This window comes from Halomonas sp. NCCP-2165, assembly GCF_023708045.1.
Lineage (GTDB): Bacteria > Pseudomonadota > Gammaproteobacteria > Pseudomonadales > Halomonadaceae > Bisbaumannia > Bisbaumannia pacifica.
In genome coordinates this window covers 1-54343 of sequence record NZ_BRCY01000005.1, presented here as the reverse complement: position 1 = coordinate 54343, position 54343 = coordinate 1, and the positions used below count along the sequence as shown (strand labels likewise).

General features: G+C 68.4%; 56 protein-coding genes (1 of these 56 cut by a window edge). 26 read left to right on the top strand and 30 right to left on the bottom strand.

Going from position 1 to position 54343, the window contains the following annotated elements:
* Positions 1-334, top strand: partial view of a succinylglutamate-semialdehyde dehydrogenase gene (gene astD, locus NFU04_RS04065; protein WP_251308225.1) — the final stretch only. The gene continues 1136 nt to the left of window position 1, outside the view; the window shows 334 of its 1470 coding nt (coding positions 1137-1470); its start codon lies beyond the left edge, outside the window; the stop codon is at positions 332-334.
* Positions 331-1668, top strand: a complete 1338-nt coding sequence (astB, locus tag NFU04_RS04060) for an N-succinylarginine dihydrolase (protein WP_251308224.1) — start codon at positions 331-333, stop codon at positions 1666-1668. The genes astD and astB overlap by 4 nt, the downstream gene beginning before the upstream one ends.
* 66 nt (positions 1669-1734) lie before the next feature.
* Here the strand turns inward: astB and NFU04_RS04055 are convergent, their stop codons facing one another.
* The 3 genes from NFU04_RS04055 to NFU04_RS04045 are packed head-to-tail and all read right to left on the bottom strand — an operon-like array spanning position 1735 to position 2719.
* Entirely contained in the window at positions 1735-2328 is a 594-nt protein-coding gene (locus tag NFU04_RS04055) for a putative adenosine monophosphate-protein transferase Fic (protein WP_251308223.1), read from the bottom strand.
* A 10-nt stretch (positions 2329-2338) separates the two neighbouring features.
* Entirely contained in the window at positions 2339-2506 is a 168-nt protein-coding gene (locus NFU04_RS04050; protein ID WP_251308222.1) for a YhfG family protein, read from the bottom strand.
* A gap of 60 nt (positions 2507-2566) precedes the next feature.
* Positions 2567-2719, bottom strand: a complete 153-nt coding sequence (locus NFU04_RS04045) for a hypothetical protein (RefSeq protein ID WP_251308221.1) — start codon at positions 2717-2719, stop codon at positions 2567-2569.
* Between the two features lie 137 nt (positions 2720-2856).
* On the opposite strand from NFU04_RS04045, the gene NFU04_RS04040 reads away from it, so the two are divergent.
* On the top strand, positions 2857-4254 hold the full coding sequence (locus tag NFU04_RS04040) for a DNA recombination protein RmuC (protein WP_251308220.1): 1398 nt from the start codon (positions 2857-2859) through the stop codon (positions 4252-4254).
* A 43-nt stretch (positions 4255-4297) separates the two neighbouring features.
* On the opposite strand, the gene proX is transcribed toward NFU04_RS04040, so the two are convergent.
* The 5 genes from proX to tdh form a co-directional block, all read right to left on the bottom strand.
* Positions 4298-5329, bottom strand: a complete 1032-nt coding sequence (gene proX, locus NFU04_RS04035) for a glycine betaine/L-proline ABC transporter substrate-binding protein ProX (protein WP_251308219.1) — start codon at positions 5327-5329, stop codon at positions 4298-4300.
* Between the two features lie 19 nt (positions 5330-5348).
* Positions 5349-6254, bottom strand: coding sequence for an ABC transporter permease (locus NFU04_RS04030; RefSeq protein WP_251308218.1), 906 nt, complete (start codon positions 6252-6254; stop codon positions 5349-5351).
* Positions 6251-7480, bottom strand: a complete 1230-nt coding sequence (locus tag NFU04_RS04025) for a quaternary amine ABC transporter ATP-binding protein (RefSeq protein ID WP_251308217.1) — start codon at positions 7478-7480, stop codon at positions 6251-6253. Before NFU04_RS04025 ends, NFU04_RS04030 begins: the two co-directional genes overlap by 4 nt.
* Positions 7481-7729: 249 nt before the next feature.
* Positions 7730-8920 (bottom strand): glycine C-acetyltransferase, encoded by a 1191-nt coding sequence (kbl, locus tag NFU04_RS04020; RefSeq protein WP_251308216.1) that lies wholly within the window; start codon positions 8918-8920, stop codon positions 7730-7732.
* 261 nt (positions 8921-9181) lie between these two features.
* Positions 9182-10207: an L-threonine 3-dehydrogenase gene (gene tdh, locus NFU04_RS04015; RefSeq protein ID WP_251308215.1), complete on the bottom strand. Its 1026-nt coding sequence runs from the start codon at positions 10205-10207 to the stop codon at positions 9182-9184.
* A 392-nt stretch (positions 10208-10599) separates the two neighbouring features.
* Here tdh and NFU04_RS04010 point away from each other — a divergent pair, with 392 nt between their 5' ends.
* Positions 10600-11202: a helix-turn-helix domain-containing protein gene (locus tag NFU04_RS04010; protein ID WP_251308214.1), complete on the top strand. Its 603-nt coding sequence runs from the start codon at positions 10600-10602 to the stop codon at positions 11200-11202.
* A 27-nt stretch (positions 11203-11229) separates the two neighbouring features.
* Positions 11230-11967, top strand: coding sequence for a trimeric intracellular cation channel family protein (locus tag NFU04_RS04005; protein WP_251308213.1), 738 nt, complete (start codon positions 11230-11232; stop codon positions 11965-11967).
* 8 nt (positions 11968-11975) lie between these two features.
* Here NFU04_RS04005 and nhaD read toward each other — a convergent pair whose 3' ends face one another.
* On the bottom strand, positions 11976-13442 hold the full coding sequence (gene nhaD / locus NFU04_RS04000; protein ID WP_251308212.1) for a sodium:proton antiporter NhaD: 1467 nt from the start codon (positions 13440-13442) through the stop codon (positions 11976-11978).
* Positions 13443-13642: 200 nt separating this feature from the next.
* Here nhaD and NFU04_RS03995 point away from each other — a divergent pair, with 200 nt between their 5' ends.
* Both NFU04_RS03995 and NFU04_RS03990 read left to right on the top strand, forming a co-directional pair.
* Positions 13643-14356 (top strand): DUF3581 domain-containing protein, encoded by a 714-nt coding sequence (locus NFU04_RS03995; protein ID WP_251308211.1) that lies wholly within the window; start codon positions 13643-13645, stop codon positions 14354-14356.
* 205 nt (positions 14357-14561) lie between these two features.
* The gene (locus NFU04_RS03990) at positions 14562-16277 is read left to right on the top strand and encodes a formate--tetrahydrofolate ligase (protein ID WP_251308210.1); all 1716 of its coding nucleotides are present in this window, start codon (positions 14562-14564) and stop codon (positions 16275-16277) included.
* Between the two features lie 3 nt (positions 16278-16280).
* Here the strand turns inward: NFU04_RS03990 and NFU04_RS03985 are convergent, their stop codons facing one another.
* The 3 genes from NFU04_RS03985 to NFU04_RS03975 all read right to left on the bottom strand — a co-directional run bounded on the left by NFU04_RS03985 (position 16281) and on the right by NFU04_RS03975 (position 19903).
* Positions 16281-17141 (bottom strand): universal stress protein, encoded by an 861-nt coding sequence (locus NFU04_RS03985; protein ID WP_251308209.1) that lies wholly within the window; start codon positions 17139-17141, stop codon positions 16281-16283.
* Positions 17142-17177: 36 nt separating this feature from the next.
* Positions 17178-18614, bottom strand: coding sequence for an aspartate ammonia-lyase (aspA, locus tag NFU04_RS03980; RefSeq protein WP_251308208.1), 1437 nt, complete (start codon positions 18612-18614; stop codon positions 17178-17180).
* A gap of 101 nt (positions 18615-18715) precedes the next feature.
* Positions 18716-19903 carry an MFS transporter gene (locus tag NFU04_RS03975; protein ID WP_251308207.1) on the bottom strand — a complete coding sequence of 396 codons (1188 nt, stop codon included), beginning with the start codon at positions 19901-19903 and terminating at the stop codon, positions 18716-18718.
* A gap of 133 nt (positions 19904-20036) precedes the next feature.
* Here NFU04_RS03975 and NFU04_RS03970 point away from each other — a divergent pair, with 133 nt between their 5' ends.
* Together NFU04_RS03970 and NFU04_RS03965 are read left to right on the top strand one after the other, a co-directional pair.
* On the top strand, positions 20037-21008 hold the full coding sequence (locus tag NFU04_RS03970) for a magnesium transporter CorA family protein (protein ID WP_251308206.1): 972 nt from the start codon (positions 20037-20039) through the stop codon (positions 21006-21008).
* A 63-nt stretch (positions 21009-21071) separates the two neighbouring features.
* Positions 21072-21518: a hypothetical protein gene (locus NFU04_RS03965; protein ID WP_251308205.1), complete on the top strand. Its 447-nt coding sequence runs from the start codon at positions 21072-21074 to the stop codon at positions 21516-21518.
* Positions 21519-21567: 49 nt separating this feature from the next.
* Here the strand turns inward: NFU04_RS03965 and NFU04_RS03960 are convergent, their stop codons facing one another.
* From NFU04_RS03960 to NFU04_RS03950, 3 genes are all read right to left on the bottom strand, one after another.
* On the bottom strand, positions 21568-21999 hold the full coding sequence (locus NFU04_RS03960; protein WP_251308204.1) for a YybH family protein: 432 nt from the start codon (positions 21997-21999) through the stop codon (positions 21568-21570).
* A 184-nt stretch (positions 22000-22183) separates the two neighbouring features.
* A complete protein-coding gene (arfB, locus tag NFU04_RS03955) occupies positions 22184-22597 on the bottom strand; it encodes an alternative ribosome rescue aminoacyl-tRNA hydrolase ArfB (protein WP_251308203.1) in 414 nt (137 codons plus the stop codon).
* A gap of 7 nt (positions 22598-22604) precedes the next feature.
* Entirely contained in the window at positions 22605-22820 is a 216-nt protein-coding gene (locus tag NFU04_RS03950) for a DUF3820 family protein (RefSeq protein WP_146801484.1), read from the bottom strand.
* 150 nt (positions 22821-22970) lie between these two features.
* Between NFU04_RS03950 and rloA3 the strand changes: the two genes are divergently transcribed.
* Positions 22971-23507, top strand: a complete 537-nt coding sequence (rloA3, locus tag NFU04_RS03945; RefSeq protein WP_251308202.1) for a retropepsin-like aspartic peptidase RloA3 — start codon at positions 22971-22973, stop codon at positions 23505-23507.
* A gap of 49 nt (positions 23508-23556) precedes the next feature.
* Here rloA3 and NFU04_RS03940 read toward each other — a convergent pair whose 3' ends face one another.
* Complete coding sequence (locus tag NFU04_RS03940; RefSeq protein WP_251308201.1) at positions 23557-24270, bottom strand: 16S rRNA (uracil(1498)-N(3))-methyltransferase; 714 nt, start codon at positions 24268-24270, stop codon at positions 23557-23559.
* A gap of 74 nt (positions 24271-24344) precedes the next feature.
* Here NFU04_RS03940 and phaR point away from each other — a divergent pair, with 74 nt between their 5' ends.
* The 5 genes from phaR to NFU04_RS03915 all read left to right on the top strand — a co-directional run bounded on the left by phaR (position 24345) and on the right by NFU04_RS03915 (position 28652).
* The gene (phaR, locus tag NFU04_RS03935; protein ID WP_251308200.1) at positions 24345-24824 is read left to right on the top strand and encodes a polyhydroxyalkanoate synthesis repressor PhaR; all 480 of its coding nucleotides are present in this window, start codon (positions 24345-24347) and stop codon (positions 24822-24824) included.
* 144 nt (positions 24825-24968) lie between these two features.
* The gene (gene purD, locus NFU04_RS03930) at positions 24969-26264 is read left to right on the top strand and encodes a phosphoribosylamine--glycine ligase (RefSeq protein ID WP_251308199.1); all 1296 of its coding nucleotides are present in this window, start codon (positions 24969-24971) and stop codon (positions 26262-26264) included.
* Positions 26265-26307: 43 nt separating this feature from the next.
* On the top strand, positions 26308-26748 hold the full coding sequence (locus NFU04_RS03925; protein WP_251308198.1) for an acyl-CoA thioesterase: 441 nt from the start codon (positions 26308-26310) through the stop codon (positions 26746-26748).
* Between the two features lie 2 nt (positions 26749-26750).
* Complete coding sequence (locus NFU04_RS03920) at positions 26751-27623, top strand: phosphoribulokinase (protein WP_146801490.1); 873 nt, start codon at positions 26751-26753, stop codon at positions 27621-27623.
* Positions 27624-27653: 30 nt separating this feature from the next.
* On the top strand, positions 27654-28652 hold the full coding sequence (locus NFU04_RS03915) for a LacI family DNA-binding transcriptional regulator (RefSeq protein WP_285835113.1): 999 nt from the start codon (positions 27654-27656) through the stop codon (positions 28650-28652).
* An 84-nt stretch (positions 28653-28736) separates the two neighbouring features.
* Here the strand turns inward: NFU04_RS03915 and tkt are convergent, their stop codons facing one another.
* The 9 genes from tkt to NFU04_RS03870 form a co-directional block, all read right to left on the bottom strand.
* Positions 28737-30728: a transketolase gene (tkt, locus tag NFU04_RS03910; RefSeq protein WP_251308196.1), complete on the bottom strand. Its 1992-nt coding sequence runs from the start codon at positions 30726-30728 to the stop codon at positions 28737-28739.
* A gap of 43 nt (positions 30729-30771) precedes the next feature.
* The gene (tal, locus tag NFU04_RS03905) at positions 30772-31725 is read right to left on the bottom strand and encodes a transaldolase (RefSeq protein WP_251308195.1); all 954 of its coding nucleotides are present in this window, start codon (positions 31723-31725) and stop codon (positions 30772-30774) included.
* A gap of 33 nt (positions 31726-31758) precedes the next feature.
* Complete coding sequence (xylB, locus tag NFU04_RS03900; RefSeq protein ID WP_251308194.1) at positions 31759-33237, bottom strand: xylulokinase; 1479 nt, start codon at positions 33235-33237, stop codon at positions 31759-31761.
* Between the two features lie 38 nt (positions 33238-33275).
* Positions 33276-34007, bottom strand: a complete 732-nt coding sequence (locus NFU04_RS03895) for an SDR family oxidoreductase (protein ID WP_251308193.1) — start codon at positions 34005-34007, stop codon at positions 33276-33278.
* A 9-nt stretch (positions 34008-34016) separates the two neighbouring features.
* Entirely contained in the window at positions 34017-35558 is a 1542-nt protein-coding gene (locus NFU04_RS03890) for an FGGY-family carbohydrate kinase (RefSeq protein WP_251308192.1), read from the bottom strand.
* Positions 35559-35605: 47 nt separating this feature from the next.
* Positions 35606-36586, bottom strand: a complete 981-nt coding sequence (locus tag NFU04_RS03885) for an ABC transporter permease (protein ID WP_251308191.1) — start codon at positions 36584-36586, stop codon at positions 35606-35608.
* The gene (locus NFU04_RS03880; protein WP_251308190.1) at positions 36586-38085 is read right to left on the bottom strand and encodes a sugar ABC transporter ATP-binding protein; all 1500 of its coding nucleotides are present in this window, start codon (positions 38083-38085) and stop codon (positions 36586-36588) included. Before NFU04_RS03880 ends, NFU04_RS03885 begins: the two co-directional genes overlap by 1 nt.
* A 57-nt stretch (positions 38086-38142) precedes the next feature.
* The gene (locus NFU04_RS03875; protein ID WP_251308189.1) at positions 38143-39081 is read right to left on the bottom strand and encodes an ABC transporter substrate-binding protein; all 939 of its coding nucleotides are present in this window, start codon (positions 39079-39081) and stop codon (positions 38143-38145) included.
* Between the two features lie 266 nt (positions 39082-39347).
* Positions 39348-40076 carry an SDR family oxidoreductase gene (locus tag NFU04_RS03870; protein ID WP_251308188.1) on the bottom strand — a complete coding sequence of 243 codons (729 nt, stop codon included), beginning with the start codon at positions 40074-40076 and terminating at the stop codon, positions 39348-39350.
* A gap of 429 nt (positions 40077-40505) precedes the next feature.
* On the opposite strand from NFU04_RS03870, the gene NFU04_RS03865 reads away from it, so the two are divergent.
* Positions 40506-40847: a histidine triad nucleotide-binding protein gene (locus NFU04_RS03865; protein WP_251308187.1), complete on the top strand. Its 342-nt coding sequence runs from the start codon at positions 40506-40508 to the stop codon at positions 40845-40847.
* A gap of 207 nt (positions 40848-41054) precedes the next feature.
* Positions 41055-41693, top strand: coding sequence for a 2-polyprenyl-3-methyl-6-methoxy-1,4-benzoquinone monooxygenase (coq7, locus tag NFU04_RS03860; protein WP_251308186.1), 639 nt, complete (start codon positions 41055-41057; stop codon positions 41691-41693).
* Positions 41694-41818: 125 nt separating this feature from the next.
* Here the strand turns inward: coq7 and NFU04_RS03855 are convergent, their stop codons facing one another.
* The 3 genes from NFU04_RS03855 to NFU04_RS03845 are packed head-to-tail and all read right to left on the bottom strand — an operon-like array spanning position 41819 to position 43987.
* The gene (locus NFU04_RS03855) at positions 41819-42238 is read right to left on the bottom strand and encodes an OsmC family protein (protein ID WP_146801493.1); all 420 of its coding nucleotides are present in this window, start codon (positions 42236-42238) and stop codon (positions 41819-41821) included.
* 52 nt (positions 42239-42290) lie between these two features.
* On the bottom strand, positions 42291-42965 hold the full coding sequence (gene murU / locus NFU04_RS03850; RefSeq protein WP_251308185.1) for an N-acetylmuramate alpha-1-phosphate uridylyltransferase MurU: 675 nt from the start codon (positions 42963-42965) through the stop codon (positions 42291-42293).
* Positions 42962-43987, bottom strand: coding sequence for an aminoglycoside phosphotransferase family protein (locus tag NFU04_RS03845; protein ID WP_251308184.1), 1026 nt, complete (start codon positions 43985-43987; stop codon positions 42962-42964). The genes murU and NFU04_RS03845 overlap by 4 nt, the downstream gene beginning before the upstream one ends.
* A 232-nt stretch (positions 43988-44219) precedes the next feature.
* Between NFU04_RS03845 and NFU04_RS03840 the strand changes: the two genes are divergently transcribed.
* The 8 genes from NFU04_RS03840 (at position 44220) to NFU04_RS03805 (ending at position 52365) form a co-directional block, all read left to right on the top strand.
* Positions 44220-46655, top strand: coding sequence for an LPS-assembly protein LptD (locus NFU04_RS03840; RefSeq protein WP_251308183.1), 2436 nt, complete (start codon positions 44220-44222; stop codon positions 46653-46655).
* A 72-nt stretch (positions 46656-46727) separates the two neighbouring features.
* Positions 46728-47729, top strand: coding sequence for a peptidylprolyl isomerase (locus tag NFU04_RS03835; RefSeq protein ID WP_251308182.1), 1002 nt, complete (start codon positions 46728-46730; stop codon positions 47727-47729).
* A 7-nt stretch (positions 47730-47736) separates the two neighbouring features.
* Complete coding sequence (gene pdxA / locus NFU04_RS03830) at positions 47737-48783, top strand: 4-hydroxythreonine-4-phosphate dehydrogenase PdxA (RefSeq protein WP_251308181.1); 1047 nt, start codon at positions 47737-47739, stop codon at positions 48781-48783.
* A gap of 41 nt (positions 48784-48824) precedes the next feature.
* Entirely contained in the window at positions 48825-49628 is an 804-nt protein-coding gene (rsmA, locus tag NFU04_RS03825; RefSeq protein WP_251308180.1) for a 16S rRNA (adenine(1518)-N(6)/adenine(1519)-N(6))-dimethyltransferase RsmA, read from the top strand.
* Positions 49629-49633: 5 nt separating this feature from the next.
* Positions 49634-50026 carry a Co2+/Mg2+ efflux protein ApaG gene (gene apaG / locus NFU04_RS03820; protein ID WP_251308331.1) on the top strand — a complete coding sequence of 131 codons (393 nt, stop codon included), beginning with the start codon at positions 49634-49636 and terminating at the stop codon, positions 50024-50026.
* 21 nt (positions 50027-50047) lie between these two features.
* Positions 50048-50857: a symmetrical bis(5'-nucleosyl)-tetraphosphatase gene (locus NFU04_RS03815; RefSeq protein WP_251308179.1), complete on the top strand. Its 810-nt coding sequence runs from the start codon at positions 50048-50050 to the stop codon at positions 50855-50857.
* A gap of 27 nt (positions 50858-50884) precedes the next feature.
* Positions 50885-51214: a thiosulfate sulfurtransferase GlpE gene (gene glpE, locus NFU04_RS03810; RefSeq protein ID WP_198056990.1), complete on the top strand. Its 330-nt coding sequence runs from the start codon at positions 50885-50887 to the stop codon at positions 51212-51214.
* A 2-nt stretch (positions 51215-51216) separates the two neighbouring features.
* A complete protein-coding gene (locus NFU04_RS03805; RefSeq protein ID WP_285835112.1) occupies positions 51217-52365 on the top strand; it encodes a polynucleotide adenylyltransferase in 1149 nt (382 codons plus the stop codon).
* Between the two features lie 136 nt (positions 52366-52501).
* Here the strand turns inward: NFU04_RS03805 and folK are convergent, their stop codons facing one another.
* A complete protein-coding gene (folK, locus tag NFU04_RS03800) occupies positions 52502-53017 on the bottom strand; it encodes a 2-amino-4-hydroxy-6-hydroxymethyldihydropteridine diphosphokinase (protein ID WP_146801502.1) in 516 nt (171 codons plus the stop codon).
* On the bottom strand, positions 53014-53370 hold the full coding sequence (gene folB / locus NFU04_RS03795; protein ID WP_251308178.1) for a dihydroneopterin aldolase: 357 nt from the start codon (positions 53368-53370) through the stop codon (positions 53014-53016). Before folB ends, folK begins: the two co-directional genes overlap by 4 nt.
* Positions 53371-53468: 98 nt before the next feature.
* Between folB and plsY the strand changes: the two genes are divergently transcribed.
* On the top strand, positions 53469-54059 hold the full coding sequence (plsY, locus tag NFU04_RS03790; protein WP_251308177.1) for a glycerol-3-phosphate 1-O-acyltransferase PlsY: 591 nt from the start codon (positions 53469-53471) through the stop codon (positions 54057-54059).
* The last annotated feature ends 284 nt before the right edge of the window (positions 54060-54343 follow it).

The window sequence follows — 54343 nt, the reverse complement described above, 5'->3', positions numbered from 1 at the left end:
CTTCGGCCCGCTGCTCAAGGTGTATCGCTACCGCGACTGGGACGAGGCCCTGCGCCTGGCCAACGACACCCGCTACGGCCTCTCCGCCGGCCTGATCGGCGGCGAGCGCGGCGACTGGGACGACTTCCTGCTGCGCATCCGCGCCGGCATCGTCAACTGGAACCGCCAGACCACCGGCGCCTCCGGGGATGCCCCCTTCGGCGGCGTCGGCGACAGCGGCAACCACCGCCCGAGCGCCTACTATGCGGCGGACTACTGCGCCTATCCGGTGGCCTCGGTGGAGGCCGACGACCTGGCGCTGCCCGACTCTCTTCCTCCGGGGGTGTCGCTGTGAGCGTGCTCGAAGTCAATTTCGATGGCCTGGTGGGGCCGACCCATAACTACTCCGGCCTGGCCCATGGCAACGTGGCCTCCATGTCCCATGGCGGCCTGGTCTCCAATCCTCGGGAGGGGGCCCTCCAGGGCCTGGGCAAGATGAAGTCGCTGATGGACGCCGGCTACGCCCAGGGCGTGCTGCCGCCCCAGCAGCGTCCCGACCTGGGCGCCCTGCGCGCCCTGGGCTTCAGCGGCAGCACCCGGGAGGTGCTGGCCCGGGCCGCCAAGGAGGCGCCTCAGCTCCTGCGGGCGGTCTGCTCCGCCTCCAGCATGTGGACCGCCAATGCCGGCACCGTGACCCCCAGCGTCGACGCCCCGGACGGTCGGGTGCACTTCACCCCGGCCAACCTGCAGTCCAGCTTCCACCGTTACCTGGAGCCGGAGACCACCGGCCGGGTGCTGGCGGCCATCTTCAAGGACGAGGCGCACTTCGCCCACCACCCGGTGCTGCCGGCCACCCCGGCCTTCTCCGACGAGGGCGCGGCCAACCACACCCGCCTCGGCGCCGGCCACGGCGAGCCCGGGGTGCACCTCTTCGTCTATGGTCGTCGGGCCTTCGGTGAGGGCGTCGAGCCCAAGCGCTACCCGGCCCGCCAGACCCTGGAGGCGAGCCAGGCGGTGGCCCGTCAGCACGGCCTCGGCGAGGCCCAGACGGTGTTCGCCCAGCAGCACCCGGACGCCATCGATGCCGGCGTCTTCCATAACGACGTGATCGCGGTGGGCAATGGCCCGGTGCTGCTCTATCACGAGATGGCCTTCCTCGACGAGCAGGGCACCCTCGACGAGCTGCGCGCCAAGATGGCCACCCCGCTGATCCCGGTGCGGGTGCCCAAGGAGGCGGTGAGCATGGAGGACGCGGTGGCCTCCTACCTCTTCAACTCCCAGCTGCTCTCCAACCCGGACGGTTCCATGACCCTGGTGGTGCCCGGCGAGTGCCAGGAGAACGAGGCGGTATGGCGCACCATCCAGGACCTGCTGATCGCCGGCCCCAACCCGATCAACGAGGTGCTGGTCAAGGACGTCAAGCAGAGCATGCGCAACGGCGGCGGCCCTGCCTGCCTGCGCCTGCGGGTCGCCCTCTCCGCGGCGGAGCGCGCGGCCCTCAGCGGCCGAGTGCTGCTCGATGACGGCCTGCACGGCGACCTGACCGCCTGGGTCGAGCGCCACTACCGGGACCGCTTGGCCCCGGAGGATCTGGCCGACCCGCAGCTGGCCGAGGAGACCCTGACCGCCCTGGACGAGCTGACCCGACTGCTCGCCATCGGCAGCGTCTACCCCTTCCAGCAGGCCTGATCGCCCGCCGGTAAACGCCAAGGGCCCCGCCTCGAGTCTCGAGGCGGGGCCCTTGGCGTGGGGGGATCACACGATAGGGTCGCCGATGCAGCGCTCGAAGATCCCCCCTAGGGCCTCATAGTCGGCGTAATAGGCCAGGATGTTGGCTTCCACCCAGGCCGTGCGATCGAGCCCGGCCCAGGAAATCTCGTAACCGCAGTTAATGATCAGGTGCTCGAAGAGCAGGCGTTGCGCCCGGCCATTCCCCTCCCGGAAGGGATGCACCACGTTGAGGTCACCATAGAACTCGGCAACGGCCTCGACCAGGGCGGGCCGAGGGAGGCGAGTGAAGTAATCGGCTTGCTCAAGGGAGGCGAAGAGCTTGTTGGCTTCGGGCGCGATTCGCGAGGCAGTACAGAAACGCGTGTCCTGCTTGGCGATATCGATGGTGCGGAGTTCTCCCGCCCATTCATAGAGGTCGCCGAAGAGTTGGCGGTGGAGTCTGCAAAGATAGGGTAAGTCGTAGGGAGGAGGCTCGAATTCGATGGCCTGGGCGGCCCCCAGGGAGAGATGCTTTTCGGCCTCGACCAGTTGGGCGGCATCCTCGATACCCAGGCGGTTGCGCAGTACCTGAGTGCCTGGATAGCAGTAGGGATCCTGGTCGGTGCCGTACTTATCCACGTGAGGCCAATTACCGCGAGCGACTGATCTGCCGGTAGTGGCGAATTATCTCGGCCTTGGTGGCGTACTTCCCGGCAGAGGGCGCCTCGATGCCTTCGAGACGCAGGCTCTCGGCAAAGTTACCTTTCCTTACCCGAGCAAAATAGGCTTTCTTGGCCTCTACTGAGATGCCCTGCATGCCGTTTCTCCATTCGATCGATGCATTGACTATTTTACGTCCAATGGCGGCCGATGCCCATCACTGGTCACGGCGTTCCTGGCGGGTGGGTGGCTCGTCGGAGTCCGGGGCGCCCCATTCGGTATCGCGGCTGCCGTCGGGGTAGGTGTTGACCGTGCAGCCGGCGAGCCACAGGGCGCAGAGCAGGGCGAGGGCGGTAAGCAGGGGGCGCATGGGGAGTCTCCGGGCCGGAAGGGGGTATTGGCTTGAGTATTGCAGGTCCGAGGCGGGAGGGCTTCAACGGCCAGCCATTCCCGAGCGGCGGCGCCTCGCCTACCATGGGGCGGGAACCCCACGATAAGGATGCCGCGATGACCTTCGATCCCCTGCTCTCTAGCCTCCTGGCGGGCCTCGTCGGGGCCCTGCTGGCGGCCGGCCTGGCCGGGGCGGTCGCGGCTCGCCGCCTGGGCATGGCCCGGGAGTCCCAGGCGCGCCTCGAGGCGCAGCGGGACGCCGCCCGGGAGGCCCTGGCCGCGGCCCGGGAGACCCAGCAGGACCTCGAGACCCGCCTGGCCCGCGCCCAGCAGGGCGAGCAGGAGCTGCGCCAGGAGCGCGAGCGCCTCACCGAGCATCTGGCCCTCAAGGAGCAGCACTTCCAGGAACAGCTGGCCCTGCTCCGGGAGAGCCGTAGCCAGCTGACCCGGGAGTTCGAGACCCTGGCCAACGAGGTGCTGGAGCGCAAGGGGCGGGCCTTCGGCGAGCTCTCCCAGCAGCGCATCCAGGGCCTGTTGCAGCCGCTGCACAGCGAGATGAAGGGCTTTCGTGACCAGGTGGCCAGCATCCAGCGCCAGGAGAGCGAGCAGCGTATCCAGCTGCGCACCGAGCTGCAGCAGCTGCAGTCCCTCAACCGCGAGATCACCGACCAGGCCCAGCGCCTGACCCAGGCCCTCCAGGGCCAGAAGAAGGTCCAGGGCAACTGGGGCGAGCTGATGCTGGAGAACGTCCTCGATGGCTCCGGCCTGCGCCTGGGCAAGGACTACCGCCGCGAGGTGAGCATCGCCACCGAGGCGGGCCGGCGGCGCCCGGACGCCATCGTCTACCTGCCCCAGGGGCGTCACCTGGTGATCGATGCCAAGACCTCCCTGGTGGCCTATGTGCGCTACGTCAACGCCGAGGAGGAGGCGCAGCGCCGGGAGGCTCTGGCGGAGCACTGCCGGGCCATGGCGGCGCGCATCGACGAGCTGGCCGAGCGCCACTACTACGACCTGCCGGGGCTCAACTCCCCGGAGGTGGTGGTGATGTTCGTGCCGGTGGAGTCCGCCTATGTGGAGGCCCTCAAGGCCGACGAGACCCTCTTCCAGCGGGCCCTGGAGAAGAACGTCCTGGTGGCCACCCCCACCACCCTGCTGACCAGCCTGAATATCGTTCGCCAGCTATGGCGCTTCGAGGACCAGAGCCGGCACAGCGCCGAACTGGCCGGCCGCGCCGAGCGCTTCCATGCCAAGCTGCGCACCTTCCTGGTCAGCATGGAGGAGGTGGGGCGCAAGCTGGACGGCGCCCGCGGCAGCTACGACCAGGCCCTGGGGCAGCTGGTCAACGGCAAGGGCAACCTGGTCAAGCAGGCCGCCGACTTCGCCGAGCTGGGGGTGGCGGTGAAACGGGAGCTCCCGGAGTCCCTGGTGGAGCGGGCGCGGCTGGAGCTGGAGACGCCCCGCGGCGAAGCGGAGGCGTCTCCCGGCGAGGCCGGCCCGCTGCGCTGGGACACGTAACGCAACGGACCGGGAAGCCCGGGGTGAGGCTCGGGCGAGCGCGTCACTCGGCCGCGGCCCGGGCCGCCTCCAGCCAGGCGTCGACGCTGGCGCGGTTGGCCTCGATCCATTCCGCGGCCAGGGGCCGTACCTGGTCGTCGGTAAGCTCCTGCTCGCTCATGGCGTTGTCCACCTCGCTGATCCAGGCCAGCGGCAGGCGTACCCGGCGGAACAGTTCGGCGGCCGCCGGGTTGGCCTCGAGGAAGGCGTTATTGGCGGCCACGCGGATATCGGCGGCCACGAAGCCCATCTCGATGGGGTCGCTCACCGCTCCACTCACGTCCTCGGCGCGTTCCGCCTCGTCGCTGACGATGCCCGGGGCATTGATCCACATCACCTCCTCGCCGGGCGTCAGGGCCAGCAGCCAGGCGCTGGGGCCCCAGGTGTAGTAGAGGGCCGGCTCGCCGTTCTGGATCCGTGACAGTACCTCGGCGAAGTTGGCGGCATAGCCCGCGTCCACGTGGTGGATATGCTCGTGCAGCTCGAAGCGGTCGAGCATGGCGTTGATGGCCTCGTGACAGCCCCAGCCCGGGGGGCAGCCGAAGAGATCCGCCTTGCCGTCGCCGGTGGCGTCGAAGGCGGCCTTCACCTCGTCGCGGGTGAAGTCATCGATGCCGGTGATGCCATGGGCCTCCACGGCGGCGCTGTCCGCCAGGTAGCCCTGGATACCGCAGGCACCGCAGTGGGCCTCGAAGAGGGTGGCGGCGTCGTGGAAGCCGTCGGGCAGCTGCGGGTCGTGGAGCGGGAACCAGCCGTTGGGCCAGTAGTCGGCGTCGCCCTCGGCGATGGCCAGGTAGGCCACCGGGTTGGAGAGGGCGATGGGATCCTGGACCTCGTAGCCGAGCGCCTCCAGCAGCTCGACGAAGATCCAGCTCACCGGCACCGCCGAGGTCCAGGTCGCCACCGCCGGCTGCACGCTGACGCCCGCTCCGGGTTCCTCGGCGGCGGCGTTGTCGGTGGCGCCGAGGGCATAGGCCGCGGCGGCGGCCAGCAGGGCCCACTTCAGGGGGCGGGTTCGATGGATGATGTCTTTCATGGCACACCTCCTCTGACGATCAGGGGCGCTCGTCGGGCGCCCGGCCCGGCGCCTTGTCGCCCAGGCCTTGGGTGATTCGGTCGAGCACCATGGCCAGCAGCACGATGCCGATGCCGCCGACGAAGGCCTGGCCGATATTGAGCCGCTCCAGGCCGGCGTAGACCTCGAGGCCGAGGCCGCCGGCGCCGATGATGGCGGCGATCACTACCATCGACAGCGACAGCATGATGGTCTGATTGAGCCCCGCCATCAGGGTCGGCAGGGCCAGCGGAAACTGCACCTTCCAGAGGATCTGGCGGGGCGTGGAGCCGAAGGCCTCGGCGGCCTCGATATACTCCTGGCTGACCTGGCGGATGCCCAGGTTGGTGAGGCGGATCATCGGTGGCATGGCGAAGATGATGGTGGCGATCAACCCCGGCACGTTGCCGATGCTGAACAGCATCACCGCCGGCACCAGGTACACGAAGGGCGGCGTGGTCTGCATGATGTCCAGCAGCGGGCGCATCAGGGTGGCGAAGCGGTCGCTGCGGGAGCAGAGGATGCCCAGGGGCAGGCCGATGGCCACGCAGAACAGCACCGCGGTGACCACCAGGGAGAGGGTCTCGATCAGGGCGTCCCAGACCCCCATGAAGCCCACCAGGGCGAAGGCCGCGAAGGCGAAGAGGCCGACCCGCCAGGAGGCCGACCGCCAGCCGATCAGGAAGATGCCGACCAGGAAGAGGCCGGGGGGAATGCCGCCCAGGGCCCATTGGGTGGTCTGCATCACCGACTGCACCGGCGGGCTCACATAGCCGCGGAAGAAATCGCGAAAGTTGGCCACCACCCAGTTCACCGCCTCGGTGATCCACTGGCGCATCGGCAGGGCCTCGAGGAGGCCGAAGGGATCGGTGATCAGCAGGCGCAGGAATTCCAGCAACTCGTTCATGCGGTCGCCTCCTCGGCGCGGGGGCCGCGCTTCTCCAGGATGCCGTGGATCAACTGGGGCTCGTCGATCAGCCCCGTCAGGCGCCCCTCCTCGGTGACCAGCAGCGGCAGGCCACTGTGCAACCGGCCGCGCAGCACCCGGCGCAGCACCTCCTTACGGGGGCAGCTCAGCAGCAGGTCGTCCCGGGGGCGGTCGGGGGGAGGGGCCGTCAGGGCCTCGTCCAGCTCGCCCAGGGTCAGGGGGACCAGGTCCCGCCAGGCGCCCCGCAGCCGCCCCGTGTCGTCCAGCCCCAGGCGCAGGTCGGGATGGTCGCGATGCCCTAGCAGCCGCAGCCCGTCCCGCTCCCCCTGGCGAGTGAAGGCGCCATCGGTGAGGGGCAGGGCGATGGTACCGGCGCTGATCACCGCGGTGGGATCGGCATGCTCCACGAAGCGCGCCACATAGTCGGTGCGGGGATTGACCAGGATCTGTTCCGGGGTGCCCAACTGGACGATGGCGCCGTCCTCCATGATGGCGATGCGATCCCCCAGGCGCATCGCCTCGTCCAGGTCGTGGGTGATAAAGAGGATGGTGCGCCCCAGCCGCGCCTGCAGTTTCTTCAGCTCCTGCTGCATGGTGACCTTGATCAGTGGGTCCAGGGCCGAGAAGGGTTCGTCCATCAGCAGTACCCGGGCCTCGGTGGCCAGGGCCCGGGCCAGCCCCACCCGCTGCTGCATGCCGCCGGAGAGGGTCTGGGGGTAGGCGTCACCCCAGTCGTCCAGGCCGACCATCGCCAGCACCTCCTGGGCGCGGCGGCAGCGCTCATCGGTCGCCATGCCCTGAATCTCCAGGCCATAGGCCACGTTGGAGCGCACCGAGCGGTGGGGGAAGAGGGCGAAGTGCTGGAAGACCATGCTCAGATGGCGGCGGCGCAGGCGTCGCAGTCGCTCGGGGGAGGCGCCGGTGATCTCCTCGCGCCCCGTCTCCGGGACCTCCAGGAAGATGCGCCCGGCGGTGGGCTCGATCAGGCGATTGATGCAGCGGATCAGGGTCGACTTGCCGCTGCCGGAGAGCCCCATGATCACGAAGACCTCGCCGGGCTCCAGGGCGAAACTGACGTCGTTGACCCCCAGCACATGGCCGCTCTCGGCCTGAAGCTCGGCCTTGCCCTGGCCCGCCTTCAGCCGGGCCAGCGCCGAGGTCGGGTCGGGACCGAACAGTTTGGTCACGCCTTCCACGCGGATCACGATACCCTCCCCACCAGGTGAGTCGCCTCGCCCTGGGTATGGCGCCAGTGACGGGCGGCACCCGGTCGGGTTGTCGTATCTACAGCATAGAAGTTCTGGGAGTGGCGTTGTTGCACGCCGCCGGCATCGAGCCCGACAGCCTCCTAGAGTCCCGGCCGCGCCTCGACCCGGCCGGGTGATCGTCGCCCCGGGCGGCTTAGAGCCCCATCCGCTCTTTGACGCGACCGGGTGGTCGTCGCCCCGGGCGGCTTAGAGCCCCAGCCGCTCTTTGACGCGACCGAAGGCCGCCAGGGCGGCCTCCAGGTCGTCCCGGGAGAGGGCCGCGGAGACCTGGGTGCGGATGCGCGCCTTGCCCTGGGGCACCACCGGGTAGGAGAAGGCCACCACATAGATGCCTTCTTCGAGCATCGCCTCGGCGAAGCGCGCCGCCAGGGCGGCGTCGTGGAGCATCACCGGGACGATGGGGTGCTCGCCGGGCAGCAGCTCGAAGCCGAGATCCTCGAGGCCGGCGCGGAAGACGCGGGTGTTCTCCGCCAGGCGATCCCGCAGCTCGCTGGATTCGCTGACCAGTGTCAGGGCCTCGAGAGCCCCGGCCACCACCGGCGGCGCCACGGTATTGGAGAAGAGGTAGGGGCGCGAGCGCTGACGCAGCAGCTCCACCACCTCCCGGCGGCCGCTGGTGTAGCCGCCGCTGGCGCCGCCCAGGGCCTTGCCCAGGGTGCCGGTGATGATGTCCACCCGATCCATGCAGCCCCGGTACTCGTGGGTGCCGCGGCCGCCGGCGCCGAGGAAGCCGGTGGCGTGGCAGTCGTCGAAGTGGACCAGGGCGCCGTAGCGTTCGGCCAGGTCGCAGATCTCGTCGAGGCGGGCGATATAGCCGTCCATGGAGAAGACGCCGTCGGTGCTGATCAGCTTGAAGCGGGCACCGCGGCGGTCCGCCTCCTGGAGCTGGGCCTCCAGGTCGGCCATGTCGTTGTTGCGGTAGCGATAGCGGCTGGCCTTGCACAGGCGGATGCCGTCGATGATGCTGGCGTGGTTGAGTTCGTCGGAGATCACCGCGTCCTCGGGACCCAGCAGGGTCTCGAAGAGGCCGCCGTTGGCGTCGAAGCAGGAGGGGTAGAGGATGGTCTCCTCGGTGCCCAGGAAGTCGCTGAGTTTCTGCTCCAGCTGCTTGTGCAGGCTCTGGGTGCCGCAGATAAAGCGCACCGAGGCCAGGCCATAGCCCCAGGTATCTAAGCCGGCCCGGGCGGCGGCGGTGACTCGCGGGTGCTGGGCCAGGCCCAGGTAGTTGTTGGCACAGAGGTTGAGTACCTCGCGGCCCGAGTCGAGGCCCACATGGGCGCCCTGGGGGGTGGTGATCAATCGCTCCTGCTTGGTCAGGCCGGCGGCCTCGATGGCCTCGAGCTGTTGGCGCAGGTGCTGGCGGAAATCGCCGTACATAGCCCTATCTCCCTGTTATTGGTAAGGCAGCAAGATTGGTAAGGCAGCAAAGCTCTGGTGTGGGACGCCGGGGGAGGGCAGAGCGAAGCGTCTTTTTCATGGGTAAGGAGCACTGCTCCGAACGGGTAAGCCATGGATGGCTTACCCAGGCCCTGGAAGCGGAGCAGGATAGCGTAGCTTCGCAGGAAAAAGTCGAGCGCCCAGGGAAGGGTTTACCGCGTCTTCGCGAGTCCTCCCCCCGGAGAGTCCCTCCCAACCAGGCTACTCCCAGTTCAGCACCACCTTGCCCGCGGAGCCGTCGAGCATGGCGTCGAAGCCCTGCTGAAACTCCCGGTAGGGCAGGCGGTGGGTGATCACCGGGGAGATATCCAGCCCCGACTCGATCATCACCGACATCTTGTACCAGGTCTCGTACATCTCCCGGCCATAGATGCCCTTGATGGTCAGCATATTGAAGATCACCGTGTTCCAGTCGATGGCCATGGCCTCGCTGGGGATACCCAGCATGGCCACCTTGCCGCCGTGGCAGAGGTTGGCCAGCAGGTCGCGGAAGGCCTCGGGGCTGCCGCTCATCTCCAGGCCCACGTCGAAGCCCTCGGCCATGCCCAGGTCGCGCTGCACCTCGGCGAGGGTCTCGTGGCGCACGTCCACGGTGCGGGTGGCACCCAGGCGTCGGGCCAGGGCCAGGCGCTCCGGGTTGAGGTCGGTGACCACCACATGGCGGGCCCCGGCATGGCGACACACCGCCGCGGCCATGGCGCCGATGGGGCCGGCCCCGGTGATCAGCACGTCCTCGCCCAGCAGCTCGAACTGCAGGGCGGTATGCACGGCGTTGCCGAAGGGGTCGAAGAGCGCCGCCACGTCCAGGTCGATGCCCGGGCGATGCTCCCAGACATTGGACATGGGCAGGGCCAGGTATTCGGCGAAGGCGCCGGGGCGATTGACGCCGATGCCGCTGGTGTGGGCGCACAGGTGGCGGCGCCCGGCCAGGCAGTTGCGGCAGCGCCCGCACACCACATGACCCTCGCCGGAGACCAGTTGGCCCGGCTTGAAGTCGTTGACGTTGGAGCCCACCTCGACGATTTCGCCGACGAACTCGTGGCCCACCACCATGGGGGTGGGGATGGTCTGCCGGGCCCAGGCGTCCCACTGGTAGATGTGCAGGTCGGTGCCGCAGATGGCGGTGCGCTTGACGCGGATGAGCACGTCATTGATGCCCACCTGGGGCTCGGGAACCTCTTCCAGCCAGAGGCCGGGTGCGGCCTCGCGCTTGACCAATGCCTTCATGGTGTCTCCTTGGGCAGGTGATTTCCCTCAGGGCTTTCGTTGAGGCCCGGGGCTACCCTGGGGGCAGGCACTCCGCGAAGACGCGGTAAACCCATCCCTGGGCGCTCGACTTTTTCCTGCGAAGCTACGCTATCCTGCTCCGCTTCCAGGGCCTGGGTAAGCCATCCATGGCTTACCCGTTCGGAGCAGTGCTCCTTACCCATGAAAAAGACGCTTCGCTTCGGCCTGTCCCCAGCGCCCCTCAGCCATCAACTGAGATGGCCCCTAAATTCCCTGGCATTCCCGATCAGGAGGTTTAAGATACGAGAATAAATTCCAGTATTGCAGATGTATTCCGTTATGCAAGAAATTATTCCAGTATTTTGTATGTTGCGTTCCATGGAGGACACCCGATGACGGCCACGTCGCCTCCCGCATCGCGCCCGGGCGAGCGCCCCGGCGACCTGGGCAGCCAGGTGCTCTCCGGCCGGGTAATCGAGCTGCGCAAGAAGCGCGGCCTGACCTTGGATCAACTGGCGGCGGCCTCCGGGGTCAGCCGCTCCATGCTCAGCCAGATCGAGCGCGGCCGGGCCAACCCCACCCTGGCGGTGACCCTGCGCATCGCCCAGGCCTTCGGCCTGAGCATCGGCGAACTGGTCGACCAACCCTGGACCGCCTCGCGCATCGAGGTGGTGCGCAGCGACGACGCCAACCAGCTGTTCCGCGACGATCGGGAGTGCCGCATCCGTACCCTCTCGCCGCTGCATATGGAGAAGTCGGTGGAGTTCTACGAGATCCGTCTCTCTCCGGGGGCTCGGCTCTCCAGCGCGCCCCACTTCGAGGGCACCCGGGAACTGCTCAGCGTGACCCAGGGACGGGCGCGGATACTGGCAGGGGACAACGTCAGCCTGCTGGGCCCCGGTGATTCGGCGCACTATCACGCCGACCTCGACCACACTATCGAGAATAGCGGAGACCAGGAGCTGGTGTGCTTCCTGGTGGTGACCTATCAGTAGCCGTAGCGGGCGAGGGAGGAAGGCAGGGTGACCGGTTGGATCTATTGGCTGGACATGGCCGGGGTGATCGTCTTCGCCCTGACCGGGGTGATTCTCGCCTGCCGCTCGCGGATGGACCCCTTCGGCATGCTGGTGCTGGCGGCGGTGACCGGCATCGGCGGCGGCACCCTGCGCGACCTGGTGCTGGGGGTGCGGCCGGTGTTCTGGGTGGAGGACCCCACTTACCTGTGGGTGATCCTCACCACGGTGGCGCTGTCGATCCTCGGCTTTCGCTATATCCACCGCCTGACCCGCACCTTCCTGCCGGTCACCGACGCCTTCGGCCTGGCGTTGTTCACGGTGCTCGGCGCCCACAAGGCGCTGCTCCTGGAGGCCCCGGGCATCGTGGCGGTGCTGATGGGGATGATGACCGGGGTGGCCGGGGGCATGATCCGCGATGTCCTGGCGCGGCGCGTGCCCATGGTGCTGCGCCAGGAGATCTATGCCACCGCGGCGATTCTCGGCGGCAGTGCCTATGTGCTGCTCCATGGCCTGGGGGTGGTTCAGTGGCTCGGCGTGAGCCTGGCCATCGCCCTGACCCTGGGGCTGCGCCTGGCGGCCATCTACTGGCGACTGTCGCTGCCCACCTTCGCCTGGGTGGTCACCGCCCCCGGCACGCCCCCCGGCGACCCGGCTCTGCCTCCCGGCGAGACGCCGCCGCGCAAGCGCGCCAAGGCTAGAGTCAAGCTGATCCGGCCCGGGCACTCCCGACGCGGTCGCCGTTAGGCCGCGACTCAGTGGCCGTTATAGAGGCTGAAGCTGGCGTCGTTGAGCCACAGGTGGAGCAGGATGCTGGCCACATAGCCGAGCAGGATGATCGGCGACCAGCGCAGGTGTCCCATGAAAGTGTAGGAGCCGCGGGCCTGGCCCATCACCGCGACCCCGGCGGCGGAGCCCACCGACAGCAAACTGCCGCCGACCCCGGCGGTGAGGGTAATCAGCAGCCAGTGGCCGTGGGACATCTCCGGCTCCATGGTCAGCACCGCGAACATCACCGGGATATTGTCGATCACCGCCGACATCAGGCCCAGGGCGATATTCGCCCAGGTGGCATCCCACTGGGTATAGAGCAGCTCGGAGAGCAGGCTCAGGTAGCCCATGAAGCCCAGGCCGCCGACGCACATCACCACCCCGTAGAAGAACAGCAGGGTGTCCCACTCGGCCCGGGCGATACGGTTGAAGACATCGAAGGGCACCACGCTGCCCAGGCGTTCCAGGGCGCGCTGATCGCCACGGCGCACGGCGATATCGCGCTTGCGGGCCAGGGAGCGGCCGAGGGAGCGGCGCAGGTAATAGCCGAAGAACTGCAGGTAGCCCAGGCCGGTCATCATGCCCAGCACCGGCGGCAGGTGCAGCAGGGTATGGCAGGCCACGGCGCTGGCCACGGTGAGCAGGAAGAGGGCGATGATGCGCCGCGCGCCGCGCTTGAGCTCGACATGCTCATCGTGAGGGGCCGGGTGGTGCTTCTTGACGAAGAAGCTCATGGCCACCGCCGGCACCAGGTAGTTGACCAGCGACGGCAGCAGCAGGTCGAAGAACTCGTAGAACTTGACCATGCCCGCCTGCCAGACCATCAGGGTGGTGATATCGCCGAAGGGGCTGAAGGCACCGCCGGCGTTGGCCGCCACCACGATGTTCACGCAGCACAGGTTGATAAAGCGGTGGTCGCCTTCCGCCACCTTGGTGACCACGGCACACATCAGCAGCGCCGTGGTCAGGTTATCGGCGATGGGCGAGATCACGAAGGCCAGGGAGCCGGTGATCCAGAACAGGCTGCGGTAGCTGAAGCCGCGCTCCAGCATCCAGGCGCGCAGGGCATCGAAGACCCGGCGCTCGTCCATGGCGTTGATATAGGTCATCGCCACCAGCAGGAAGAGCATCAGCTCGGTGAACTCCAGCAGGGTATGGCGGAAGGCATCTTCCGCCGCCTGGGGCTGGCCGGCCTGCACATAGACCCAGCCCACCAGGGCCCAGATGATGCCCGCCGCCACCAGCACCGGCTTGGACTTGCGCATCTTGAGGAATTCCTCGCCCATCACCAGCAGGTAGGCGAGCACGAAGAAGACCAGGGCTATGCCGCCGACCATGGAGTTGGTGAGATCCAGGGGGCCAGCGGCGGCCAGGGCCAGGGGGCTGGCCAGCAAGGCCAGTGCCCCCAGGGTCAGTCCGAAGACAGGGTGGGGAGAGAAGGCGAGTCGCATGGGTGAATTTATCCTTATTAGGCGCAGTAAATAGAGGATTCCGATGCTAGCATGTTGCGCCCTGTCAAGGGCTTGGCACTTGGTCGGTAATGGCGGCTTTTCCGGCCATGCACGACGCGCCGCCCTGTGTTACAAACGAAGTTTCGGGCCGCCGCGGCGGCTAGAACGTGGCGAGAGCCGATCGATTAGGCAGAGTTGACATGTTTCTTGATGAGTTTCATTCGGTCAGGGATGATCGGATCTGCATTTCCGCCGACCAGGCCAGCCACTTCGCCAAGGGGGTGGCCGGGGACTACAACCCCATTCATAACCCGGACGCCCGGCGTTTCTGCGTGCCGGGTGACCTGCTCTTCGCCCTGGTTCTGATGCGCTTCGGCCTCTCCCAGCGCATGGTCTTCCATTTCCGCAGCATGGTGGGTGCCGGCGTCCCCCTGGCTTTGAATCTCGATGACGATGGCCTGATTCGCGTCACCGACGAGGCCGGCAAGCTCTACCTGGAGGTGGAGCGCGATGGCGAGATCACCCATGACGAGGCGGTGATCGAGGCCTTTACCCGGCGTTATGTGGCCTTCTCCGGCAAGAATTTCCCCCATTATCTGAAGCCGCTGATGGAGGCCCAGGGGGTGATGTTCAATCCCCAGCGTCCCCTGGTGATCTACGACAGCATGGGCTTCGAACTGGAGCGCCTGGACGTGCGCGAACCCTCCCTGGCACTCTCCGATTCGTCCCTGGAGGTGAACGGCAAGCGTGGCGATGTGCGCCTGGAGTTCGCCTTGAGTGGCGCCGACGGGCCCCTGGGGCGCGGCTCCAAGAAGCTGGTGGTCAGCGGCCTGCGCGATTACGACGCCGAGGCCATGGAGGCCATCGTGGCGGAGTTCTATCGCCTGAAGGGCGCCTACGAAGGGGTGGCCTGAGCCCCCGGATCTTCGGAGACGGAGACCCGGGGGCGGCGTCCTGCCGGCTGCTCGAGGGCAGCGCCTGATCCTGTCCGAGGCGTGCGACGTCGCCCAGGGATAGCCCGCTGTCGCGACCGTGAAGGCGGAGCCTGGACGGCTGGCACAGGCTTAGGGAAAGCCCCGCGGTGGGCATGGCGCCCATCGCCCGAGCGCAGGAGTGGCGATGATGACGACTCCCCATGGGCTGGCCCTGGCGGCGGCCCCGGACGACGGCGACCTGGCCATCGCCCGGGCCACGCCCTTGCGCCCCATCCTGCCCCTGGCCGAGCAGCGCCTGGGGCTCGCCGCCGAGGCGCTGATTCCGTACGGTCACCAGATCGCCAAGCTCAGCCATGCCACCCTCGCCAGCCTCGGCGAGCGGCCCCCCGGGCGTTTGGTGCTGGTCAGCGCCATGAGCCCCACCCCCGCCGGCGAAGGCAAGACCACCACCAGCGTCGGGCTCTGCGATGCCCTCAATCGGCGTGGCATCAGCGCCGCGGTGTGCCTGCGCGAGCCCTCCCTGGGCCCCTGCTTCGGTCTCAAGGGCGGCGCCGCCGGCGGTGGCCGGGCCCAGGTGGGGCCCATGGAGGCGATCAACCTACACTTCACCGGCGACTTTCACGCCATCACCGCCGCCCATAACCTGCTCGCCGCCCTGCTCGACAACCACCTCTACTGGGGTAACGCCCTGGCCATCGACCCCGAGCGGGTGGTGTGGACCCGGGTGCTGGACATGAACGACCGGGCCTTGCGCCGGATCGAGGTCGGTGGCGGCACCGACTCCCGGGCGGTGCCCCGGGAGAGCGGCTTCGAGATCACCGCCGCCTCCGAGGTGATGGCGATCCTCTGCCTGGCGGAGGACCTCGACGACCTGGAACGGCGCCTGGGGCGCATCGTGGTGGCCTGGCGGCGCGACGATACGCCGGTGACCGCCGCCGACCTGGAGGCCCAGGGGGCCATGGCGGTGCTGCTCAAGGAGGCCTTCCAGCCCAACCTGGTGCAGACCCTGGAGCATAACCCGGCCTTCGTCCATGGCGGTCCCTTCGGCAATATCGCCCATGGCTGCAACTCCCTGGCGGCCACCCGGGCGGCCCTGGCGCTATCCGAGGTGGTGGTCACCGAGGCGGGCTTCGGCGCCGACCTGGGCGCCGAGAAGTTTATCGATATCAAGGGGCGTCAGGCGGGGCTCTACCCGGATGCCGCCGTGCTGGTGGCCACCCTGCGGGCGCTGAAGTACCACGGCGGCGCCGCCCGGGAGGCCCTGGGCGAGCCCGATGCCGGGGCCCTGGAGGCCGGCCTGGCCAATCTCGATCGACACCTTTCCATCCTGCGGCGCTTCGGCCTGGAGCCGGTGGTGGCGCTGAATGTCTTCGCCGGGGACAGCGCCGCGGAGCTGGCCCGGGTGGAGGCCCATGGTCGGGACCTGGGGGCGACGGTGGTGACCTGTCGCCACTGGGCCGAGGGCGGCGCCGGTGCCGAGACCCTGGCCGCCGAGGTGGTCTCCCGGTTGCAGGGCGAGGCACCGAGGGTGGCACCCCTCTACGGCGATGACCTGCCCCTGGCGGAGAAACTCGAGTGCATCGCCCGGGAGCTGTATGGCGCCGTGGGCATCGATCTGAGCCCCGCCGCCCGGGAGCAGCTGGCCCGCTTTACCGCGGCGGGCTACGGCCACTTGCCGGTGTGCATCGCCAAGACGCCCTTCAGCTTCAGCGACGACCCCCGGTGCCTGGGTGCCCCCGAGGGGCACCGCCTGAGCATTCGCGAGGCTCGCCTCAGCGCCGGGGCCGGTTTCGTGGTGGCGCTGTGCGGCGAGATCCTGACCCTGCCGGGGCTGCCCCGGGAGCCGGCGGCTCAGGGCATGGGGCTGGATGGCCAGGGGCATATCGAGGGACTCTTCTAGGACTTACTCCCTGTCGGTGACCACCAGCACCGGACAGGGCGCCTCGGCGATCAGGCGTCGACTGACGCTGCCCAGTAGTCGTTCCCGCCACTGCCCCAGGCCGCGGCGTCCCATCACCACCAGGGGACGGCCCCCGCGGCGGCGGATCTCGGCGAGCAGGCCCCGCGCCGGCGAGGCGTCCACCAGCGAGCGGGTCTCGACGTCGAGCGAGTCGGCGAAGTGGCGGAGGGCCCGGGCGAAGCGCCAGTCGCCGTCGCCGTCCTGTGATCCGCTGGCGCAGTGCAGCAGGGTCACCGGCAGGTCGCCGCTGATCGCCAGGTCGGCGGCCAGCCGTGCGGCCCGGTCGCTATGGGAGGAGCCGTCCAGCGGCAGCAGCAGGCGGTCGATACCCGCCACCGGGGGCAGATCGGCGCGGACCACCGCCACGGGGCAGGTCGCCTTGTGCAGCAGGGTGTCGCCGAGGCCGGCCAGCAGATGGCCGGGGGGGCCGGGCAGCCCCGCTACCAGCAGGGCGTGGTCATGGCGGCGCAGGTGCGCCAGCAGGTCCCGGGCCAGGTGATGCACCAGGTCCCGCTCGCGCAGGGTGACCTCCACCAGGGGGGCCGAGAAGTCTTCGCCCAGGGCCTCCCGGGCATGGCGAAAGGCCGCCTCCTCGCCGCCGTTCAGCGCCTGGTGATCGTGATCCGCCTCGCCGAGCCGATTGGCGGGGATATCGCTCAGCTCGGCGGGATAGAGGGGGCGCACATGGGTCAGCTCGAGGGTGGCCCGCCAGCGGGTCGCCAGCTCTCCGGCCAGCCGCACCGCGGCACGGCTGGTGGGGCTGGCGTCCACGGGCACCAGGATCCGCCGAATCGCCTCGCTCATTCCTGCCTCTCCCGATGATGCCTCGCTGGGAATAGCCTAGCTCAGCGGCACCAGGCGCGGAGCGATCATATGCTCCGGGCGCAGGATGTCATCCAGGGTGGCGTCGTCGAGCAGTTGCTCCTCGCGCACCAGCTCCAGCACCCCGCGGCCGGAGGCCAGGGCCTCCCGGGCGATGCGGGTGGCGTTCTCGTAGCCGATATAGGGGTTCAGGGCGGTGACCAGGCCGATGGAGTTCTCGACCAGCTCCCGGCAGCGCTGCTCGTTGGCGGTGATGCCCACCACGCAGTGCTCGCGCAGCATGTCCATGGCCCGGGTCAGCAGGCGGATGGAGTCGAAGATCTTGTAGGCGATCAGCGGCTCCATGACGTTGAGCTGCAGCTGGCCGCCCTCCGCCGCCATGGTCAGCGCCAGGTCGTTGCCGATCACCTCGAAGGCCACCTGGTTGACCGCCTCTGGGATCACCGGATTGACCTTGCCCGGCATGATCGAGCTGCCCGGCTGGCGCGGCGGCAGGTTGATCTCGTTGAAGCCGGTGCGCGGGCCGCTGGAGAGCAGGCGCAGGTCGTTGCAGATCTTCGACAGCTTCACCGCCAGGCGCTTGAGCATGCCGGAGAAGAGCACGAAGGCACCCATGTCGGAGGTGGCCTCGATCAGATCCTGGGCCGGTACCAGGGGGTGGCCGCTGATCGCCGCCAGGCGTTCCACCGCCAGGCGCTGGTAGCGCGGGTCGGCGTTGATGCCGGTACCGATGGCGGTGCCGCCCAGGTTGACCTCGCAGAGCAGCGCCGGCACCTGCTTGGTGAGGTGGCCCAGGTCCTCGCCCAGGGTATTGGCGAAGGCGTGGAACTCCTGCCCCAGGGTCATGGGCACCGCGTCCTGGAGCTGGGTGCGGCCCATCTTCAGTACCTCGGCGAACTCCTTGCCCTTGGCGGAGAAGGCCAGGCACAGCTTCTCCAGGCTGGCCAGCAGGGAGTCGTGGCCCAGCAGCAGGCCCAGACGGATCGCCGTGGGGTAGGCGTCGTTGGTGGACTGGGCCATGTTGACGTCGTTATTGGGGTGCAGGTGGCGGTAGTCGCCCTTGGCATGGCCGAGGTATTCCAGTCCCAGGTTGGCGATCACCTCGTTGGCGTTCATGTTGGTGGAGGTGCCGGCGCCGCCCTGGATCATGTCCACCACGAACTGGTCATGCTGCTCGCCGTCGATTACCCGCCGGCAGGCGTGGTCGATGGCCTCGAAGCGGGCCTTGTCCAGGTGGCCGAGGCGCTGGTTGGCACCGGCGGCGGCCTGCTTGACCATGGCCAGGGCGATCACCAGCTTGGGGTAGTGCGAGAGCGGCACGCCGCTGAGGTGGAAGTTGTTCACCGCGCGCAGGGTCTGGATGCCGTAGTAGGCCTCGGCCGGCACCTCCAGGCTGCCCAGCAGATCGTGCTCTTCACGGGTGGCGGGGGAAACGGCGGGGGCGACTTCACTCATCTTCGACTCTCGGCAAGGTCAGGGGTTGAATGGCGCTCACGCTACCGAGTCGCCCGGGCGCTGACCAATGCCGTTGTCTTGGGAGCCATGCCGCCCCGGAATCATGTCTGGCGGGCATGGGGCATGTCGTGGTCGCCTCGCGACCGGGCGAGGCGCCGGAGGAGAGCGACGCCCAGCAACAGCAGCCCCATCAGCGTCGCCAGCAGCCAGGGGAAGGCGGCGGTGCCGGCACGCTCCAGCAGCGGCCCGGTGAGGGAGGGCACCAGCATGGCGCCCAGGCCGCTGGCCAGGAAGATCAGGCCGGTGCGCTTGCCGCTCATGGTCATCAGCCGATTGCACAGCCCGAACAGGGTGGGAAAGATCGCCGAGGCGGCCAGGCCATAGCCCAGGGCGATCGGCCACAGCGGCAGCCAGGGCATGGCCAGGGCACTGGCCAGGCCCAGCCCCAGACAGCCCAGCAGCAGCCACCAGGGAGAGATCAGGCGCAGCAGCGGGATCGCCAGCAGGCGTCCCGCCGAGAGCGCCAGCCAGAAGAGGGTGACCAGCAGGGCGGCGCTCTCCCGGGGCTCGCCCTGAAGGATCGCGTAGGCGGTGATCCAGCCGGCGAAGGTGATCTCGGCGCCCACATAGAGGGAGAAGAGCAGCATCAGGGCGCCCAGCAGGCGGGTGTCGCCGCGCCGCGGTCGCGGCGATGCCTTATCGCCAGGCGTCGCCTCTGGGGCCCGGGGGGCGGGGTCGCGGCGCAGCCAGGCCAGCAGGGTCAGGGCGTAGAGTCCCACCCCCCAGAAGGCCCACTCGAAGCGGCCGCTCCACTGCAGGGCCGCCACCAGGACCAGGGGCGCGAGCATATTGCCGAGGGCGAAGCAGAAGTGCAGGGCGCTGATATAGGGCCCCGCGGCCTGGCGGTGGGTCCATAGCAGCAGGGTGTTGCTGCCGGCATTGATCGCCACCTCGGCGAAGCCCATGACGAAGATCACCGCGATCAGCACCGCCAGGGAGGGGCTCAGCGGCGCCAGGGTCAGCGCCAGGACCATCAGCCCCACCATCAGCATCAGCGCCGGGTGGCCGGGCAGGCGATCCACCAGCACGCCGACGCTCACCGAGCCGAGCATATTGCCCAGGGCCCGGGCGGTGAACAGCAGGGCGATCTGGCTCATGCCGGCGCCGGTCAGCTCCGCCAGGTGCGGCAGGGCGGGGCCCAGCAGGCCGCCGGTCAGGCCGATGGCGACGAAGGCCAGGAAATAGGTGAGGGTGACGCGACGCCGATAGGCGTTCTCAAACAGCGGCATGGGGCTTCCCCGGACGGACGAAGCGCCCCATGCTGCCGCAAGTGCGAAGAAAAGTCCTGCGCCCCGAGGGCGTGGATGCATTCGCCCCCGGCATGGCTTATGGTTCCTGGCGAACCCTGTGCCGGGAGGCGCCATGATACGAGGCCTGTTGATAACCGCCGACGGCGCGGTGACACACGGCGGCGAGGAGCTGATCGCCCGTTGGCGAAGCGACGGCGACAGCCGCTTGTGGCTCGATCTCCAGGGCGAGCCGCAGCCTCGGGAGCGGGCCCTGCTGGAGGACTTCGGTTGCCACCCCCTGGCCATCGAGGATGCCCACCGGGAGCGTCATCCCCCCAAGATCGAGGAGTTCGAGAGCCATACCCTGATCCTCTATCGCGGCATCGCCTCCTTCGATGCCGAGCTCAACTATGTGCCCCAGCAGGTCGCCTTCTTTATCGGCGAGCGCTATCTGATCAGCCTGCATCCGGGGATCGCCCTGAGCCTCGACCGGCTCTTCGACAATGGCGAGGGGCGGCGCCTGCTGGCGCGTTCGCCGGAGTTTGTGGCCCTCCGGGCGATGTATGTCTCGGCGGGCTTCTATCTGGATAGCCTGCTGGAGTTCGAGGAGGTGCTCAGCGACCTGGAGGATGGCCTGCTGGAGGGGGGCGACGATGCCCTGATGCGCCAGTTGATCGCCTATCGTTCCAAGCTGGTCAAGATGCGTCGCGTCTTCAACTATCACGTCGGCATCACCCAGGAGCTGACCGCCTACGACTACCGCCATCTGCCGCGGGAGCTGGACGAGACCCTGCATGCCATCAATGACGTTCACGAGCGCTTCGAGCGCCTCTACAGCCTCACCCAGATGTATTACGAGATCTGCGGTGACCTGGTGGATGGCTATATTTCCCTCTCCTCCCACCAGCTCAACAACACCATGCGCATCCTCACGGTGATCACCGCCATCTTCGTGCCCCTGACCTTCCTGGCCGGCATCTACGGCATGAACTTCGCGCATATGCCGGAGCTCGGCTACCGCTACGCCTATTTCATCCTGCTCGGCGTGATGCTGCTGATCGCCATCGCCCTGGTGTGGCTGTTCCGTCGCTGGCGCTGGATATAACGGCGCTCGGTCCCGCGGCGCACTATGCTGGGGATGAACCCAAACAGCCAAGGGAGGTCCGCCATGTCGATTGCCAGCCTGTCTCGAGGGGCGCTGCTCGGCGCCCTGTGCCTGCCCGCCGTGGCCCTGGCCAGCGAGGGGCATGACCTGGTCTTCCAGGGCGATGCCAGCTTCCAGGGGCCCCATGGGGGCCAGGCCATCGCCGTGGCCCTGGTGGAGGCCGAGAGCGGCGAGGTGCTGGTGCGCCAGGCAGGGCGCGTCGCCGGCGAGGGCGAAACGGCCTTCGCCTTCGAGTTCCCCGGCGCGCTGATGCCGGAGACCGCCTACGAGGTCCACTACTGGATCGACTCCAACTTCGGTGGCGGCGGCGAGGGCGTCTGCGATGCCATGAGCCAGGATCACCAGTGGCGGGTGGCCCTGGACCCCGGGATGGGGGACCTGACCCATACCGAGACGCATGAGCCGGCCCGGCTGGGCGAGGTCTGCGACAGCTTCATGATGGAGGGGTGAGCCGTGGCATGCCATCCGAGCCCCGGGCCAGGTCCCGGGGTTCGGCGTGTCAGGGCAGCAGGTCGAGGAGGACGCGGCCGCTGCGGGGGTCGAAGGGCGCCGAATGGTGCTCGTGGACCAGCTTCCACTCCCCCTCGATGCGCCTGAGTCCACCGCTCATGCGCAGCCAGCCGGCATCCTTGGCATCGCCGCCGCAGCGGATCAGGGCATGGCAGAAGGCCACCTGGTCCTCGGCATAAATGACCTCCTCGTGAAGCTCGAAGACCATCTCGTCCGGGCACTGTGCCAGGCAGCTCGCCCAGTGCTCGCGGTAGGCCTCCCGTCCCTTGAACTGCAGCTGGGTGATGGCATCGAAGGCGACGATCTCGGCGGCATAGTGGGCGGTGATGGCATCGATGTCCTTGGCGCGCACCGCCGCCGCCCAGTCGTCCAGTAACTCCATGACCGCGGTTTCGGCGGACAGGCCGGTAGGTGTGCTCATGGGGGCTCTCCTCGAGATGACGGGCTTTTAGTGTGGCAGCCGTCTCTCCGAGGCGGGGCGATCAGATCGACATCCAGGCGTCTTCCCGCGGCGAACGGCCGGCCAGGTCGCCTACTACCTCTTCGCCATGCATCTGCAAGGGTGGATCATCGGGGGAACCGGCCATCGCCATGGGCCGATCGGCCTACAGCTTGACCTTGCCGCGCAGCGCCTTGGTCTTGCCCTTCTGGGTCTTCTTGTCGACCCGGCGCCGCTGGGAGCCCTTGGTGGGGCGGGTGGCCTTGCGGCGCTTCTGGGTCTTCACCGCCTCGAGGATCAGCGCCCTGAGGCGGCGCAGGGCGTCTTCCTTGTTGAGCTCCAGGGTGCGGTGGCTCTGCGCCTTGATGACGATCACCCCCTCCTTGCTGATGCGCTGGTCGGAGAGCGCCATCAGTCGTTCCTTGTAGAAGGGCGGCAGGCTGGAGCGGGGGATATCGAAACGCAGGTGCACCGCCGAGGCGACCTTGTTGACGTTCTGGCCGCCGGCGCCCTGGGCGCGGATCTGGGTGATCTCGATCTCCCAGTCGGCCAGGGAGACGTTATTGGAGAGTCTCAGCATGGGCGCCTCAGTGCCCCCGGCGCAGGGGCGCCAGCAGGTCGTTCAGGCCGTTATGGTCGATCTCGTGCATCAGCTGCAGCAGGCGTCCCAGTTCGCTCTTCGGGAACCCCTCCCGGGCGAACCAGGCCAGGTAGGGGCCGGGCAGGTCGGCGATCACCCGGCCGGCATACTTGCCGAAGGGCATCTTCAGGGTGACCAGCCGCTCGAGGTCTTGCGGGTTCACGACAGACTCCTCGCGAGGATGGGCGACCTACTCTACGGGCTCCCGGCCGATCCGGCCAGTCGTCCCTGGCCGCCCAGGGCGAGGGGGACTCGACCGCGGGCCCGAAGATTGGGCATGCTGGCGGCCTGTCTCTGCAGAGGGCGAGGAGCGATGACGGGATGGAAAGGATGGGCCGGCGGCTGGGGGCTGCTCCTGGCAGGGCTGGCGTCGGCGGACGAGGCGCCGGTATTCGGCTGGGTGGAGAAGGCCTCCCTGGAACCCTGGGGCATCGAGGTCAAGGCCAAGCTGGACAGCGGCGCCCTGACCTCGTCGCTGGATGCCCGGGACATCCAGCGCTTTACCCGGGACGGTGAGCCCTGGGTGCGCTTTCGCCTCGACCTGGAGGACGAGGCCACCGGCGAGGTGATCAGCGAGACCCTGGAACTGCCCCGCTATCGCCGGGTGCGGCTGCGCGGCGCCGGCGGCGAGGACTCGCGACCGGTGGTGCTGATGGACATCTGCCTCGGCGGCACCATCTACGAGGAGCAGTTCAGCCTGCGCGACCGGGGCGACATGCTCTACCCGTTGCTGCTGGGGCGGCGCACCATCGGCCACCTGGGGCTGCTGGACGTCACCGAGACCTTCCTCACCGACCCCGAGTGCGACGCGGACTCGCCGCGGGTGCCCCACGACCCCGACGAGGAGTGACCCAGGGCCGGGCCAGCAATAGGGAAGGCCCGCGTCGCCGAGGATAGGATCAGCCCAGCCGGGCCAGCAGCGCCACCACCGCGGTCTCGACCCGCAGGATGCGCTCGCCCAGGTGAATGCCCTCGCAGCCGGCGGCCTGCAGCTGCTCCACCTCGTAGGGAATCAGTCCCCCCTCCGGGCCCACCACCAGCAGGGCCGGCTCGGTGAGGCCCCGGGGGCAGGCCTGTTCCATGCCGGGATGGGCCACCAGGCCGCGGCGGGCCGCGAGGCGCCCCGGCAGCAGGTCCTCCACGAAGGGCTTGAAGCGGGTCGCCAGCTCGATCTCCGGCAGCCGGGTATCCCGGGCCTGCTCCAGGCCCAGGATCAGGTGTTCATGGATCTTCTCCGGGCGCAGCTCCGGCGACTGCCAGTAGCTCTTCTCCACCCGCCGGGTATGCAGCAGGGTCAGCCGCTTCACGCCCAGGGCGGTGACATGCTCCAGGCTGCGGGCCAGCATGCGCGGCCGCGGCAGGGCCAGCACCAGCTCGATATCCAAGGCCGCTGGCGGGGCCTGGTCGAGGGTGTCGACCTCGAAGCGGGCCTCCTCAGCTTCCAGGCTCAGCAGCCGGCCGCGGCCGATGCCGCCCCCCAGTACCCCCAGGGTCAGCTCGTCGCCGGGGGCGGCGCGATGCACCTCCTTGAGGTGGCGCAGGCGTCGCGGGTCGCGGACCCGGGCCAGGTGGGGGGCATGGAGGTCTTCCGGGGCGAGGAGGATCAGGTTCATCGGGGGCTCGTCAATTGGCGTCCTGGGGTGGCGCGGTGCACAATACCTGCAAAGCCGACCATAGGAGCCGTGCCGTGCGCGTGATTCGCAAGTATGCCAACCGTCGCCTCTATGATACCGAACAGAGTCGCTATGTGACCCTCGAGGATCTGCGTCAGTTGGTGATCGACGAGGTGCCCTTCCGGGTCGAGGACGCCAAGAGCGGCGAGGACCTGACCCGCACCATCCTGCTCTCGATCATCATCGAGCAGGAGCAGGGTGACGGTGACGCGGAGGTCTTCTCCAACGACCTGCTGGCGCAGCTGATCCGGGTCTACGACATGGCCCAGCCGCTGCCCCTGGCCCGCTACCTGGAGCAGGGCACCCGGCTGATGCTCGAGCAGCAGAAGCAGATGCAGGATCAGTGGCAGCAGGCCATGCGCCACACCCCCATGGAGCTGATGCGCGAGCTGGCCGAGGAGAACATGCGCTTCTGGCAGCAGACCTTCGGTGGCGTGGGCCGCGCTCCCGGCGACAAGGGCGGCGACAAGGACAAGGACGGCGACAAGGAATAACCCGCATAGCCGGAGTAGCCCCAGTCTGTGATAGAGAGTTAGCCTAGGTAGCCGTAGGCAAGGAATAACCCGCCGACGACCGGGCGCCTTTCTGGCATAATGCCGAGCCCCAAGCAGCGATTTCCCCGATAGCAAGGTACTCCCATGAAGGTTCTGATCATCGGCGGCGGCGGCCGCGAGCATGCCCTGGCCTGGAAGGTCGCCCAATCGTCCCAGGTGAACGAGGTCTTCGTCGCCCCGGGTAACGCCGGCACCGCCGGCGAGGCCAAGCTCACCAATGTGGCCATCGCCGCCGATGCCCTGGAGGAGCTGGAGGCCTTCGCCCGCCGCGAGGCCATCGACCTGACCATCGTCGGCCCCGAGGCGCCGCTGGTTCAGGGCGTGGTGGACCGCTTCCGCGACGCCGGCCTGGCGATCTTCGGCCCCAGCGCCGGTGCCGCCCAGCTCGAAGGCTCCAAGTCCTTCACCAAGGACTTCCTGGCCCGTCACGCCATCCCCACCGCCGACTACCAGACCTTTACCGCCGTGGAGCCGGCCCTGGCCTACCTGGCCGAGAAGGGCGCACCCATCGTCATCAAGGCCGACGGCCTGGCCGCCGGCAAGGGCGTGATCGTCGCCATGACGCAGCAGGAGGCCGAGGCGGCGGTGCGCGACATGCTCGAGGCCAATGCCTTCGGCGATGCCGGCGCCCGGGTGGTGATCGAGGAGTTCCTGGAGGGCGAGGAGGCCAGCTTTATCGTCATGGTGGATGGCGAGACCATCCTGCCCATGGCCACCAGCCAGGACCACAAGCGGGTCGGCGAGGGCGACAGTGGCCCCAACACCGGCGGCATGGGCGCCTACTCCCCGGCGCCGGTGGTCGACGACACCATCTTCGAGCGCATCATGGCGCGGGTGATCCGCCCCACCGTGGCCGGCATGGCCGCCGAGGGCCACCCCTACACCGGCTTCCTCTATGCCGGCCTGATGATCGACGCCGACGGCAACCCCAAGGTCATCGAGTACAACTGCCGCTTCGGCGACCCGGAGACCCAGCCGATCATGCTGCGTCTGCGCTCCGACCTGGCCGAGCTGTGTCTGGCCGGCGCCCGGGGCGAGCTGGCCGGCAAGGCCTGCGACTGGGACCCGCGTGCCGCCGTGGGCGTGGTGCTGGCCGCCGAGGGCTACCCCGACAGCTACCGCAAGGGTGACCCCATCGAGGGCCTGACCGAGGCCGAGGCCACCGGCTGCAAGGTATTCCACGCCGGCACTCGCCACGACGACCAGGGTCGCGTGGTCACCAGCGGTGGCCGGGTGCTCTGCGTCACCGCCCTCGGCGAGGGCGTCTCCACCGCCCAGGCCCTGGCCTACCGGGGCGTCGAGGCGATCCGCTGGCAGGGCGTCTTCTGTCGCCGCGATATCGCCTATCGGGCCATCGCCCGGGAGCAGGCCCAGGGCTGATTCCCCGCTCCGACCCAACAATAACCACGAGGGAGCCGCCACCATGGAACGTGTTCGCCTGGAATTTCCCGCCGAGGCCTGGACGCATCGCCACCCGCTGGCGGTGCGTATCACCGACATGAACTATGGCCGCCATCTGGGCCATGATGCCCTGGTGTCACTGCTCCACGAGGCGCGCACCCAGGCCTTCGCGGCCCTCGAGGTGGCGGAGTGGGATATCCACGGCTACCCCAGCGTGGTGGCCGACCTGGCCATCCAGTACCAGGCCGAGGCCCGCTGGCCCGAGCTCCTGGAGGTCCAGACCGCCCTGCCGGTGCCCGATGGCAAGGCCCTGGTGGTCTTCCAGCGGGTGGTGCGCCCCGCCGACGGGGTGCGGGTCGCCCTGGCGCGGCTCAATCTGCTGCTGCTCGATCCTGCCAGCGGCCGCCCGGTCGCGGTGCCCGAGGCGCTGCGTGAGCGGCTGACGCGTCGAGAGGGGGGCTAGGCATGTCCCGTGAATACCCGATCATCGCCGTGACCGGCTCCTCCGGGGCCGGCACCACCACCGTCCGCCGCACCTTCGAGCGCATGTTCGTGCGCGAGGACGTGCATGCCGCCACGGTCGATGGCGACGCCTTCCACCGCTACACCCGGGCCGAGCTGGCGCGGATCTTCCGCGAGGAGCCGGAGCGCAAGGACGAGCTCTCCCACTTCGCCGTGGAGGCCAACCTGCTCGACGAGCTGGAGGCGCTGTTCCTGGAGTACGGCGAGCAGGGCAGCGGCACCTATCGGCACTATATCCATGCCGAAGACAAGCGCATGATCGAGAGCGGCTACCAGGTGGGCACCTTCACCGAATGGCAGCCGCTGCCCTGCGGCACCGACCTGCTCTTCTACGAGGGGCTGCATGGCGGCCTGGTCACCGCCGATCACGATATCGCCCGCCACGTGGACCTGCTGGTGGGGGTGGCGCCGACCATGAACCTGGAGTGGATCCAGAAGATCGATCGCGACACCAAGCTGCGGGGCTACTCCCAGGAGGCGGTGATCGATACCATCCTGGGGCGCATGAACGACTATGTGCGCTATATCCAGCCACAGTTCTCGCGCACCCATATCAACTTCCAGCGGGTGCCCACGGTGGATACCTCCAACCCCTTCGAGGTGCAGGATATCCCCACCGATGCCGAGTCCTTCGTGGTGATTCGCTTCCGCGACCCCTCCACGGTGGACTTCCCCTACCTGCTGGCGATGATTCAGGATTCCTTTATGAGCCGGCCCCACACCCTGGTGGTGCCCGGCTCCCGGATGCCGCTGGCCATGGAGCTGATTCTCGCGCCCCTGGTGCGCCACCTGTTGGCCCAGCGGCGCTTCCGCTGAGTGCGTCGAAAATCGAGATCCGAGTGAAAGATGGTTAGACGCAGCAAGGCCACCATTACCGATATCGCCAAGCATGTGGGCATGACCAACATGACGGTGTCGCGTGCCTTGAACAAGCCCCACCTCGTCAAGCCGGCGACGCGCGACAAGATCCTGGCGGCGGCGCGGGAGCTGGGCTATGTCCCCAATGCCTTCGCCAGTACTCTCAGGAGTCGCGAGAATCGCCTGATTGGCCTGGTCACGGCCAGCGTCGACAACCCCTTCTATAGCGAGGTGATCAAGGCGATTTCGCGTGCCGCGAAACAGCAGAACTACACCATCATGCTGATCGATACCGATGGCTCGCCGGAGCTCGAGGAGGTAGCGATCGAAACCCTGCTCAGTTATCAGGTGGCGGGAATCATCCTCTCACCTGTCGCCGACGATGCCGGCTATCGTCCTGCCTATCTCGATAGGCTGCGCCAGGCCAGGCTGCCGATGGTGATGCTGGATCGTACCCTGAATGTGTCGGATTTTAGTCGTGTGATACTGGATAACCGCCTGGCTGGTAGGTTGCTCGGTGAGATGCTGGCAGGCCGGGGCATTCATCGAGTACTGGCGCTGACGGGACCGCAGGACTCACGGATTTCACTCGAGCGCTTGGCGGGCTTCGAGGAGGCCTATCGAGCCGCTGACGTAGAGTTGACGCTTGAGACGCGGGCCGGCGACTACACCCTGCAGCCGGCGTACCGCGACATGGCAGCCTATCTGCGCCGGGGGGCGCTTCCTGACGCTGTCTTCGGCTTCAACCAGCTGATAACTCTGGGGGCCATGCGTGCCCTGCATGACGCCTGTGTGTCCCGAGACGAGGTGATGGTGGTGGGTGTCGACCGCCTGCCCTATGCCGATATCTTCGATGTCTCGGTGCCCTGTGCCGTCCATGACACCTATCGGGCGGGGCATGAGGCGTTCCGCCTGCTCTTCGAACAGATCCAGGACCCCACGGCGGCCAGCCGTGAGGTCGTGGTCTCCGCCAAGCTCGTGAATTGATCGTCGCGAAAACAGGCGATCGCTGATATCGGCCAGCCCCCACGAGGCGAGAGCCCTACCTTGGCCCCGCCGGGGCCGCGTCCCTTAGCCCAGCAGCGCCTGGGCGCGCTCGACGACGTTGTCGACGGTGAAGCCAAAGTGCTTGAAGAGGTCGCCCGCCGGGGCGGACTCGCCGAAGCCGCTCATGCCGACGATATCGCCGTCCAGGCCCACGTACTTGAACCAGAAATCGCGGTGGCCGGCCTCGATGGCCAGGCGCGCGGTGACCGCCTTGGGCAGCACCGATTCGCGGTAGTCGGCGTCCTGATCGTCGAAGGCATCGGTGGAAGGCATGGAGACCACCCGCACCGCCTTGCCCTGCTCGCTCAGCCGGGCCGCGGCGTCCATGGCCAGGCCCACTTCGGAGCCGGTGGCGATCAGGATCAGCTCCGGGGTGCCGTCGCAATCGCGCAGCACATAGCCACCGCGCTGGATATTGGCCAGCTGGTGCTTGTCGCGCTCCTGGTGGGGCAGGTTCTGGCGCGATAGCACCAGCGCCGTGGGGCCGGCGTGGCGCTTGACCGCGGCATCCCAGGCGGCGGCGGTCTCCACGGCGTCACAGGGACGCCAGGTGGCCAGGTTGGGGGTGGAGCGCAGGCTGGTCAGCTGCTCGATGGGCTGGTGGGTGGGGCCATCCTCGCCCAGGCCGATGGAGTCGTGGGTGAAGACGTAGACCGCCTGCTGGCCCATCAGCGCCGCCATGCGCACGGCGTTGCGCATGTACTCCATGAAGATTAGGAAGGTGGCGCCGTAGGGCACGAAGCCGCCATGCAGGGCGATGCCGTTCATGATGGCGCCCATGCCGAACTCGCGGACCCCGTAGTGCAGGTAGTTGCCGCCGGGGGCCTCCGGCGTGATGGCCTTAGCGCCCTTCCAGAAGGTCAGGTTGGAGGGGGCCAGGTCGGCGCTGCCGCCGAGCAGCTCGGGCAGCTGTGGGCCGAGGGCGTTGAGGCAGTTGAAGGAGGCCTTGCGGCTGGCGATGGTCTCGCCCTTGGCCTGGGCGTCCTCGACCAGCTTCTCGCTGGTCAGCGCCTTGGGCAGCTCGCCCTTGAGGCGGCGCTGGAATTCGGCGGCCTCGGCGGGGTAGGCCTCGGCGTAACGGGCGAAGCGCGCCTCCCAGTCGCTCTCTAACTGCGCGCCGCGCTGGCGGGCGTCCCAGCCCTGGTAGATCTCCTCGGGCACATGGAAGGGGGCGTGGGGCCAGCCCAGCTGTTCGCGGGCGGCGGCCACTTCCTCATCGCCCAGGGGCGCGCCGTGGCACTCTTCCTTGCCCTGCTTGTTGGGGGCACCGAAGCCGATGATGGTCTTGCAGATGATCAGGCTCGGCTTGTCGTCATGGGTCTTGGCCAGCTCGATGGCGGCCTGGATCTCTTCCGGCTTTTGGCCGTCGACATTGGGCACCACGTGCCAGCCATAGGCCTCGAAGCGCTTGGCGGTGTCGTCGGTGAACCAGCCCTCCACCTCGCCGTCGATGGAGATGCCGTTATCGTCATAGAAGGCGACCAGCTTGCCGAGCTGCTGGGTACCGGCCAGGGAGGCGACCTCGTGGGAGATGCCCTCCATCAGGCAGCCGTCGCCGAGGAAGCACCAGGTGGTGTGGTCGACGATGGTGTGGCCGGGGCGGTTGAACTGGGCAGCCAGGGTCTTCTCGGCCAGCGCCATGCCCACCGCATTGGCCAGGCCCTGGCCCAGGGGGCCGGTGGTGGTCTCGACGCCCGGGGCGTAGCCGAGCTCCGGGTGGCCGGCGGTCTTGGAGTGCAGCTGGCGGAAGTGCTGCAGCTGCTCCAGGTCCAGGTCGTAGCCGGTCAGGTGGAGCAGGGAGTAGAGCAGCATGGAGCCGTGGCCGTTGGAGAGCACGAAGCGGTCGCGGTCGGCCCAGTGGGGGTTGGCCGGATTATGCTTGAGGTGGTCGTTCCACAGCACCTCGGCAATATCGGCCATGCCCATGGGGGCGCCGGGGTGGCCGGACTTGGCCTTCTGGACGGCATCCATGGACAGGGCGCGAATGGCGTTGGCCAGTTCGAAACGTGATGGCATGGAAATTCCCCATCGGTGGCGGGTTGGCGTGGCAATTCAGGGATCAGAGGGTCGCCAGACGGTCGGCGATCTGTGTCTCGAGGCGTTCCTGATCCTCGGCGAAGCGGCGGATGCCCTCGGCCAGCTTGTCGTTGGCCATGGCGTCCTGGTTGTGGCCCCAGCGGAAGGCGGACTCGGTGAGTGCCACCGGGCGTGGTCCACCGCTGCGTGTCATGAGCACCCTGGGTTTTACCTCGCCCGGCGTGGTGGCCAGTTCCTCGAGCAGTGTCGGCGAGATGGTCAATCGCGGGCAGCCGGCCAGCGCCAGCACCTGGCCGGTGGTGCGGAAGCTGGCACCCATCACCACGGTGTCGTAGCCGCCCTGGCTGACCCGCTCGCAGACGCCGCGCACGAACTGCACGCCGGGGTCGTTCTCGGGGCTGAAGTCCTGGCCGCTCTCCTTCTTGTACCAGTCGGTGACCCGACCGACGAACGGCGAGACGAGGAACACCCCGGCGTCGAAGCAGGCCTGGGCCTGGGCGTCGCTGAACAGCAGGGTTAGGTTGCAGTTGATGCCTTCCTTCTCCAGCACCTCGGCGGCACGGATGCCCTCCCACGTCGAGGCCAGCTTGATCAGGACCCGATCCTTGGCCACGCCGCGCCACTCGTAAAGCTCGACCAGTTCGTGGGCCTTGCGGATGCTGGCCTGGGTGTCGAAGGACAACTTGGCGGCCACCTCGGTGGACACGCGACCGGGCACCAGCTTGGCGATCTCGCTGCCCATGGCCACGGCGAGGCGATCCACGGCATGCTCTTCCCGCCGGTCGTCGGTCTCGGCCTTGACCGCGGCGAGTTCCTGATCAATCAGTGCCTGGTAACCCGGCAATTCGAAGGCCTTGAGAATCAGTGAGGGGTTGGTGGTGGCGTCATGGGGGCGGTAGCGCTGGATGGCCTCTAGGTCTCCGGTATCGGCGACCACCAGGGAGTGCTGACGAAGGGCGTCGAGTCGACATGTCATGGAGAAGTTTCCTTAAATGAGTGATCGATCCGATCAGGCGTAATGATCGGCCAGGGCCTGACGATAGCGGCCATAGGCCTCGTGATAGGCGGTGACGTGGTGGGCGTCGGGCTCGGCCCGTGAATCCTCGTCGAGGTAGGCCAGCCGCGAGCAGAGGTCCTCGAGAGGGACGTCGGGATAACGCTCGCACCAAACCGCCTGTAGCGCCGCCCCCAGTGCCGCCGCATCGGTGACCCTGGGGCGGATGACGGAGGTCCCGGTGATATCGGCGACCATCTGGCGCCATACCGGGCTCTTGGCCCCGCCACCGATCACGCGAATCTCCCGGAGCCCTTCGGCCAGGTCGCCGAGCAGCTCGAGGCCATAGCGCAGGCCGAAGGTGGCGCTCTCGACCACTGCCCGGCACAGGTTGGCCTGGCTGGTGTTGACGCTGGTCAGGCCCAGGACGCTTCCCGTGGCCTGGGGCAGCGCCGGGACCCGCTCGCCGTTGAAGAAGGGCAGTACCGTGACGCCCTCCGCGCCGATGGGGGCGCTGGCGATGCGTTCACCGAAGGTCGCCAGGTCGAGGTCGAACAGTTCGCGTATCCGGGTAGTCGCCGAGGTGACATTCATGGTGCAGATCAAGGGCAGCCAGCCGCCGTGGCTGGCACAGAAGTTGGCGACCATGGCGCTGTCGGGCACCACCGGTTCCGGGGAGTGGGCGCAGATGGTGCCGGAGGTGCCGAGGCTCAGGGTCACGAGCCCCGGGCGGATATTGCCGGTGCCGATGGCCCCGAGCATATTGTCGCCTCCCCCACTGGAGACCAACACGCCCTCGGAGAGCCCCAGCTCACGAGCCAGTTCGGAGCGCACCGTGCCGGCCGGCTCGTGGGACGCGATCAGCCGCGGCAGCACGCGGGCTGGGTCGAGCTCGGGGGCGATCTCGGCGAAAACGTCCTCGCGCCAGCGTCGGGTACGGGTGTCGAAGTAGCCGGTACCCGAGGCGTCGCCGGCTTCACTGACCCGTTCGCCGGTGAGCCAGAAGTTGAGGTAGTCGTGGGGCAGCAGCAGCGTGGCGATGCGCCGATAGGCCTCGGGGTGGGCCTCGCGTAGCCAGGCCAGCTTGGACGCGGTATAGCCGGTTTGCAGCACCAGCCCCAGCCTGTCGAGGCAGCCCGCTTCGCCGCCCAGGCGTTCCACCAGGGCGGCGTTGTGGGTCGCCGTCTCGGTGTCGCACCACAGTTTGGCTGGGTAGACCGGCTCGGCCCTTGCGTCCAGGGCCACCAGGCCGTGCTGCTGGCCGGAGACGCCGATGGCGCGGATCGCCCGGGCGTCGATGCCGGCCCGATCCACGGCCTCGAGGAAGGCGCCGCGGAAGGCCGTCAGCCAGTCGGCCGGGTCCTGCTCGCGGCGGCCGTTGCCGCCTTCGCTCAGGACATGGGGGCGACTCGCCTCGCCGAGGATCCGTGCCCCGTCGACGTCGACCACCACCACCTTGGTGCTCTGGGTGCCGCAGTCCACACCGATGTACATGTCAGGCTCCTTTTCCTTGCAGAACGTAGAACGCGGGGCTAGTGGGACGTGAAGCCCCCGTCGATTGGCAGGCAAGCGCCGCTGATCATCGATGCGGCCGGGCTCAGCAGGAAGGCCACCGGTAGGGCGACTTCCCGAGGGGTGGCGAAGCGTCCCAGGGGAATGGCGGCCAGCATGGGGTCACGTTTGGCGGGATCCGCCCAGGCGCGTTCGGCCATGGGAGTCAGGGTCACCGTCGGGTTGACGCTGTTGACGCGTATCCCCTTGGGGCCCAGCTCGAGGCACAGCACGCGGGTCATGGCATCCATGGCGGCCTTGGAGGCGCAATAGCCGAGGTGGCCTGACAGGGCGGCCAGGGCCGCCTGACTGGAGACGTTGACGATGCTGCCCCGGCGGCCGTGGGCGATCATCTGGCGTGCCGCCTCCCGCGCCACCACGGCACCGGCGGTGACGTTGGTGGCCAGGATACGCTCGAGGTCCGCCGCCTTGACGTCGAGGGCGTCGTCGAGGATCGAGATGCCGGCACAGTTGACCAGGCCATCGAGGGCGGGCATTTCGGCGAAGGCCTCGGTGACCGCGGCCTCATCGGTGATATCGACGGCCAGGGGGCGGGCGCCCAGTTCGCGCTCGAGGTCGGCGAGCTTGTCCCGGTTGCGGCCGAACAGCACCAGGTCGGCGCCGAGCTCGGCGAGGGCGCGGGCGATCTCGAGACCGATGCCGCTGGTCGCCCCGGTGACGAGGATGCGTTGGTTCTGGAGTTCGAAATCCATGGTCTGATATCACTCGCTGGGCATGTCGTTGGCATTGAGCCGATGCATGATCGGTTTGAGCGTCGGGTAGAGTTGGCAATACAGGTCGAAGAGTTCGTCGTAGCGCCGTGCTGCCGCCTCGGATGGCTGGGCGCGCTCGATCAGGGTGCCGTGCCCCAGCGGCTGGGCGAGGTCGAGCAGCCCGGTCGCCTGCCCGGCCAGCAGGGCGGCACCCAGGGCTGCCTCCACGTTCTCGCGGTAGGTGTAGACCGGCATGCGGGTCACGTCGGCGATGATCTGCATCCACAGATCCGAGCGGGTGGCCCCGCCGACCACGATCAGCTGGGCGTCGAGGGTCACTCCCTGCCGGGTGCCCGCCTCCATGTTGTGCCGCAGGGCGAAGGTCACGCCCTCCAGCACGGCGCGATACAGGTGATGGCGGCGGTGATAGAGACTGAGGCCGATGAAGCCGGCGCTGGCCTGGGCATCCCAGACCGGGCTGCGCTCGCCCATCAGGTAGGGCAGGAAGAGCAGGCCCTCGGCGCCCGGGGGGAGGTCGCGGGCGAGGGGTTCGAGCCGGTCGTAGGCGCTGCCATGCTCCCCGGCAGCGTCCCGGTCCTCGCCGCAGAGGGTATCGACGAACCAGCTGACCGAGGCCCCGGCGGTCAGGGCGCCGCCGAAGGTGTAGAGGTCGCGGTCGCTGTTCAGCACATGCGGCATGCTGATCAAGCCCTGGCCGGCATCGACGCGCTGGTTGATCACCCCCCAGCACATGCTGGTGCCGATCATGGCGACGTGGTTACCGGGGCGGGTCGCCCCCGCCGCCAGCGTGGCCATGGCCGCATCGACGCCACCGGCAACCACGGGAATACCAGCGCGCAGGCCGAGCGACTCGGCCAGCGACGGCAGCAAGCCGCCGACCGGGGCACCCGAGTCGACCAGGCGCGTCGGCAGCTTGTCCCGGTCGAGGCCCAGGGCGTCGAGCATCTCTTGCGACCAGGTACGTGCCGCCAGGTCGTAGATGCCGCCGATATTGCCGGCCGAGCTGTGGTCGATGGCGATTTCGCCGCTCAGGCGATAGTTGATGTAACTGTTGGGCGGCAGCAGGTAGCGGGTTCGCTCCCAGATTTCGGGGCGCTCGGCCTTCAGCCACATCATCTTGGTGAAGCCGTAGTAGCTGTCCACGCCATTGCCGGTGATGTCGCCCAGCCGGGTTAGGTCGATATGCTCCTTCACCCACTGGACCTGGGCCTCGGCCCGGCGGTCCATCCAGATCAGGCAGGGGTGCAGGGGCCGGTTCTCGGCATCGACCGGAATGCCCGAGCCGCCATAGAGGCTGCTGACACAGAGCCCCTTGACGCCCCGGGGGTCGACCCCGGGGGCTTCCAGGCAGGCCCGGAGGCAGCCGAGCACGGCCTCCCACCACACGTCCGGCCACTGCTCGGCCCAGAGTGGGCGGGGGGTGTCGACGCGGTAGCCCTGGCTATGCTCGGCCAGGATCCGGCCATGGTGATCGATCACCAGCGCCTTGGTGCTTTGGGTACCAATATCGATACCAATGACGGTTTCCATGGGGTTCTCCTCCTCTGAGCGCGATCGTTTGGGCTGATGCCGATGGCTCAGGGCGTGCGCTTGCGGCTGATATAGATCGCCAGCAGGATGATCAAGCCCTTGATGACGTTCTGGAGGTAGGGGGAGACGCCCATCAGGTTGAGTCCGTTGTTGAGCACGCCGAGCAGCAGGGCCCCGATCAGGGTGCCGAGGATCATGCCGCGTCCCCCGGCGATGGCGGCACCGCCCAGAACCACGGCGGCGATGGCGTCGAGCTCGAAACCGACACCGGCGTTGGGCTGGCCGCTCATCAGGCGCGAGGTCAGGATCAGCCCGGCGATGGCGGCGGTCACACCGCTCAGGGTGTAGACCAGCAGCTTGTAGCGGGAGACCCGGATGCCGGACAGGCGAGTCGCCTCCTCGTTGCCGCCGATGGCATAGAGGTAGCGGCCGGTGGCGGTATGATGGAGCAGCACGAAGCCGAGCGCGTAGACGGCGATCATGATCAGGATCGGCGTCTCGATCCCGGCCAGACTACCGCGCCCGAAGAAGGCAAACTCCGCGGGCAGCCCGGCGATCGGGTAGCCACCGGTGTAGATCAGGGCCAGGCCGCGGGCGATGCCCATGGTCGCTAGGGTGACGATGATCGGTGGCATGCCGGCGAAGGCGATGAAGGCGCCATTGAAGGCCCCGAAGGCGGCACCCACCAGCAGCCCGAGGAGGATGGCCAGCGACGGCGGTACCCCGGCCACAATCAGGCCCGCCATGGCGGTGCCCGAGAGGGCCATGACCGGGCCGACCGAGAGATCGATGCCGCCGGTGAGGATGGCCAGGCTCATCCCCACTGCGATGATGGCGATGATCGATGTCTGGCGTGCCAGGTTGGTCAGGTTGCTCCCCGTCAGGAAGTTGTCGTTGATCACCGCCATGGCGATGAAGACGATGATGAAACCGATCAGCGGGTAGAAGACCGGGGTACGGCGCCAGCTGGCCAGTCGCATCTTGAGGGAGTGACGGGCGGTGCCGGGCGTGGAGGCGAGATGGCTCATTAGCTGAGTCCCCCCGTGGCATGGTGCATGATGGATTGTGAGTTGAGGTCGTCGCCCTGGAGTTCGGCGGCGATTCGGCCGTGGTAGAAGACCGCAGCGCGATCGCACAGGCCGAGCACTTCGGGGAGTTCCGAGGAGATCATGATGATCGACACGCCCCGGGCGGTGAGCTCCTTCATCAGGGCGTAGATCTCCGACTTGGCGCCGACGTCGATGCCGCGGGTGGGTTCGTCGAAGATCAGTACCTTGCACTGGTGGCCCAGCCAGCGGGCGATGACCACCTTCTGCTGGTTGCCGCCGCTGAGGTCGCCGACCGGCGTCTCGGGGCTAGGCGCCTTGACGCGTACCGATGCCATCAGTTCGGCGGCGGTAAGGGACTCCTTGCCGCGTCGGATCAGCGGTAAGGCACCCTGGAATTGCGTCAGGTTGTTCAAGGAGATGTTCTCGCGACACGAGAAGGGCAGAATCAGACCCTGGGTCTTGCGGCTCTCCGGCAGCAGTCCAATCCCCTGCTTGAGCGCACTAGCGGGATGGCGGAGCCTGACCGGCCTTCCCTCCATGCGCACCTTGGCGTGTGCGGGCCGCGTCGCACCGATCAGCCCCATGGCCAGTTCCGTGCGACCGGAGCCCACCAGGCCGGCGAAGCCGAGGATCTCGCCACGGTGGAGCTTCAGCGAGTGCTCTGGGCCATCGGCGTCGAGGCGCAGGGCCTCGATGTCCAGCACCACCTCGGTGTAGTCGGCATCGCAACGATGTTCGGGGAAGATGTTCTCGACGCGCCGGCCGACCATTTTCTCGATCAGGTCATCGGGGGTTGTCGAGGCGACGTCACAGTCACCGATCTTCTCGCCATCGCGCATCACGGTGACGCGATCGCAGATGGTGAAGATCTCCTCCATATGGTGGGAGATGAACACCATGCCGACCCCTTGTTCGCGCAGTTCGCGCATGATGGTGAACAGGTGATCGGCCTCGCTGGGGGTCAGGGTCGCGGTCGGCTCGTCCAGCACCAGGAGGCGGGCATCCAGTGATAGCGCCTTGGCGATCTCGATGAATTGCTGATCGGCAACGCTCAAGTCGGCGATGGGGCAGTCCAGGGGAATCGAGACCTTGAGGCGGTCGAACAGATGCTGCGCTTCGCGGATCATGCCGCGACGGTCTCGCAGCCCGAGCCGGTTGCGCAGTTCGCGCCCCAGGAAGATGTTGTCCACGGCATCCAGGTCGGGAATCAGGCTGAATTCCTGGAAGATGATCCCGACCCCGGCGTCGAGGGCATCCTGATAGCCGTGGAAGTGGCATGTCTTGCCATCGATGATTATCTTGCCCTCGTCCGGACGATAAATGCCGCAGAGGATCTTCATCAGCGTCGACTTACCGGCCCCGTTCTCACCGAGTAGGGCATGCACCTCGCCGGCGTGGATATCGAGTGACACATCCTGCAGGGCCTTCACCCCGGGAAACGACTTCGAGATGTGCCTCAAGGAAAGTAATGGAGTCATGGGGATACCCTCGTGTGCCGCTCGGGGCGGCACACGTTGTCAGCGCTTATGGGCGGATTACCAACTGAAGTCGACGGCCATGTCGCGATCGATCAGTTCGACGTCGATGGGGATCTCCGCTGGAGCGGTGTTGGCGCCCCAGTACTTGGACAGGCCCAGGCCGAGTCCCATGCGCACCATGTCGCGGGGATATTGTGCCGAGGTGGCGATGAAGGCCGAGTCGGGGCGCTGGATGGCCTCGATGGCTTCGGGATGGCCATCGACGCTGACCAGCTTGATGTCCTGGCCGCTGGCCTCGATGGCGACCAGGGCACCCAGGGAGCCGATGTCGTTGACGCTGAACAGGCCATCGAGATTGGGGTGGGCCTGGATGATATTCTCGGTCACCACCATCGCATGGCTGCGATCCTGGCGGCCGTTCTGCTTGGTCACGATCTCGATGTCGGGGTGTTCCTCCAGGGCGGCCGTACAGCCTTCGATACGCTGCAGGATCGGCACGACCGGGATGCCATCCAGCAGGGCCACCTGGCCCGTGCCATCGAGCTGCTCGGCCAGATGGTCGCAGGCCAGGTAGCCGGCGTCGTAGTTCTTGGACCCCACGAACCCGTCTATTGGACCATTGGCCTGGGCATCGATCGCGACCGTGGTGACGCCGGCCTCTCTGGCGGCCAGCACCGCCGTCTCGACACCAACCGTGTCGGCGGGGTTGAGCAGTAGGATGTCGATGCCGCGCTGGATCATGTCCTCGACATCGCTGACCTGCTTGGCGACGTCGTGGCGGGCATCGGTGATGATCACCTCGGCTCCCAGGCTGTCGGCGGCGGCCTCGAGTGCCTGCTGCATGGTTACGAAGTACTCGTTGTTGAGCTCCTGGAAGGACATGCCGATGGTCAGGGTGTGGTCATCGGCCACCGCGGCGCCCGTGGCCAGGGCGGCCCCGCAGGCGGTGACGAGGGAGGCCTTACGGACGCGTGCTGCGATTTCGCTGATGTTCATGGTTGGCTCCAGGGTTTGTTGTTGTTACGTCTCGAAGTGAGGTGGTGCTGATATTATCAGTTATGTTAACGTCAACATTTTAGAAGCTAGTAGGCCATTGCTGATAGGTCAATGGGGCTTCGACTAATGTCTAGTCTTGTCAGATTCCTTGTCAGTTCACGGTTGGCGGCAGATCCATTGGATCAGAAAACTTCATGACCTTGATGAACTCGAGTATTTGGTCGAGTCCCGAAGTCATCCTTGTCGTTAGGTGACGGATGTGTTCCTTACATATCGAAATTGCTGGGCAGGACCACCATATCCCGAATGGTTACATTGCGAGGGCGGGTCAGGATATACATGATGGCATCGGAGACATCCGTCGGCTCGATGATGCTGCCGGACTCCTTCGCCTTGCGCAGATTTTCCTCCGGCCAGTCGGCAAGCAAGGCGCTGTTGACGGGGCCGGGCGAGACGGCGGCGACCCGAATGCCGTGTTTGAAGACCTGGCGGCGCACGGTCTGGACGAAGCTGGTCATGGCCCACTTGGAGGAGGCATAGACCGGCTCCCAGGGGACGGGGAAATGCCCTGCCACCGAGCTCGTTACCACGATGTCCCCGGTACCACGCTCGAGCATGTGGGGCAGGACATTCTGGACGTTCTTCATCACCACGCTGACGTTCAGGCTCACCATCCGGTCGATGGCGTCCGGGTCGGCATCGATCAGGTCGCCCCCGATATAGCTGCCGGCATTGGCGTGGAAGATGTCGAGCCGGCCGGCCTTCTCCAGGACCCGCGACAGCAGCGTCGCACAATCCTGCGGGTCGAGCAGATCGATGACCAGGGGAATCGCCGCATCGCCGAGCTCTTTGCAGATCGCTGCCAAGGCGGCCTCATTGCGGTCAATCAGTACCACTCGAGCCCCCGCTTCAATCATCGCCCTGACGGTGGCCAGCCCGATGCCGGACGCCGCGCCGGTGACAGCTGCTACTTTATCAGTCAACTCATTAGTCATCGTATTATCTCCTTGTATTACTATGGAAGCCCATAGTGCGATTCGTTGTTGAAATAAGCCACTGATAATCAAGTGGGAGACTTAACTCCGTGGCCAACAAGTGTGGCTCGCAACGCCCTGGTAGCTGCACTGGTATATTAGGAAGTCGCCATTTTCTGTGTGCATGTCAGGGAATTTATAAGCACTCTAATTTACATCTCACTTGAGCGCCTGCTGGCTTCATTTCTTCGCAATGTTAACGTCAACATTTTGAAGATTAGACGGTCGCTATCCCCAGGGCAACAGGGGTTAGACTAATGTCTAGATGATGGGGGTTGCAGTGGCTTGACTCCGCGCGTGGTGGCAGATATCGACTGACAGCGCTGGTATGTGGAGGTAACCTCATGTTCCGTCGATGCTATTACGACCCCCATGAGACCGGAGGGCCCTATGGATTGCCTGTTCTGCAAGATCATCAACCGCGAGATTCCCGCCGATATCGTCTACGAAGACGAGCATGTGCTCGCCTTCAACGACATCAATCCCCAGGCCCCGACCCATATGCTGATCATCCCCAAGACGCATATCGCCACCCTCAACGATGTCGAGGAGGCGGACCTGGCCCTGGTGGGGCGCCTGCAGTACACCGCCGCCAAGCTGGCCAAGGAAGCCGGCTTCGCCGAGGAGGGCTATCGGGTGCTGATGAACTGCAATGAAAAGGGGGGCCAGACGGTCTACCATATACATATGCACCTGATGGGCGGTCGCCGCTTCACTTGGCCGGCTGGTTAGCCGGCGCCCTGCGACCAAGCGCTCGGGGTTGCCGAGTATCGGGCCCTCTGCGTGTCGCGCCTTCTTGTCGCGTAGCGACGCATCGGTGCATCTTCTCTCGAGCCGGGGCCTTGCCCCGGCTCGATTCGTTCCGGCCAGGCGATAATGCGGGTTGGGAGGTGAGGGGCGCTGGGGTAAACTGAGCCCAGTTGTCACGAGGCTTATCCCATGCGTCACCTGACCCCCAGCGACCGCCTGATTCACCAGTTCGATACCGTGCTGCGCACCCTGGTGCCCCATGCCGCCCAGCCCTCGCGCCCCTCGCCGTCGACGGGGGTGGACGACGAGCCCCTGGACGAGCGGGAGCGCGAACGCGCCATCGGCCTGATGCGCATCAACCATACCGGCGAGGTCTGCGCCCAGGCCCTCTACCAGGGCCAGGGGCTGACCGCCAAGCTGCCGGATACCCGCGAGCAGATGGAGCAGGCCGCCCAGGAGGAGATCGATCACCTGGCCTGGTGCGACGAGCGCCTGGAGGAACTGGGCGGACGCACCAGCCTGCTCAACCCGGCCTTCTATGCCGCCTCCTTCGGCCTGGGCGCGGTGGCCGGTGCTGTGGGCGACCGGGTCAGCCTGGGCTTCGTCGCCGCCACCGAGGAGCAGGTGGGCAAGCACCTGGACGAGCACCTGGAGACGCTGCCCGCCGGCGACCGTCGCTCCCGGGCGGTGCTGGCGCAGATGCGCGAGGACGAGGCCCACCACGAGCGCTGGGCCCTGGAGGCCGGCGGCGCCCGCTTCCCGGCTCCGGTCAAGCTGGGCATGCGGCTGATGTCCAAGGTGATGACCAAGAGCGTCTATAAGCTTTAAGCCCACCCGGGCTTCGCCCGGAGCCTGAAGCCGGAAGCCTGAAGCTGGAAGCCTAAAGCTGGAAGAGAAACCGCCCCCATGGCCATTGCCATGGGGGCGGTTTGCTTGGGGGCCGGTGGCCGGCGTTAGTCTTCGACGATGGTATAGGAGTGGCTGATCTCCACGCCGCCCTTGCCGAGCATGATGGAGGCGCTGCAGTACTTGTCGGCGGAGAGTTCCACCGCCCGCTGCACCTGCTTCTCCTTGAGGTTCTTGCCGCTCACGGTGAAGTGCACATGAATCTTGGTGAAGACGCTGGGCACGCTGTCGGCGCGCTCCGCCTCCACCTTGGCCACGCAGTCGTGCACGTCGGCCCGGGACTTCTCGAGGATCTCCAGCACGTCGAAGGAGGTGCAGGCGCCCAGGCCCATCAGCAGCATCTCCATGGGGCGGGGCCCGGTATTGCGGCCGCCATGGTCGGGGGGACCATCGATCACCACGCTATGGCCACTGCCGCTCTCTGCAACGAATTGACGACCGTCGGTCCACTTCACTGAGGCTTGCATAAGCCGTGCTCCTTCTCGTTGTGCAACTGCGTGTGTCTGTCGAGGCGAATGCTTAGCCTCGAATCCGGGGAGTGAGGCGACGATCCAGGGCCGTCAGGCGCTCGGGGGTGCCCACGTCGACCCAGTCGCCGCGGTGGTGGCTGCCCTCCACCCGTCCCGCCGCCATGGCCCGGCGCAGCAGCGGCGCCAGGGGGAAGGCGCCGGGGGCCTCGTCGGCCACCAGGGCCGGGTCCAGCAGGCTCAGCCCGGCGAAGGTCAGGCGTGGCTCGCCGTGTTCCTGCACCCGACCCCGCGCATCCAGATGGAAGTCGCCGTGCGGGTGATGGTCGGGGTTGTCCACCAGCACTAGATGGGCCAGGTCCTCGCCCAGGGGTGGCAGCCGGCGTGGGTCCAGGTCGCACCAGATATCGCCATTGACCAGCAGGAAGGGGGCCTTGCCCAGCAGCGGCAGGGCCTGGCGGATGCCGCCACCGGTCTCCAGGGGGGCGTCCTCGCGGCTCCAGGCGATGCGTACGCCCTGAGCCGAGCCGTCCCCCAGCGCCGTCATGATCTGCTCCGCTCGGTAGCTGACATTGATCACCACCTCGGTGATGCCGGCCGCCGCCAGGCGCTCCAGATGGTGCACGATCAGCGCCTTGCCGGCCACCGGCAGCAGCGGCTTGGGGCAGTGGTCGGTGAGGGGGCGCATGCGGGTGCCGAGGCCGGCGGCCAGGATCATCGCCTTCATCTGTCGAGCTCCTCCCGGGCCAGTGCGGCCGTTAACGACGGGGCGAAGTCGCCCTCCAGCCAGGCGCTGAAGTCGTCATGTGCCGGCAGTTCGGTCAGGCTGTCGCGCAGGTGATCCAGGAAGTGGGGCAGGCGCGCCAGGTAGCCGGCCTTGTGGTCGCGGTGGGTCAGGCGGCAGAAGATTCCCAGCACCTTGAGGGCGCGCTGGGCGGCCATGGCGTCGACCTGGTGCCGCCAGGTGGCGGCATCCAGGTCGGCCGGCAGGCGCCCTTCGGCCTGGGCGCGTTCCCGGAAGTCGTCCACGAAGGCGGCGAAGGTCGCGGCGTCGAAGCGCTGGTAGCGGCCCCGCAGCAACGAGATCAGGTCGTAGCTCGGCGGGCCCGCCACGGCGTCCTGGAAATCGATCAGCGTCAGGGTCTCGCCCTGGACCATCAGGTTCATGGCATCGAAGTCCCGGTGCACCGCCACCCGCGGCTGAGCCAGGGCCGAGTCGATCAGCGCCGCGCGCAGGGCCGGCCAGCTCGGCGGCGTGGGGAGCCCCAGCCAGCTCAGGCACCAGTCGGGAAAGAGATCCAGCTCGCGGCCCAGCAGGGCGGCATCATAGGCCGGCAGCCCCTCGGTCGGGGCGGCCGCCTGCAGGCGGTGCAGCAGGGCGAGGGCTCGCCGGTGCCAGGCCAGGGTGGAGGCCTCGTCATCGAAGCAGGCCGACAAGGGGGTATCGCCCAGGTCCTGCAGCTCCAGGAAGCCGGCCTCGAGGTCGACGCCGTAGAGGTGCGGCACCGGCAGGCCGGCGGCCTCCCAGGCCTCGGCGATGGCCACGAAGGGGCGACTGTCCTCCTGGGCGGGCGGGGCATCCATCAGGATTCGCGTCTCGCCGCCCGGGAGGCCGGCGCGGTAGTAGCGGCGAAAGCTGGCATCGCCGGCGGCCAGGGTCGGGTCGCAGGCCTCGAGGGCCAGGCCGTGCCGGGCGGCGAACCAGTGACGAAGGCGATCGAGACGCGGCGCGGAAGCGGCCGGGGGCATAGGAACTCCTTGCTGGCGGGCGCTCGTCCCTCGGACGGCGGGATCGTGGCGGCGAAGTTGACGCCTCGGGGACGGCGCCGCATGCTGGGCGCTGCTTGCGCGAGACGGGGCCGGCGGCGCAACCGCCGAGTCCCCTTGCCGGCTCGCCATGCTGCCGGGCGCCGCCCCGCGCAGCAGAGCCGAAATACGCGCTGTATAATACCGATTTCATTCGCCAAGGACACCGACGACGATGGGCAAGCGACTCACCCGGACTGCCCTGGCCGGCCTGGTCGGCGCCACCTCCCTGTGGGGGCTGGCCCAGGCGGCCCCTCCCGAGCCGCTGGCGGCCAGCCAGCTCGACTGGCACCCCTGGGGGGATCAGCGCCCCGCCGACGCCCTGTGCCGGGGCCGTTACCTGATGCCCGACTATCGGCTGCCCGCCGGCGCCGCCCCCGAGGAGGTGGTGGGCATCTCGGAGCAGGCCAACTATGGCGCCGATGGCGAGGTGATCCTCGGCGGGGAGGTGGTGCTGCGGCGTGGCACCAGCCAGCTGGAGTCGCCGCGGGTGCGGGTCACCGCCGAGCGCGATCGGGCCCTGGCGGACGGCCCCTTGGCGCTGCGCGATGCCGGCCTGCTGGTCCGCGGCGAGGCCGCCGAGCTCTCCCTGGTGGACGATGGCGCGCGCATCGACCAGGCCCACTACGTGGCCCACGAGCAGCGCCTGCGGGGCGGCGCCCAGCGTCTCGAACGCCTCGCCGATGGCCGCTTCCGCCTGGCCTCGGCCAGCTTTACCCGCTGCGAGCCCGGCAGCGAGCTTTGGCGGCTGGTCACCGGTGACCTGCTGCTGGATCGCGAGAGCGGCTTCGGCACCGCCCGCCATGCGCGCCTGGAGCTGGGTCGGGTGCCGGTCTTCTACTGGCCCTGGCTGCGCTTCCCCATCGACGATCGCCGCCATACCGGCTTCCTTTGGCCGGTGCTGAGCGTCTCCGGCGATGGCCTCGACTATGCCCAGCCCTACTACTGGAACATCGCCCCCAACCGGGACGCCACCCTGACCCCGCGCTGGATCGGCGACCGGGGCCTGCTGCTGGGGGGCCAGTACCGCTATCTCTACGCCAGCGATGCCGGCCAGCTCGACGGCGCCTTCCTGAGCGGCGACGACGGCGGCAGCGGCCCGGCGGGCGGCGTCGGGCGACGCTTCGAGGGCGAGGATCGCTGGTATGTCGATTTCCGCCACCAGGGGCGCGCCTCCGAACGGCTGCGCTACGAGCTGCGCTACGGCGCCGCCAGCGACGGCCGCTACTTCGACGACTTCGGCGGCGACTTCGGCGAGCGCTCCTCCACCTATATGCCGCGCCTGGCGCGCCTCGACTACCGCGGGGAGGTCTGGCGCCTGGAGGCGCGGGCCCAGGGCTTCCAACGCCTCGACGAGCCGCTGCTCGATCGCGACAAGCCCTTCTATCGCCTGCCCAGCCTGACCGCCGATGCGCGCTGGCAGCAGGGGGGCTTCTACCAGCAGTGGCGCTCCAACCTGACCCACTTCTGGCGCGACGTGGATCCCGGCGCGGTGCCCCTGCGCGAGGCGGCCACCGGCACCCGGCTACACCTCGCGCCGGCGGTGGGCTGGCGCCTCGACCCGAGCTGGGGTCACCTGGAGCCGCGCCTGGAGTGGCTGCACACCGCCTATGACCTGGATTACGACGGCCTGGCCACGACCCGCGACCGGCGTCCGGATCGCAATCTGCCGGTGGTCTCGGTGGACGGCGGCCTGGTCTTCGAGCGCCCCCTGGCGTGGGGCGACACCGGCTACCGCCAGACCCTGGAGCCGCGCCTCAACTACGCCTATGTGCCGGCCCGGGACCAGCGCGAGCTGCCCGATTTCGACGCCAGCGAGCGTCCCTTCTCCTGGCAGCAGCTGTGGTCCCCCTACCGCTTCTCCGGCGCCGATCGGGTCGGCGACCTCAATCGCCTCTCCTACGGCCTGAGCAGTCGCCTGCTCGAGGACGCCAGCGGTCGCGAACGCCTCGGCCTGCACCTGGGCCAGGCCCTCTACTTCGAGGATCGCCATATCGACCTGGAGGGGGACCCCGATACCCTGCCGCCGGAGGCGGATTTCCAGCGTCACTACAATGCCACCCGCGAGCGCTCGCCCCTGGTGGCCCGCGCCGACTGGCGCCATGGCGCCCGCTGGAGCAGCTACTACGAGCTGCTCTACGACGACCACCTGGAGCGCACCGAGAAGGCCAGCGCCGGCCTGCAGTATCGCGATCCCCGGGGACACGTGTTGAACCTCGGCTACCGCTGGGAGCTCCAAGGCTTCGATCCCTCGGTGGAGGTGAGCGATGACGCCTTCCGCGATTTCGATCGCGAGGAGTTCGACGTCTCCTTCGCCTGGCGCGCCAATGCCCGGGTCGACCTGATCGGCCGCCTGCTCTACGACAACACCAATGACCGGACCCTGGATCAGCTCGCCGGGGTGCAGTGGAACGACTGCTGTTACGGCGTGCAGCTGGTATGGCGGGAGTGGGTGGATGACAATGACACCGGGATCCTGGCCGACGACTTCAGCGACCGTGGCGTCTTCCTGCGTTTCGTGCTCAAGGGGCTCGGCGGCGTGGGCGGCGATGCCGGCGGCTATTTCGAACAGGCGATACCGGGCTATCGGCCGACCGACCTGTCGTTCTAAGTCGCTGCCGGTCGCCAGGGAGCCAGAGACGAGATTGGAATTTCGATGATCAAGACACTCAATGAGGTAGCTATGCGCAGTCGTTTCTCCGCCACCCTGGGCGTGGCGCTGTCGCTGCTGGCCCTGCCCGCAGCGGTCCAGGCCCAGAGCGCGTCCCTGGGGGATTTCCCGGCGCAGTCCATCGAGCGCCAGGCGCTGGATCGGATCGTGGCGGTGGTCAATCAGGGCGCCATCATGGACAGCGAGCTGGAGGCACGCCTGGCCCAGGTGCGCGGCCAGCTGGCCGGGCGCGGCATTCAGGCCCCCGGCGAGGCGGCGCTGCGCGAGCAGGTGCTGGAGCGCATGATCGTCGAGGAGATTCAGCTGCAGCGGGCCGAGGAGGCCAACCTCAGCGTCGACGAGACCGAGCTCAATCGCGCCGTGCGCAGCGTGGCCCAGAGCAATGGCATGGGTCTCGAGCAGTTCGCCGATGCCCTGGAGGCGGATGGCCTGAGCCTGGCCCAGGTGCGCGAGGACATCCGCCGCGAGCTGCTGCTGCGCGAGCTGGTCCAGCGTGAGGTGGCCAGCCGCATCACCATCAGCGAGCGCGAGGTGGACCGCTTCCTCGAGCAGCAGGGCGAGGCCGGCGACGTGCGCTATCGCCTGGGCCATATCCTGGTGGCCCTGCCCCAGTCGCCGAGCAGCGATCGGGTCCAGGCCGCCCAGCGCGAGGTGCGCCGCCTGGCCGACGAGCTGGCCGGCGGGGCGGATTTCGCCGCCCTGGCCGCCGCCCACTCCGACGGGGGACAGGCCCTGGAAGGCGGTGATCTGGGCTGGCGCGCCGCCGGCGAGCTGCCCAGCCTGTTCGTCGACGTGGTGCCGGGGCTCGCCGTGGGCGAGGTCAGCGAGCCGCTGCGCAGCCCCAGCGGCTTCCACCTGGTCAAGCTGGTGGAGCGCCAGGGCGGTCAGGGCATGGCCGCCGAGGCGCAGCGCCAGCAGGCCCGGGAGCGGCTCTTCCAGCGCAAGGTCAACGAGGAGATCGAGACCTGGCTGCAGGAGATTCGCGGCCAGGCCTTCGTCGATGTGCGCCTCTGAGGCGGCCATGGTCGAGCCCGTCCTGGCCCTGACCTGCGGCGAGCCCGCCGGCATCGGTCCCGACCTGGCGCTGATGCTGGCCGCCGACCCGGCGCCCCTGCCGGGGCGCCCGGTGGCCATCGGCGACCCGGCCCTGCTCGCCGAGCGCGCCCGCCAGCTGGGCCTGGCGGTGCATCTCCGCGAGCTGGCGCCCCAGGAGGCCCCGGGGCCCCGGGTGGTCGGCGAGCTGGCGGTCTGGCCGGTGCCCCTGGCGGCGCCGGTGACCCCGGGGCGGGTCGACCCCGCCAACGCCGACTATGTGCTGGCCTCCCTGGACCTGGCCATCGCCGCCTGTCGGGACGGCCGCGCCCAGGCGATGGTCACCGCGCCCCTGCACAAGGGGGCGATCATCGAGGGCGGCCACCCCGGCTTCACCGGCCATACCGAGTACCTGCGCGACGCCTGCGGCGTCGACGAGGTGGTGATGATGCTGGCCACCGACGCCGCCCTGCATGGCCGGGTACTGGGTCAGGCCCAGTGCCCGCTGCGGGTGGCCCTGGCCACCACCCACCTGCCCCTGCGCCAGGTGCCCGATGCCATCACCGCCGCCGGGCTGACCCGAGTGTTGCGGCGCCTGGCGGCCGGCCTGCGCCGCGACTTCGGCCTGGCTGCCCCGCGCATCCTGGTCTGCGGCCTCAACCCCCACGCCGGGGAGGACGGCCACCTGGGTCGCGAGGAGATCGAGGTGATCACCCCGACCCTGGAAGCGCTGCGCGGCGAGGGCCTCGACCTGGTGGGGCCGCTGCCGGCGGACACCCTCTTCACCCCGCGGCATCTCGAGGGGGCCGACGCGGTGCTGGCCATGTATCATGATCAGGGACTGGCGGTGCTCAAGTACGCCGGTTTCGGTCGCGGCGCCAATATCACCCTGGGCCTGCCGCTGGTGCGTACCTCGGTGGACCACGGCACCGCCCTGGACCTGGCCGGCAGCGGCCGCGCCGACCCCGACAGCCTGCGGGTGGCCCTGGCCCTGGCGGCGCAGATGGCCGAGGCCCGCGCCCGTCGCCCGGCCTAGCCGATACTCGACTCTTCTTGCAGCAAAGGATCCTAACGCGCATGTCATCTCGACCCCCGATGCATCGGGCCCGTAAACGTTTCGGGCAGAACTTCCTGCGCGATGCCGGCATCATCTCGCGGATCGTCCGCGCCATCGGCCCGCGTTCCGGGGAGCGCCTGCTGGAGATCGGCCCCGGCCAGGGGGCGCTCACCGGCCCCCTGCTGGAGGCCGCCGGCGCCCTGGAGGTGATCGAGCTGGATCGCGACCTGATCCCCGGCCTGCGGGTGCAGTTCTTCAACTACCCCGATTTCGTGATCCACGAGGGCGACGCCCTCAAGTTCGACTTCCGCGCCCTGCGCGGCGAGGGGCCGGCGCTGCGGGTGGTGGGTAACCTGCCCTACAACATCTCCACGCCCTTGATCGTGCACCTGCTCGGCGCCGGCGATGCCATCGCCGATATGCACTTCATGCTGCAGAAGGAGGTGGTGGAGCGCCTGGCCGCGAGCCCCGACAGCGCCGACTGGGGTCGCCTCTCGGTGATGGCCCAGTACTACTGTCGCGTCGACTCGCTGTTCGTGGTGCCGCCGGAGGCCTTCGTGCCGCGTCCCAAGGTGGACTCGGCCATCGTGCGCCTGACCCCCCACGAGCGCCTGCCGCACCGGGCCCGCGACGAGGCGCTGCTCTTCGACCTGGTGCGCGAGGCCTTCGGCCAGCGGCGCAAGACACTGCGCAACAACCTCAAGGGGCGCATCTCCGCCGAGGCGCTGAGCGAGCTGGGCATCGACCCGGGTCGGCGTCCCCAGACCCTGAGCGTCGAGGAGTTCGTGCGCATCGCCAATTCCCTGGCCGAGGAGGGCGCTTGAAACCCATGGGCGAGAGCGAGTCACTGACCCAGGCCATTCGTATCGACGTGGAGCCCGAGTTCCAGGCGGAGGAGTCGTCGCCGGCGGAGCAGCGCTATGTGTTCAGCTACACCATCACCGTGCACAACCACTCCCGGCACAGCGTGCAGCTGCTGGCCCGCCACTGGAAGATTACCCAGGGCAGCGGCCAGGTCCAGGAGGTGCGTGGTAAGGGCGTGGTGGGTAAGCAGCCGCTGATCGGCCCCGGCCAGACCTTTCGCTACACCAGCCGAGCGGTACTGGACGGCCCGGTGGGGGTGATGGAGGGGGCCTATACCTGCATCGAGACCGCCACCCAGACCCACTTCGAGGTGCCCATCGCCCCCTTCCGGCTGGCCGGTCCCAACCAGGTCCACTGATCGACGGCGCCAGGAGCCACCATGACCACCTATGCCATCGGCGACCTTCAGGGCTGTCACGACGAGTTCGTCGCCCTGCTGGAGCGCCTCTCCTTCGACCCGCGCCGCGACCGGCTGTGGTTGGCCGGCGACCTGGTCAATCGCGGCCCGGGCTCGCTGGCCTGCCTGCGCGAGGTGGCCGCCCTGGGCGAGGCCGCCCGGGTGGTGCTGGGCAACCATGACCTGCACCTGCTGGCGGTGGCCCGGGGCGATGCCGGCCTCAAGCGCAGCGACACCCTGGACGCGATCCTCGCCGCCCCGGATCGCGAGGCGCTGCTCGACTGGCTGCAGTCCCGGCCGCTGCTGGTGCGTGACGGCGAGGACGTCATGAGCCATGCCGGCCTGCCGCCCCACTGGTCGCTGGCCCGGGCCGAGGCCCTGGCCGCCGAGGTGAGCCGGGCCCTGGGGAGCGAGGCCAGCGGCGCCTTCCTGGGCGACATGTACGGCAATCGCCCGGCCTGCTGGCGGGACGACCTGGAGGGCATCGAGCGGCTGCGGCTGATCGTCAACACCCTGACCCGCATGCGCTTCATCGACGCCCGGGGCTGCCTCGACTTCTCCGCCAAGGAGGGCCTCGACTCGGCACCGCCGGGCTTCGCTCCCTGGTTCCAGTACCCCCGCGACGACGCGCCGCGGATCCTCTTCGGTCACTGGGCGGCCCTGGAGGGCCACACCCCCGGCAGCCGCGTCGATGCCCAGGCCCTGGACACCGGCTGCGTCTGGGGCGGCCACCTCACCGCCCTCGACCTGGCCAGCGGCGAACGCCATAGTGTCCCCAGCCGGCAACGCTGACCTCTCCCCACGATTTTCGGAGTCACCATGAACCAAGCCCCCTTCGAGCACCTCGACGTGGACACCCTGGCCGGCTGGCTGGCCGACCAGGCCCCCCTGACCCTGGTGGATATCCGCGACCCCCTGAGCTTCTCCCAGGGCCATATCCCCGGCAGCCGCCACCTGGACAACACCAGCGTGGCGGCCTTGCTGGAGGAGGCCCCCAGGGAGCGTCCCCTGGTGGTGGTCTGCTACCACGGCAACTCCAGCCAACAGGCCGCCGCCTGGCTGGGCGGCCAGGGCTATGAGCGGGTCTACAGCCTGGACGGCGGCTTCAGCGACTGGGCCGCCCGCCATCCCGAGCGGGTGGCGCGCTAGCCATGGATGCCTTCCTCGAGGGCCTGGAGGTCTACTGCGTGGGCGGCGCGGTGCGCGACGCCCGCCTGGGCTGGCCGGTCACCGACCGCGACTGGGTGGTGGTGGGGGCGACCCCCGAGGCGATGCGTCGGCGCGGTTTCAAGCCGGTGGGCCGCGACTTCCCGGTGTTCCTGCACCCCGAGACCCATGAGGAGTACGCCCTGGCCCGCACCGAGCGCAAGGCCGGTCACGGCTACACCGGCTTCGTGGTGCATGCCAGCCCCGAGGTCACCCTGGAGGAGGACCTGGCGCGTCGCGACCTGACCATCAACGCCATGGCCGAGGCCCCGGACGGCCGCCTGGTGGACCCCTACGGCGGCCTGGCCGATCTCGAGGCGCATAGCCTGCGCCATGTCTCGCCGGCCTTCGTCGAGGACCCGCTGCGGGTGCTGCGCACGGCGCGTTTCCTGGCCCGCTACTGCGGCCTGGGCTTCACCATCGCCGAGCAGACCCGAGCGCTGATGAGCCGACTGGTGGCGGATGGCGAGCTGGCCCACCTGGTGGCGGAACGGGTCTGGGTCGAGACCGAGAAGGCCCTCGGCGAGCCCCATCCCGAGGCCTATTTTCAGGCCCTGCGGGCGTGCGGCGCCCTGGCGGTGTGGTGGCCGGAGCTGGCCGCCGATGAGGCGGCCCTGGACGCCGCCCTGGATCGCCTGCCGTGCCTGCCGGAGGATGACGCCGAACTCAGCCTGTGGCGCTGGGCGCGGCTCGTCGAGCACCTGGACGACGACGAACGCGCCCGGCTCGGCGAACGCCTGCGGCTGCCCAAGGCCTATGCGGCCCTGGCCCGCCAGGCGGCGCTGACCCGAGAGTTATGGCAGGCCGCCGAGGTGGGGCCGCTGACGGCGGCGCGGGTCCAGGCCTGGCTGGACGGGGTCGACGCCTGGCGCCGCCCGGAGCGGGTGCCGCCGCTGCTGGCACTGGTCAGCCTGGAGCATGCTGAGCTGGCCACCGACCTGTCGCTGGCCTGGCGCCTGGCCGGGCAGGTGGTGCCGCGGGCGCTGATGGAGGAGGGCTTCAAGGGCAAGGCCCTGGGCGAGGCCCTGGCCCGGCACCGTCAGGAGGCGATCGCCGCGGCCCTGGCCGGCGAAGAGGGCGGGGCGACGCCCTGATCGGGAAGGGAGGTGCCGTGGGGGTGGCTGCCGTTGTGGGAGCTCGGCTTCGCCGAGCGATTGGCGCCGCAGGCGCCTTGTCGGGACGAACCCTAAGAAGGCCGCTGGCTGAGGGGCGAGCCAGTGTCGGAAAGGCCTAATCCGGCCAGGAGATCCGCCGGCCCCGCCAGGTAAAGTCCACCGGCCGCAGGCTCTGGTCGCGCTTGTCGAAGGCGGCCCAGAGCTCGTCGTAACGCCGGCCATCCCGCGGGTGGCGCGCCGCGGGGAGCAGCTCGGCCAGGGGCCAGAGCACGAAGGCGTGGTGGAGGATCTCGTCCCGGGGCAGGGGCACGCCGTCATGCGTCCCGGTCAGCTCGCCCACCGTCAGCAGGTCGATATCCAGGGTGCGGGGGCTGAACTTGGGGCTGTCCTTGCGCCGCCCATGGGCGAACTCCAGGCGCTTGCACCAGGCCTGCAACTCGCCCACCGAGGCGTCGCTGTCGAAGGCCACCACCAGGTTGTAGAAGTTGCGGCCATCCTCGAAGCCCACCGGCTCGCTGTCGAAGACCCGCGAGATCTCCAGCTCGCCGAAGGCCTCGGCCAGGGCATCCAGGCAGCGGCGCACATGGTGGTCGCGGTCGATATTGCTGCCGATGCTGGCGGTGACCCTCATGCTCGCTGCCCCCGCTCGATGGTCACGCCCACCGCCGCCGCCTGGGGCACGGCGCCGGGCTTGCGCACGGTCAGCCGCAGCCAGGGAATGCCGAACTCCGCACGCAGGGTCGCGGCCAGGCGCTCGGCGAAGGTCTCCACCAGTTCGAAATCATGGGCCGCGGCGAAGGCGGCGATGCGCTCGCTGATGGCGGCATAGTTCAGGGTCTGGCTCAGGTCGTCATTGGCCGCCGCCGGGCGGATATCGGTGGCCAGGGCCAGGTCCAGTACCAGCCGCTGCTGGATGCTGCGTTCCCAGTCGTAGACGCCGATCACGGTGTCCACTGCGAGTGCCTCGATCAGCACGAGATCCATTCCCTACCCCTGCCTTGGTCGTGGTGGTGTGGCAAAGGCTCGATTGTACGCGACTCGCCAGGCAGAATCATGGTGTCGCCTCGCTTCGGGAACCGTTCATGTCGCCCACGACACTGGCCCTGCTGCTCGCCCTGATGGGGCTAGGTTACCTGTGCGGTTCCTGGCTGGGGTCGTTGACCGTCTGCCGCCTGGCCGGGGTGGGGGACCCCCGCTTCGCCGGCTCTCGCAATCCCGGCTTTTCCAATGTGCTGCGCCTGCATGGCATGCCCCTGGCCCTGGCCACCCTGGCCCTGGATGCCGGCAAGGGCATGCCGGTGCTGTGGCTCGGCATGGCCCTGGGGCTTGCGCCCTGGGCTCAGGGGCTGGTGGGGCTGACGGTGCTGTTGGGGCACAGCTACCCGCTATGGCACCGCTTTCGCGGCGGCAAGGCGGTGGCCAGCGCCTTCGGCGTGCTGCTGGTACTGGTGCCGCCGGTGGCCCTGCTCTGTGCCATTTGCTGGGTGCTGCTGGCCTGGAGGGTGCGTACCGCGGCGGTGGCCTCGCTGAGCAGCGCCCTGCTGGCGCCCCTGGCCAGCCTGTGGCTGGCGCCGGACTACGCCCTGGTGGTCACCGGCTTCGCCCTGCTGGTGCTGGCCCGTCACTTCTGGAACCTGCGCCGGCTGCGCCGCGGCGAGGAGCCGAATCTCTGAAGCTGGAGGCCGGCCACGGTCATGGCCCCGGTGGGAAGAGGGGGGGGCGGTGCCGCCGAGGTAATGGCTTCGGGCCAGGAGGGCGAGGGATTTCACCGGGGTTTCGTCCCGGTGGTGAGCGAGCCCCCTGGGCCGAAGGCCGTGCTCAAGCGCAGGCCGCGAGTGAGGCGACAGGGTTTCGTTCCCGGGATCGCGAGCCGGCTTTCCCCGCCGTAGGCCTGCCATGCGGCAAGACAACGTCGGGGGAGGCCTTAGCTGGGGTCGGGGGGAGTGAGGGTATCCAT

What these genes read in the sequence shown, in the direction of transcription:
- NFU04_RS04045 (WP_251308221.1), bottom strand. Translation starts at nt 2,719, where the DNA reads ATGCGCCCCCTGCTTACCGCCCTCGCCCTGCTCTGCGCCCTGTGGCTC.
- NFU04_RS03920 (WP_146801490.1), top strand. Translation starts at nt 26,751, where the DNA reads ATGTCCCGTGAATACCCGATCATCGCCGTGACCGGCTCCTCCGGGGCC.
- pdxA (WP_251308181.1), top strand. Translation starts at nt 47,737, where the DNA reads ATGGTCGAGCCCGTCCTGGCCCTGACCTGCGGCGAGCCCGCCGGCATC.
- NFU04_RS03990 (WP_251308210.1), top strand. Translation starts at nt 14,562, where the DNA reads ATGATGACGACTCCCCATGGGCTGGCCCTGGCGGCGGCCCCGGACGAC.
- NFU04_RS03885 (WP_251308191.1), bottom strand. Translation starts at nt 36,586, where the DNA reads ATGAGCCATCTCGCCTCCACGCCCGGCACCGCCCGTCACTCCCTCAAG.
- aspA (WP_251308208.1), bottom strand. Translation starts at nt 18,614, where the DNA reads ATGAGTGAAGTCGCCCCCGCCGTTTCCCCCGCCACCCGTGAAGAGCAC.
- plsY (WP_251308177.1), top strand. Translation starts at nt 53,469, where the DNA reads ATGTCGCCCACGACACTGGCCCTGCTGCTCGCCCTGATGGGGCTAGGT.
- xylB (WP_251308194.1), bottom strand. Translation starts at nt 33,237, where the DNA reads ATGTACATCGGTGTGGACTGCGGCACCCAGAGCACCAAGGTGGTGGTG.
- NFU04_RS03895 (WP_251308193.1), bottom strand. Translation starts at nt 34,007, where the DNA reads ATGGATTTCGAACTCCAGAACCAACGCATCCTCGTCACCGGGGCGACC.
- NFU04_RS04050 (WP_251308222.1), bottom strand. Translation starts at nt 2,506, where the DNA reads ATGCAGGGCATCTCAGTAGAGGCCAAGAAAGCCTATTTTGCTCGGGTA.
- tkt (WP_251308196.1), bottom strand. Translation starts at nt 30,728, where the DNA reads ATGCCATCACGTTTCGAACTGGCCAACGCCATTCGCGCCCTGTCCATG.
- NFU04_RS03815 (WP_251308179.1), top strand. Translation starts at nt 50,048, where the DNA reads ATGACCACCTATGCCATCGGCGACCTTCAGGGCTGTCACGACGAGTTC.
- NFU04_RS03985 (WP_251308209.1), bottom strand. Translation starts at nt 17,141, where the DNA reads ATGAGCGAGGCGATTCGGCGGATCCTGGTGCCCGTGGACGCCAGCCCC.
- NFU04_RS03840 (WP_251308183.1), top strand. Translation starts at nt 44,220, where the DNA reads ATGGGCAAGCGACTCACCCGGACTGCCCTGGCCGGCCTGGTCGGCGCC.
- NFU04_RS03960 (WP_251308204.1), bottom strand. Translation starts at nt 21,999, where the DNA reads ATGAGCACACCTACCGGCCTGTCCGCCGAAACCGCGGTCATGGAGTTA.
- coq7 (WP_251308186.1), top strand. Translation starts at nt 41,055, where the DNA reads ATGCGTCACCTGACCCCCAGCGACCGCCTGATTCACCAGTTCGATACC.
- NFU04_RS03870 (WP_251308188.1), bottom strand. Translation starts at nt 40,076, where the DNA reads ATGACTAATGAGTTGACTGATAAAGTAGCAGCTGTCACCGGCGCGGCG.
- NFU04_RS03965 (WP_251308205.1), top strand. Translation starts at nt 21,072, where the DNA reads ATGTCGATTGCCAGCCTGTCTCGAGGGGCGCTGCTCGGCGCCCTGTGC.
- tdh (WP_251308215.1), bottom strand. Translation starts at nt 10,207, where the DNA reads ATGAAGGCATTGGTCAAGCGCGAGGCCGCACCCGGCCTCTGGCTGGAA.
- NFU04_RS03970 (WP_251308206.1), top strand. Translation starts at nt 20,037, where the DNA reads ATGATACGAGGCCTGTTGATAACCGCCGACGGCGCGGTGACACACGGC.
- NFU04_RS03835 (WP_251308182.1), top strand. Translation starts at nt 46,728, where the DNA reads ATGCGCAGTCGTTTCTCCGCCACCCTGGGCGTGGCGCTGTCGCTGCTG.
- glpE (WP_198056990.1), top strand. Translation starts at nt 50,885, where the DNA reads ATGAACCAAGCCCCCTTCGAGCACCTCGACGTGGACACCCTGGCCGGC.
- NFU04_RS03915 (WP_285835113.1), top strand. Translation starts at nt 27,654, where the DNA reads ATGGTTAGACGCAGCAAGGCCACCATTACCGATATCGCCAAGCATGTG.
- NFU04_RS03805 (WP_285835112.1), top strand. Translation starts at nt 51,217, where the DNA reads ATGGATGCCTTCCTCGAGGGCCTGGAGGTCTACTGCGTGGGCGGCGCG.
- NFU04_RS03975 (WP_251308207.1), bottom strand. Translation starts at nt 19,903, where the DNA reads ATGCCGCTGTTTGAGAACGCCTATCGGCGTCGCGTCACCCTCACCTAT.
- rloA3 (WP_251308202.1), top strand. Translation starts at nt 22,971, where the DNA reads ATGACGGGATGGAAAGGATGGGCCGGCGGCTGGGGGCTGCTCCTGGCA.
- folB (WP_251308178.1), bottom strand. Translation starts at nt 53,370, where the DNA reads ATGGATCTCGTGCTGATCGAGGCACTCGCAGTGGACACCGTGATCGGC.
- NFU04_RS04030 (WP_251308218.1), bottom strand. Translation starts at nt 6,254, where the DNA reads ATGAACGAGTTGCTGGAATTCCTGCGCCTGCTGATCACCGATCCCTTC.
- NFU04_RS03995 (WP_251308211.1), top strand. Translation starts at nt 13,643, where the DNA reads ATGTTTCTTGATGAGTTTCATTCGGTCAGGGATGATCGGATCTGCATT.
- arfB (WP_251308203.1), bottom strand. Translation starts at nt 22,597, where the DNA reads ATGCTGAGACTCTCCAATAACGTCTCCCTGGCCGACTGGGAGATCGAG.
- murU (WP_251308185.1), bottom strand. Translation starts at nt 42,965, where the DNA reads ATGAAGGCGATGATCCTGGCCGCCGGCCTCGGCACCCGCATGCGCCCC.
- NFU04_RS03940 (WP_251308201.1), bottom strand. Translation starts at nt 24,270, where the DNA reads ATGAACCTGATCCTCCTCGCCCCGGAAGACCTCCATGCCCCCCACCTG.
- nhaD (WP_251308212.1), bottom strand. Translation starts at nt 13,442, where the DNA reads ATGCGACTCGCCTTCTCTCCCCACCCTGTCTTCGGACTGACCCTGGGG.
- NFU04_RS03855 (WP_146801493.1), bottom strand. Translation starts at nt 42,238, where the DNA reads ATGCAAGCCTCAGTGAAGTGGACCGACGGTCGTCAATTCGTTGCAGAG.
- purD (WP_251308199.1), top strand. Translation starts at nt 24,969, where the DNA reads ATGAAGGTTCTGATCATCGGCGGCGGCGGCCGCGAGCATGCCCTGGCC.
- NFU04_RS03880 (WP_251308190.1), bottom strand. Translation starts at nt 38,085, where the DNA reads ATGACTCCATTACTTTCCTTGAGGCACATCTCGAAGTCGTTTCCCGGG.
- proX (WP_251308219.1), bottom strand. Translation starts at nt 5,329, where the DNA reads ATGAAAGACATCATCCATCGAACCCGCCCCCTGAAGTGGGCCCTGCTG.
- NFU04_RS04010 (WP_251308214.1), top strand. Translation starts at nt 10,600, where the DNA reads ATGACGGCCACGTCGCCTCCCGCATCGCGCCCGGGCGAGCGCCCCGGC.
- NFU04_RS03865 (WP_251308187.1), top strand. Translation starts at nt 40,506, where the DNA reads ATGGATTGCCTGTTCTGCAAGATCATCAACCGCGAGATTCCCGCCGAT.
- tal (WP_251308195.1), bottom strand. Translation starts at nt 31,725, where the DNA reads ATGACATGTCGACTCGACGCCCTTCGTCAGCACTCCCTGGTGGTCGCC.
- kbl (WP_251308216.1), bottom strand. Translation starts at nt 8,920, where the DNA reads ATGTACGGCGATTTCCGCCAGCACCTGCGCCAACAGCTCGAGGCCATC.
- NFU04_RS03845 (WP_251308184.1), bottom strand. Translation starts at nt 43,987, where the DNA reads ATGCCCCCGGCCGCTTCCGCGCCGCGTCTCGATCGCCTTCGTCACTGG.
- NFU04_RS03875 (WP_251308189.1), bottom strand. Translation starts at nt 39,081, where the DNA reads ATGAACATCAGCGAAATCGCAGCACGCGTCCGTAAGGCCTCCCTCGTC.
- folK (WP_146801502.1), bottom strand. Translation starts at nt 53,017, where the DNA reads ATGAGGGTCACCGCCAGCATCGGCAGCAATATCGACCGCGACCACCAT.
- rsmA (WP_251308180.1), top strand. Translation starts at nt 48,825, where the DNA reads ATGTCATCTCGACCCCCGATGCATCGGGCCCGTAAACGTTTCGGGCAG.
- NFU04_RS04040 (WP_251308220.1), top strand. Translation starts at nt 2,857, where the DNA reads ATGACCTTCGATCCCCTGCTCTCTAGCCTCCTGGCGGGCCTCGTCGGG.
- NFU04_RS03925 (WP_251308198.1), top strand. Translation starts at nt 26,308, where the DNA reads ATGGAACGTGTTCGCCTGGAATTTCCCGCCGAGGCCTGGACGCATCGC.
- NFU04_RS03890 (WP_251308192.1), bottom strand. Translation starts at nt 35,558, where the DNA reads ATGGAAACCGTCATTGGTATCGATATTGGTACCCAAAGCACCAAGGCG.
- apaG (WP_251308331.1), top strand. Translation starts at nt 49,634, where the DNA reads ATGGGCGAGAGCGAGTCACTGACCCAGGCCATTCGTATCGACGTGGAG.